43 protein-coding genes and 1 other RNA gene (2 of these 44 running past the window's edge) are annotated in these 57671 nt (G+C 72.1%); 11 read left to right on the top strand and 33 right to left on the bottom strand.

The window, feature by feature from the left end; genetic code table 11:
• A protein-coding gene (locus tag ACFKCF_RS34160; RefSeq protein WP_394499409.1) for a tetratricopeptide repeat protein crosses the window boundary here: on the top strand, positions 1–5726 show its 3' portion. It extends 229 nt beyond the left edge of the window; 5726 of the gene's 5955 nt are visible here — the last part of the coding sequence; the start codon falls outside the window, past its left edge; it ends in the stop codon at positions 5724–5726.
• On the opposite strand, the gene ACFKCF_RS34155 is transcribed toward ACFKCF_RS34160, so the two are convergent.
• Genes ACFKCF_RS34155 through ACFKCF_RS34135 form a run of 5 tightly spaced genes read right to left on the bottom strand, consistent with a single transcriptional unit; the run spans position 5723 to position 11926 of the window.
• Entirely contained in the window at positions 5723–7321 is a 1599-nt protein-coding gene (locus tag ACFKCF_RS34155) for an acyl-CoA synthetase (RefSeq protein WP_394499408.1), read from the bottom strand. The genes ACFKCF_RS34160 and ACFKCF_RS34155 overlap by 4 nt on opposite strands.
• Complete coding sequence (locus ACFKCF_RS34150; RefSeq protein WP_394499407.1) at positions 7321–8469, bottom strand: thiolase domain-containing protein; 1149 nt, start codon at positions 8467–8469, stop codon at positions 7321–7323. Before ACFKCF_RS34150 ends, ACFKCF_RS34155 begins: the two co-directional genes overlap by 1 nt.
• 1 nt (position 8470) lies before the next feature.
• Positions 8471–9490 carry a thiolase domain-containing protein gene (locus tag ACFKCF_RS34145; protein ID WP_394499406.1) on the bottom strand — a complete coding sequence of 340 codons (1020 nt, stop codon included), beginning with the start codon at positions 9488–9490 and terminating at the stop codon, positions 8471–8473.
• Positions 9487–10386, bottom strand: a complete 900-nt coding sequence (locus tag ACFKCF_RS34140) for a Zn-ribbon domain-containing OB-fold protein (RefSeq protein ID WP_394499405.1) — start codon at positions 10384–10386, stop codon at positions 9487–9489. Before ACFKCF_RS34140 ends, ACFKCF_RS34145 begins: the two co-directional genes overlap by 4 nt.
• Positions 10376–11926, bottom strand: a complete 1551-nt coding sequence (locus tag ACFKCF_RS34135) for an acyl-CoA synthetase (RefSeq protein ID WP_394499404.1) — start codon at positions 11924–11926, stop codon at positions 10376–10378. Before ACFKCF_RS34135 ends, ACFKCF_RS34140 begins: the two co-directional genes overlap by 11 nt.
• A gap of 229 nt (positions 11927–12155) precedes the next feature.
• Between ACFKCF_RS34135 and ACFKCF_RS34130 the strand changes: the two genes are divergently transcribed.
• A complete protein-coding gene (locus tag ACFKCF_RS34130; protein WP_394499403.1) occupies positions 12156–12965 on the top strand; it encodes a crotonase/enoyl-CoA hydratase family protein in 810 nt (269 codons plus the stop codon).
• On the opposite strand, the gene ACFKCF_RS34125 is transcribed toward ACFKCF_RS34130, so the two are convergent.
• Positions 12962–14068: an NAD(P)H-dependent flavin oxidoreductase gene (locus tag ACFKCF_RS34125; RefSeq protein ID WP_394499402.1), complete on the bottom strand. Its 1107-nt coding sequence runs from the start codon at positions 14066–14068 to the stop codon at positions 12962–12964. The two genes, ACFKCF_RS34130 and ACFKCF_RS34125, sit on opposite strands and share 4 nt — an antisense overlap.
• 125 nt (positions 14069–14193) lie before the next feature.
• A complete protein-coding gene (locus ACFKCF_RS34120; protein ID WP_394499401.1) occupies positions 14194–15135 on the bottom strand; it encodes a DUF3068 domain-containing protein in 942 nt (313 codons plus the stop codon).
• A gap of 291 nt (positions 15136–15426) precedes the next feature.
• Between ACFKCF_RS34120 and ACFKCF_RS34115 the strand changes: the two genes are divergently transcribed.
• Together ACFKCF_RS34115 and ACFKCF_RS34110 are read left to right on the top strand one after the other, a co-directional pair.
• A complete protein-coding gene (locus ACFKCF_RS34115) occupies positions 15427–16146 on the top strand; it encodes a methyltransferase domain-containing protein (protein ID WP_394499400.1) in 720 nt (239 codons plus the stop codon).
• Complete coding sequence (locus ACFKCF_RS34110) at positions 16143–17342, top strand: acyltransferase family protein (protein ID WP_394499399.1); 1200 nt, start codon at positions 16143–16145, stop codon at positions 17340–17342. Before ACFKCF_RS34115 ends, ACFKCF_RS34110 begins: the two co-directional genes overlap by 4 nt.
• Here the strand turns inward: ACFKCF_RS34110 and ACFKCF_RS34105 are convergent.
• The 4 genes from ACFKCF_RS34105 to ACFKCF_RS34090 form a co-directional block, all read right to left on the bottom strand.
• Positions 17269–21324 (bottom strand): alpha-(1->3)-arabinofuranosyltransferase family protein, encoded by a 4056-nt coding sequence (locus tag ACFKCF_RS34105; RefSeq protein WP_394499398.1) that lies wholly within the window; start codon positions 21322–21324, stop codon positions 17269–17271. The genes ACFKCF_RS34110 and ACFKCF_RS34105 overlap by 74 nt on opposite strands.
• A complete protein-coding gene (locus ACFKCF_RS34100; RefSeq protein WP_394499397.1) occupies positions 21321–22451 on the bottom strand; it encodes a glycosyltransferase family 4 protein in 1131 nt (376 codons plus the stop codon). The genes ACFKCF_RS34105 and ACFKCF_RS34100 overlap by 4 nt, the downstream gene beginning before the upstream one ends.
• Positions 22448–23245, bottom strand: coding sequence for a glycosyltransferase (locus ACFKCF_RS34095; protein WP_394499395.1), 798 nt, complete (start codon positions 23243–23245; stop codon positions 22448–22450). Before ACFKCF_RS34095 ends, ACFKCF_RS34100 begins: the two co-directional genes overlap by 4 nt.
• Before the next feature lie 246 nt (positions 23246–23491).
• The gene (locus tag ACFKCF_RS34090) at positions 23492–25102 is read right to left on the bottom strand and encodes a hypothetical protein (RefSeq protein ID WP_394499394.1); all 1611 of its coding nucleotides are present in this window, start codon (positions 25100–25102) and stop codon (positions 23492–23494) included.
• A gap of 154 nt (positions 25103–25256) precedes the next feature.
• Between ACFKCF_RS34090 and ACFKCF_RS34085 the strand changes: the two genes are divergently transcribed.
• Positions 25257–27119: a hypothetical protein gene (locus ACFKCF_RS34085; protein WP_394499393.1), complete on the top strand. Its 1863-nt coding sequence runs from the start codon at positions 25257–25259 to the stop codon at positions 27117–27119.
• Between the two features lie 3 nt (positions 27120–27122).
• Here the strand turns inward: ACFKCF_RS34085 and ACFKCF_RS34080 are convergent, their stop codons facing one another.
• Together ACFKCF_RS34080 and ACFKCF_RS34075 are read right to left on the bottom strand one after the other, a co-directional pair.
• Positions 27123–29300: an acyl-CoA dehydrogenase gene (locus tag ACFKCF_RS34080; protein ID WP_394499392.1), complete on the bottom strand. Its 2178-nt coding sequence runs from the start codon at positions 29298–29300 to the stop codon at positions 27123–27125.
• A gap of 62 nt (positions 29301–29362) precedes the next feature.
• Positions 29363–30151: a hypothetical protein gene (locus tag ACFKCF_RS34075; protein WP_394499391.1), complete on the bottom strand. Its 789-nt coding sequence runs from the start codon at positions 30149–30151 to the stop codon at positions 29363–29365.
• Positions 30152–30510: 359 nt separating this feature from the next.
• Here ACFKCF_RS34075 and ACFKCF_RS34070 point away from each other — a divergent pair, with 359 nt between their 5' ends.
• Complete coding sequence (locus ACFKCF_RS34070) at positions 30511–31941, top strand: AMP-binding protein (RefSeq protein ID WP_394499390.1); 1431 nt, start codon at positions 30511–30513, stop codon at positions 31939–31941.
• Positions 31942–31959: 18 nt separating this feature from the next.
• A complete protein-coding gene (locus ACFKCF_RS34065) occupies positions 31960–33030 on the top strand; it encodes a S1C family serine protease (RefSeq protein WP_394499389.1) in 1071 nt (356 codons plus the stop codon).
• Positions 33031–33209: 179 nt separating this feature from the next.
• On the opposite strand, the gene ACFKCF_RS34060 is transcribed toward ACFKCF_RS34065, so the two are convergent.
• The 5 genes from ACFKCF_RS34060 to ACFKCF_RS34040 form a co-directional block, all read right to left on the bottom strand.
• Positions 33210–33752, bottom strand: a complete 543-nt coding sequence (locus ACFKCF_RS34060) for an OmpA family protein (RefSeq protein ID WP_394499388.1) — start codon at positions 33750–33752, stop codon at positions 33210–33212.
• The gene (locus ACFKCF_RS34055) at positions 33736–34320 is read right to left on the bottom strand and encodes a hypothetical protein (protein ID WP_394499387.1); all 585 of its coding nucleotides are present in this window, start codon (positions 34318–34320) and stop codon (positions 33736–33738) included. The genes ACFKCF_RS34060 and ACFKCF_RS34055 overlap by 17 nt, the downstream gene beginning before the upstream one ends.
• Positions 34321–34393: 73 nt before the next feature.
• On the bottom strand, positions 34394–37180 hold the full coding sequence (locus ACFKCF_RS34050) for a BTAD domain-containing putative transcriptional regulator (protein WP_394499386.1): 2787 nt from the start codon (positions 37178–37180) through the stop codon (positions 34394–34396).
• A 19-nt stretch (positions 37181–37199) separates the two neighbouring features.
• Positions 37200–38774 (bottom strand): serine/threonine-protein kinase, encoded by a 1575-nt coding sequence (locus tag ACFKCF_RS34045; RefSeq protein ID WP_394499385.1) that lies wholly within the window; start codon positions 38772–38774, stop codon positions 37200–37202.
• Between the two features lie 42 nt (positions 38775–38816).
• On the bottom strand, positions 38817–39779 hold the full coding sequence (locus ACFKCF_RS34040) for a GlxA family transcriptional regulator (RefSeq protein WP_394499384.1): 963 nt from the start codon (positions 39777–39779) through the stop codon (positions 38817–38819).
• A 99-nt stretch (positions 39780–39878) separates the two neighbouring features.
• Between ACFKCF_RS34040 and ACFKCF_RS34035 the strand changes: the two genes are divergently transcribed.
• Positions 39879–40286 carry a hypothetical protein gene (locus ACFKCF_RS34035; RefSeq protein WP_394499383.1) on the top strand — a complete coding sequence of 136 codons (408 nt, stop codon included), beginning with the start codon at positions 39879–39881 and terminating at the stop codon, positions 40284–40286.
• Here the strand turns inward: ACFKCF_RS34035 and ACFKCF_RS34030 are convergent.
• The 14 genes from ACFKCF_RS34030 to prfB all read right to left on the bottom strand — a co-directional run bounded on the left by ACFKCF_RS34030 (position 40231) and on the right by prfB (position 55569).
• On the bottom strand, positions 40231–41394 hold the full coding sequence (locus ACFKCF_RS34030) for an ARPP-2 domain-containing protein (RefSeq protein ID WP_394499382.1): 1164 nt from the start codon (positions 41392–41394) through the stop codon (positions 40231–40233). The two genes, ACFKCF_RS34035 and ACFKCF_RS34030, sit on opposite strands and share 56 nt — an antisense overlap.
• Positions 41391–42770 (bottom strand): hypothetical protein, encoded by a 1380-nt coding sequence (locus tag ACFKCF_RS34025; protein ID WP_394499381.1) that lies wholly within the window; start codon positions 42768–42770, stop codon positions 41391–41393. Before ACFKCF_RS34025 ends, ACFKCF_RS34030 begins: the two co-directional genes overlap by 4 nt.
• 151 nt (positions 42771–42921) lie before the next feature.
• Positions 42922–43527: a hypothetical protein gene (locus tag ACFKCF_RS34020; RefSeq protein ID WP_394499380.1), complete on the bottom strand. Its 606-nt coding sequence runs from the start codon at positions 43525–43527 to the stop codon at positions 42922–42924.
• On the bottom strand, positions 43524–44360 hold the full coding sequence (locus ACFKCF_RS34015) for a hypothetical protein (protein ID WP_394499379.1): 837 nt from the start codon (positions 44358–44360) through the stop codon (positions 43524–43526). The genes ACFKCF_RS34020 and ACFKCF_RS34015 overlap by 4 nt, the downstream gene beginning before the upstream one ends.
• Positions 44361–44501: 141 nt before the next feature.
• The gene (locus tag ACFKCF_RS34010; RefSeq protein ID WP_394499378.1) at positions 44502–46640 is read right to left on the bottom strand and encodes a peptidase domain-containing ABC transporter; all 2139 of its coding nucleotides are present in this window, start codon (positions 46638–46640) and stop codon (positions 44502–44504) included.
• On the bottom strand, positions 46637–47650 hold the full coding sequence (locus ACFKCF_RS34005) for a TIGR04500 family putative peptide maturation system protein (RefSeq protein WP_394499377.1): 1014 nt from the start codon (positions 47648–47650) through the stop codon (positions 46637–46639). Before ACFKCF_RS34005 ends, ACFKCF_RS34010 begins: the two co-directional genes overlap by 4 nt.
• On the bottom strand, positions 47640–48668 hold the full coding sequence (locus ACFKCF_RS34000) for an MvdC/MvdD family ATP grasp protein (RefSeq protein ID WP_394499376.1): 1029 nt from the start codon (positions 48666–48668) through the stop codon (positions 47640–47642). Before ACFKCF_RS34000 ends, ACFKCF_RS34005 begins: the two co-directional genes overlap by 11 nt.
• Positions 48669–48740: 72 nt before the next feature.
• Positions 48741–48908, bottom strand: a complete 168-nt coding sequence (locus tag ACFKCF_RS33995; RefSeq protein WP_394499375.1) for a hypothetical protein — start codon at positions 48906–48908, stop codon at positions 48741–48743.
• 469 nt (positions 48909–49377) lie between these two features.
• Positions 49378–49761: a transfer-messenger RNA gene (ssrA, locus tag ACFKCF_RS33990) on the bottom strand.
• Positions 49762–50050: 289 nt separating this feature from the next.
• The gene (locus ACFKCF_RS33985) at positions 50051–51928 is read right to left on the bottom strand and encodes a penicillin-binding transpeptidase domain-containing protein (protein WP_394499374.1); all 1878 of its coding nucleotides are present in this window, start codon (positions 51926–51928) and stop codon (positions 50051–50053) included.
• Between the two features lie 19 nt (positions 51929–51947).
• Positions 51948–52415 (bottom strand): SsrA-binding protein SmpB, encoded by a 468-nt coding sequence (gene smpB, locus ACFKCF_RS33980; RefSeq protein WP_394499373.1) that lies wholly within the window; start codon positions 52413–52415, stop codon positions 51948–51950.
• A gap of 22 nt (positions 52416–52437) precedes the next feature.
• Positions 52438–53349 carry a permease-like cell division protein FtsX gene (ftsX, locus tag ACFKCF_RS33975; RefSeq protein WP_394499372.1) on the bottom strand — a complete coding sequence of 304 codons (912 nt, stop codon included), beginning with the start codon at positions 53347–53349 and terminating at the stop codon, positions 52438–52440.
• A 20-nt stretch (positions 53350–53369) separates the two neighbouring features.
• Positions 53370–54059 carry a cell division ATP-binding protein FtsE gene (gene ftsE / locus ACFKCF_RS33970; RefSeq protein WP_020541427.1) on the bottom strand — a complete coding sequence of 230 codons (690 nt, stop codon included), beginning with the start codon at positions 54057–54059 and terminating at the stop codon, positions 53370–53372.
• A 391-nt stretch (positions 54060–54450) separates the two neighbouring features.
• Complete coding sequence (gene prfB, locus ACFKCF_RS33965) at positions 54451–55569, bottom strand: peptide chain release factor 2 (protein ID WP_394499371.1); 1119 nt, start codon at positions 55567–55569, stop codon at positions 54451–54453.
• A 122-nt stretch (positions 55570–55691) separates the two neighbouring features.
• Between prfB and ACFKCF_RS33960 the strand changes: the two genes are divergently transcribed.
• The 3 genes from ACFKCF_RS33960 to ACFKCF_RS33950 are packed head-to-tail and all read left to right on the top strand — an operon-like array spanning position 55692 to position 57470.
• Positions 55692–56720: a hypothetical protein gene (locus ACFKCF_RS33960; protein WP_394499370.1), complete on the top strand. Its 1029-nt coding sequence runs from the start codon at positions 55692–55694 to the stop codon at positions 56718–56720.
• A 46-nt stretch (positions 56721–56766) separates the two neighbouring features.
• Positions 56767–56997: a hypothetical protein gene (locus tag ACFKCF_RS33955; RefSeq protein ID WP_394499368.1), complete on the top strand. Its 231-nt coding sequence runs from the start codon at positions 56767–56769 to the stop codon at positions 56995–56997.
• Complete coding sequence (locus ACFKCF_RS33950) at positions 56994–57470, top strand: Clp protease N-terminal domain-containing protein (protein WP_394499367.1); 477 nt, start codon at positions 56994–56996, stop codon at positions 57468–57470. The genes ACFKCF_RS33955 and ACFKCF_RS33950 overlap by 4 nt, the downstream gene beginning before the upstream one ends.
• Before the next feature lie 64 nt (positions 57471–57534).
• Here the strand turns inward: ACFKCF_RS33950 and ACFKCF_RS33945 are convergent, their stop codons facing one another.
• On the bottom strand, positions 57535–57671 hold the end of the coding sequence (locus ACFKCF_RS33945) for an NAD-glutamate dehydrogenase (protein WP_394499366.1). The gene runs 4738 nt beyond the window's last position; only the last 137 of its 4875 coding nucleotides appear in the window; the start codon falls outside the window, past its right edge; it ends in the stop codon at positions 57535–57537.

Here is a 57671-nt window from a genome sequence, read left to right as displayed (position 1 = left end):
TGCTCCTACGGGTCGCCGGGTCGCCCTGGGCCGGCGTCCCCGGCATCGAACACGTCCGCTGGGCCAGGGTGGCCGCCTCCTCCGGCGCGTCGACGGGCTTCAGGGTGCGCTGCGTGGCCAGAGGGTTCCCGTGGCTGGGGCGACGGGCCGGAGGCCGGGACGCGGAGACCGTGACGGGCCTGGTCGACGCCCCCACCGGCGCGGTGTCGAAAGTCCTGGCGGTCAGCGTGCTGAGCCCCGGGCCCGAGTCGCCGCCCGGCGCGCTGAGCCCCGGGCCCGAGTCGCCGCCCGGCGCGCTGACGCGGGGTCTGTCGGGCGCCGTCCTGCTCGCCGAGCCGGCCGGGCAGATCATCGGGGTGGTCGCCGCCGGCTCGTCCGGGACCGCGCCGCACGACCTGGACGCGGTGCCCGCGACCGCGCTGCTGGGCGACGAACGGTTCTGCGAGCTGGCGGGCGTGGCGCCCGGCCGGCTGGAGACCGTGGCGGAGGACGTCCCCTCGGTGATCCTCGCCGACCTCCTGACCCCCGCCCGCGAGAGGCTGCCCCAGGACTGCTCGGACTGGACGCTGCTGATGGCGCGGCACGCGGTGGTGCCGTTCCTGGGGAGGGACGAGCAGCTGGCGGACCTGCGCGCGTGGGCCGCCGAACCGGCCGCCCTGTCGATCGCGGTGCTGACCGGCCGCAGCGGCACGGGCAAGACGAGGCTCGCGGGCGAGCTCTGCGCGGAGCTGGCCGAGGCCGGCTGGGACACCGGATTCCTGCCGCTGGACTCCGCCGCCGGCCCGCTGACCGGCCGGGCCCTGGAGGCGTTACGCCCGACCCTGCTCGTCGTGGACCATCCTGAGCCGTCCCCGCCCCTGGTCGGCGAGCTGGTACGACGCCTGGCCAAGCACGGGCGCAACCCTCGCGTACGGCTCCTGCTGCTGGCCCGCGACCTCGCCGAGGCGGACTGGTGGCGGCGGCTCGACACGGCGGCCGGCGGCTGGCTGAGGCGGCTCACCTCCACGACGGTCCAGCTCAACGCCCACCCGCTCACCCTGGCGGAGCGCACGGACCACGCGCTCGCCGCCATGAAGGCGTTCGCCCCCAGCCGGGCCGCCCTGCCCGCCCCTCCCCGCCTCGACGACCCGGAGTACGGCCTCCCGCTCCACGTCCACCTGGCGGCGCTGCTGCGGCTGTGCGACGACGAGCGGCCCGGACCCCCTCCCGCAGGAGAACCGCACGCGCGCGACCCCGACGCCGACGCGCACACCCAGCCGATGCGGCTGCACGGCGGCGGCCTGCTCCGGCGGTTCCTGGCGCGGGAGAGCGACCAGTGGGCGCGGGTCTGGCCCGCCGAGCACGAACGCGTGGACGACGTGACGGCGCGCCAGGCCGTGGCGGTGCTCACGCTCACCGCGCCGACCCCTGCGGAGCTGCCTGGCCTGCTGACGGCCGTACCCGGACTGCGTGGCGGGAGCGGGCCCCACGGCCACACCACCAACGCGGCCCGCTGGCTGGGCACCGTCTTCCCGAGCGGCGAGCTGGGCCCCGACCTGGTGGCCGAGGAGCTCCTGGCCGGGACGGAGGGCCTGGACGAGCTCGTGCTCGCCCTCCACGATCACGAGGGCCGCACGGTCCACCACCTCGTCCACCTGCTGCACGTCCTGCGCCTGTCCGCCGACCGGGCGCCGGTCGGGTCGGCGCTGCGCTCGCTGGTCGGGGCCAGGATCGGCGTGATGGTCGCCGAGGCCGCCGCGAACCCCGCCACCCGGCTCGGGGACATGCTCAACGCCGCGCTCATGCTCTTTCCCGCCGACCGGGAGCTCGCCGCGACCGCGTCCGGCCTGCTGGAGAGCGAGCGGGGGGCGGGGCTGGGACTGCGGGCGTTATACGTCACCCTCGGCGAGCTGGCCGTACGGCACCGCCGGGCGAGCGGCGAGCGGACCGCGCCGGCCGCGGGATTGTCCTGGCTGTCCGGGCGGCTGGTGGCCGTGGGACGGGTCGGCGAGGCGGTCGTGGCGGCGGCGGAGGCCGTCGAGATCTACGCGGCCGCTCCCCCGTACGAGGCGGCGGCCGGGAGGGCGGAGGCGCTGTTCAACCTGGGGGCGTGCCTGCTGCTCGCGGGCGAGGCCGGTTCGGCGCTCAAGCCCGCCCAGGAGGCGGCGGCCAGGTTCCGCATCCTGGCCGAGGAGGATCCGGGGTACGCGGCGGAGGCGGCGCGGGCGCACCACAATGTCGCGTGCGCGCTGCTGGAGCTCGGGCGGCTGGAGGAGGCCGTGGCGGCGTTCGAGGCGGCGGGCGGTGACGCCGGAACCGCGGCCCATCTGACGGTACTCGCCTCCGCACCCCCTCGACCGGCCTTCCCGCCGCCACCGGGAGCCGGGTTCCAGCCGGGCGACACGCCGCCGATGGGATTGCTCGCCGCGCCGGCCCTCGCGCCGCCTCAGGTGGGGGACGGGCCGGTGCCGGGCCCCGGGCCGCTGGTGCCGTTCGAGGCGGCGGACGGCGGCGCGCTGCCCGAGCTGGCCGCCTGCCTGGCCGTCGCCGCCACCGCGGCCGTCAAGGGCGTGGCCCCCACGAACAGGGACCTGGCCCACCACCTCCACCTCCTGGCCGCCCGGCTCGAAGGGCAGGGCAGGCCCGCCGATGCCGTCGTCCCCGCCTCGCAGGCCGTCGTACGGCTGCGCGGCCTCGCCGCCCAGGAGCCCGGCCTGCGGTCCATGCTCGCCGACGCCGCCGGGCTGCTGGCCGGGCTCCATGCCCGGCTGGACGACCTGGACGCCGCCGTGCGCTCCGCCGCCGAAGCCGTACGCAACCTGCGCGCCCTGGTCGCCCTGGAGCCCGACGAGCACCGCCACGCCCTGACCGGGCAGCTGCTGGAGCTGGGCGAGCTGCTGCTGGCCGACGACCGGCCCGAGGCGGCGCTGGGACCGTTGCAGGAGGCCATGAGCGTGGCGGCCGACCGGCATCCGGCCACGGAGGCGAGGGCCAGGCGGCTGCTCGGCCTGTGCCTGGACGAGCTCGGGCGGCCCGCCGACGGCCGGGCGCAGCTGGAGCTCGCCGCCGAGCTGTATGACGGGCTGGGCACCGAGAGCCTGGCGGCCGAGGACGGCTCCCCCGCGCGGCACGCGGCCGAGGTGCGGGCGCGGGCGGGGCGGCCGGAGCCGGCGGCCGGCCGCGCGGGCGGGCGGCCGTGGCTGCTGGAGCTGGTCACCTCGCGGCCGGAGGAGGCCGTGGTCAGCGCGGAGCGGCGGCTGGTGGAGTGCCGGCGGGCCGCCGAGGAGGGCGGCACGCCGGAGATCCATGCCTACATCTCCGCGCAGGCCGTGCTCGCCCGGGCCTGGACGGACGTGGGGCGGGCCGGGGACGGGCTCGTGCTCGCGACGCAGGCCGCCGAGCTGCTGCGCCGCCACCCCGTACCGGAGGCCCCGCAGCGGGAGCCCGGCCCGGAGCGGCCGCACGCGATCGCCGTGGGGATGGTGGCGGCGGCGCTCGGCAGGGCGCTCGTGGGGCTGGGGCGCTCCGAGGAGGCCGGGCCGCACCTGCGGGCCGCCATCGAGTCCTACGAGCCGATGGCCGAGACGAGCGTCGTGTTCCGTACGGAGCTGGCCGAGCTGCTGATCCTTGAGACGACCGCGCTGTCCCGGGCCGGCGCGGAGGCGGCCGCGGACCGGCTGGTGGAGCTGTACGACGGGCTCGTGTCGGAAGGGCTCGCGGCCGCGTCCGCCCTCGCCGGGGCGCTGTGCCTCCAGGGCGGCGTCCGCTTCGCCGGGCAGGACGTCGAAGGCGCGCTCCAGTCGGCCACCCGGGCCCTCGACGTCCCGACGCCGGCGGACGACCGGCTGCTGACCGCCGCCTGCCTGGAGCTCGCCGGCCTGTGCCTGGCCGAGCTGCGCGAACCCGGCGCGGCCGGGCCGAAGCTGGCCGAGGGCACCGAGCTGATGACCGACCCGCCGCCGGAGCTCGCCGGCGTGCACCTGCTCGCCCTCGCGCGGCTGGCCGGCATGCGGGTCGAGGAGGAAGGACCGGCCGCGGGCCTCCCTCTCTACCGCCGGATACTCGACACGCGGCCGCTTCCCGGGACGGAGGTGCTCGGAACGCTCATCGAGGAGATCTCCGGCTTCCGGGGCGACCCGGCCGAGCTGCTTGCCTCGCTCGCGTCGTTCGCGGACGCGCTGGCGCGGGAGGTGCCGCTGAGCAGCGGTGACGGCGCCGAGGTGCACGACCGGTACGGGCGGTGCCTGACGCGGCTCGGCATCGCCGCGCAGGAAGGCACGGCGCAGGAGAGCACGGCGGTGCTCTGCGCGGAGCTGGCGGTCCGGGTCTACCAGGGGCTGGCCGCGTTCTCCGGCGACCATCGCGAACGGCTCGGCCTGGCGCTGGCCGAGCTCGCCCGGCTCGGCCAGGCCGATCCCGCCGTCCTGGAGCAGGCCGTCTGTCTCCTGGCCGGGCAGCCGGGCGGCGCTCTGGCGGACGTCCTCAACCGCTACGCCCTCCTGCTGCTCGAACAGGGCCGCCCCGTGGAGGCGCTGGCGCACTGCGAGCGGGCCGCCGACCTGTGCGACGAGCTGGACGACCCGGCCGTGGCCGCCGTGACGTACGCCCGGCTCGGCGCCGCCCTGGCCATGCTCGAACGCCCCCAGGCCGCCCTGGAGGCCGTCACCTGGTCGTTGGCCGAGCTGGACCGGGCCCCGGATGCCGGGCCGGAGCTGCGCCGCGTGCGGGCTCAGGCGACCCAGGTGCGCGGGCAGGCGCTGCGGGCGTCCGACGGCAGGGAGCAGGAGGCGCTGGCGCACCTCATGGAGGCGTTGCGGCTCTACACGGACCTGTCGGAGCAGCGGGAGGCCGCCGAGACCGCCGCGGTGATCGCCGACGACCTGCTGGCCGCCGGGCGGCCGGAGGAGGCCGCCGAGTACGCCGGGATCGCCGCCGCCGGACAGCCGCCGGGCACGCTCAAGCACACGCTGGCCACCCAGCGGCTCGTCCGCTGCCACATGATGCGCGGCGAGCTCGCCGAGGCCAACGCGCTCGTCGAGGAGCTGATCCCGCGGGCGAGGAGGTCGCCGGACGATCTCACGTACCGAGCTGTCCTCGCCGACTCCCTGGCGCAGAGCTCCGAGCTGCTGCCCCTGCTCGGGCTGGACGAGGGGACCGAGGCCGAGACCAGGGCCAGGGAGGCCATCCGGATCTACGACGAGCTGCTGACCACCGGCGTGAACGCGCAGGCCCTGCACACCAGCCGGGCGGGCGCCTGCCTCACGCTGGCCTCCGCGCTCAGGATGCGGGACCTGGCCGCCGAGGCGATCCAGCCGCTGCGGGAGGCGGTGGCGGCGCTGGAGCGGTTCGGTCCGGGAAGCGCCGTGGAGCAGCGGTCCGGCCAGGGCAACCCGATGCAGCGCGAGCTGCTGTCCAGGGCGATGCTCATGCTGGGCGACGCGCTCATGGAGGCGGGCCGGGCGCTGGAGGCGGGGCTCGTCTTCCACCGCGCCACACAGGTGACCCGGGACGAGCTGTCCAGGGCCGTGGCGCACGCCCGGCTCGGCCTGTGCCAGCAGGAGCTCGGCAGGGACGACGCCGCCGACGCCGCGCTGCGGGTCTCCGCGGGGCTGCTGCGGGACCTGGTGACCCACGACGGCGTCCCCGGCCTGCTCCGCGACGTGCTGCGGGGCAGGCTGAAGCTGCTGGAGAAGACGGGCAGGCGCGAGGAGACGGCGGCGATCGAAGCGGAGCTGCAGCGGCTCTAGGAGGAGCTCTGGGCGTCGCTCGCCTGGACCGTCTCGCGGGCCCACCGGTAGTCGGCCTTGCCCGCCGGCGAGCGCACCATCTGCTCCACGAACGCGTACGTACGAGGCACCTTGTACCCCGCCAGCAGCGTCCTGCAGTGCGCGTCCAGCTCCTCGGCCGTGACCTCGACGCCCGGCCGCGGCTCCACCACGGCCGCGACCCTGTTGCCCCACCGCTCGTCCGGCACCCCGGTCACCACCGCGTCGAACACCGACGGATGCCCCTTGAGCACCGCCTCGATCTCCTCGGGGAACACCTTCTCCCCGCCGGTGTTGATGCACTGCGAGCCGCGGCCGAACACGTTCACGGTCCCGTCGGTCTCCACCGTCGCCAGGTCGCCGGTCAGCAGCCAGCGGGTGCCGTCCTCGTCGGTGACGAACGTGCGGGCCGTCTTGTCGGGGTCGTTGTAGTAGCCGAACGCCACCCGCCCGGCCTTGGCCACGGTCCCGAGCTGCCCGGAGCCGGGCTCGACGGGCCGGTGCCGCTCGTCGAGGACGGCCAGCTTCGCCACGGAGTTCGGCTGGTAGCGCAGGCCCTTCTCCGGGGAGGACCCGGCCACGCCGGAGGCGGTGAAGCCGGACTCGGTGGAGCCGAAGTTGTCCAGGATCCCGACGTTCGGGAGTAACTCCTGGAGCCGGTCGCGTACGGCGCCCGACAGGATCGCCCCGGTCGAGCTGAGCAGGAGCAGCGACGAGACGTCGTAGCCGCCCTTCTCCAGCGCCTCGGCCAGGGGCCTGGCCATGGCGTCGCCGGTGATGTTCATGGTGAACACGCGCTCGCGCTCGACCGCCCGCCACACGTCCTCGGCGTCGAACTTGCGCACGTACACCATGGTCGCGCCCATCCACCAGGCGATGAACGTGGCCATCTGAGCGGCCCCGTGCATCAGCGGCGCCGCGGCCATCATGACCATCGGGCCGGCCTTGACGGCCTCGTCGATCACCTCGCGCGGGGTGGCGCGCGGCTCGCCGTACGGGTTGCCGCCGCCGAAGGCCATGAACAGGTCCTCGACCCGCCACATCGCCCCCTTGGGCATGCCCGTGGTGCCGCCGGTGTAGATGATGTAGACGTCCTTGCCCGAGCGCGCCGGGAAACCGCGTTCCGGCCGCCCGCGCTCCAGAGCCGTCTCGTACGGCACCGCCGAGCCGATCTCCGACGGCCCGCCCACCGAGATCAGGTGCTCCAGCAGGGGCGCCCGGTCCGCCACGGCGGCCACCCGCGCGTCGAACTCCACGTCGTAGACCAGCGCCCGGATGTCGGAGTCGCGGTAGAGGTAGAGCAGCTCTGACTCGACGTAGCGGTAGTTGACGTTGATCGGCACGGCCCGGATCTTCAGCGCGGCCAGCAGGCCCGCCACGTACTCGATGCCGTTGTAGAGGTGCAGGCCGACGTGCTGGCCGGGCTGGACGCCCAGGTCCATGAGGTAGTGGGCGAGCCGGTTGGACTCGGCCTCCAGCTCGGCGTAGGTGCGCCGGTCCGAGCCGCAGACGACGGCGGTCCTGTCCCCGATCGCGTCCGCGAGGCCTTCGAACAGGTCAGCGTGGTTGAACTCCATCAGGGTCTCTCCCGTCCGACGATCCACATCGCGAAGAACTGGGCTCCCCCGCCATAGGCGTGGCCGAGCGCCGTACGGGCGCCGTCCACCTGGTGCTCGCCCGCCATCCCGCGCACCTGCAGCGCGGCCTCGGCGAACCTGATCAGTCCCGACGCCCCGATCGGGTTGCTCGACAGCACCCCGCCCGAGGCGTTCCACGGGGTGTCACCGTCGAGCGCCGTCGCGCCCGACTCGGTGAGCTTCCACCCCTCCCCCTCCGCCGCGAACCCCAGGTTCTCCAGCCACATCGGCTCGTACCAGGAGAACGGGACATAGGTCTCGGCCACGTCGATCTGCCGCCGCGGGTCGGTGATGCCGGCCTGGCGGTAGACGTCGGCCGCGCAGTCCTTGCCCGCCTGCGGGCTGACCGTGTCGCGGCCGGCGCGGAAGATCGGCTCGGAGCGCATGGCGGTGCCGTGCACCCAGGCCGGGGTGCCGGTGACCTTCGACTCCGACGACAGCACCATCGCGCAGGCGCCGTCGCTGGACGGGCAGGTCTCCAGGTAGCGGATCGGCTCCCACAACATCGGCGTGGACTCGACCATCTTCTGGTCGATGCCGGGGATCCTGAGGTGCGCGTACGGGTTCTTGAGCGCGTTGAGCCGGTCCTTGACCGCGACCAGCGTCCCGATGTGATCGGGCGCGCCCGATCTGCGCATGTACTCGCGGATGTGCGGCGCGAAGTAGCCGCCCGCGCCCACGACCAGCGACGCGCTGAACGGCAGGTGCGTGGACAGCGCCCAGGTGGCGTTCGACTCCGACTGCTTCTCGAACGCCACCACGAGCACCCGGTCGTGCACGCCGCCCTGGATGAGGCTGGCGCCGACCAGCGCCGTGGAGCCGCCCACGCTGCCGGCCGTGTGCACCCGCATCATCGGCTTGCCCGCCGCGCCGAGGGCGTCCGCCAGGTACGACTCCGGCATCATCACGCCCTCGAACAGGTCCGGCGCCTTGCCGATGACCACGGCGTCGATGTCCTTGAACGACAGCCCGGCGTCCTCCAGCGCCCGCAGCGCCGCCTCGCGCACCAGCCCGGCGATCGAGACGTCCCTGCGCTTGGTCGTGTAGTGCGTCTGCCCGACGCCGATGACCGCACAGCGGTTGCCCATGTCACGCCTCCAATACGGTGACGAGGTTGTGCTGCAGGCAGGGGCCGCCGGCGGCGTGCCCGACGGTGCGGCTCGCGTCGCCGTCGAGAATGCGCCGCGCGGCCTCGCCGATGCGGATGAGGCCCGTGGCCATGACCGGGTTGGCGGCCAGCGGGCCACCGGACGGGTTGATCACCGTTTCGCCGGGCAGCTCCAGCGCCCGGCGCAGGATGATCTCCTCATGGGGAAACTGGGCGTGCAGCTCGGCCACCTCGACGGGCCCCTTGCCGACCCCCGCCGCCCGTGCGGCGTCGGCCGCCGAGGCCGACACCGAAAGGTCACGCATGCCCAGGTAATGGGGCTCGATGCGGTGGGCGATGCCCCTGATGTAGGCGGGGTTCGGGCACAGCTGCCCGGCCAGGTCACCGGCCGCGAGCACGATCGCCGCCGCGCCGTCCGTGATGGGCGGCACGTCCGTCTTCTTCAGCGGTTGCACCGCGAAGTCCTCGCCGTCCGGGTCGGGCAGATCGAGCGCGTACGGGTTGCCCCGCCCGTCCGCCCGGCTCCTGCGGACGATCTCGTCGAGCTCCTTGCGGTCCGCGCCGACCGCGCCGGCCTGCAGCGCGGCGTAGGAGAGCAGGTCGAGGCCGAGCGGCGCCAGATAGTACGGGTCGAGCTGGATCGTCATGATCGTGTTCAGGTCGCCGAGGGACGACTTGCCGAACCCGTAGACCAGGGCCGAGTCGATGTCGCCGTGCTGGAGCCGGACCCACGCCTCGTACAGGGCCCAGGCTCCGTCCATCTCCACGTGGCTCTCCGAGATGGGCGGCCAGGCGCCCAGCGCGTCGAGGGCCGACACGAACGAGAACGGGGCGCCCGCGAGGTAGTCGCAGCTGCCGGAGCAGGTGAAGCCGAACCTCTTGAGCCCGGTGCGCTCCTTGACCTCGTCGATCACGGGCAGGATCAGCTCGGGCTCGGTCTGCCCGGCGTCGTGGTCGGTGTGCCGGGTCTGGGCGAACGCGACGATCGCGACATCTCTCATGACAGCTCCACGTCGGGCTCGCCGGTGGGGGCGAACCAGCGGATGTTCGACATTGACGCCGTACGCTCGCTCTCCGGCACCCAGACCGCCCTGACCCGCATGCCCTGGCGCACCTCGTGAGCGGGTACGTCCCCGATGAGCGCGATCATGGGGATGTCGGCGTTGTCGAGCAGGATGTACGCCGACACGAACGGCACCTGCGGGGCCCGCGGATCGGGCAGGTTGTTGATGGCGAACGTGGTGATCGTGCCGGTGTCGGGCAGTTCGAGCGTCTCCGCGATGCCGCTTCCGCATTCGGGGCAGGACGCCCGGTACGGCACGTACACCTTGTCGCAGCTCTCGCACCGCCCGCCGAGGAAGACGCCGCGCCGGACGCCCTCCAGGAAGACGCGGAGCGCGCCGCCCGCCTGGAGGCGGTATTCGGCGCGCACGTTGGAGACGATCTTCGTGACCTCGGGGGCGAAATGGGAAATGTCGCGTATGTGACCGGTGGGCCGGTCGCTCCAGACCGGCCAGACGCGCGCCCCCACGGCCAGCGCCTTGGGGTTGCCCGCGTCCACGGCGTGGACCAGCGCGGTGTCGGCGCCGTCCAGCTTGATCAGCGCCCAGGCGAAGGGGCGGTCGAGCGGGTGGCCTTCGAGCGGCTCGTCCACCCACGCCCAGGTGGTGACCGTGCCGGCCGGGCCGACCTCGACATACTCGCCGGTCACCGGCTCGCCGGTCGCGGGGTCGTACTCCAGGGGCGGCACGAGCACCTTGCCCTCGTTCGTCCGCACCCCGACGATGCGCCGGCCGCGCAACTCGCTCAGGAACCGGCCGATCACGGGGCCTGTGGTTCTCGTGTAGCCGCCCGGGAACTCCAGGACGTGCTGGGCGACCAGCGGATCAGATGGCACGGTCTCGTCCCTCCCAGTACGGGGCGCGGAGCTTGCGTTTGAGCAGCTTGCCGTTCGGCTCTCGGGGCATCTCGGCGATGAAGTCGACGCTCTTGGGCCACTTCATCCTGGACAGGCGACCCTCCAGCGACGCGAGCAGCTCGCGGGCCAGCTCGGGGCCGGGCTCGATGCCCGGCGCGGGCTCGACCACGGCCTTGATCTGCTCGCCCCACTCCTCGTCCGGGATGCCGAACACGGCCACGTCCGCCACCTTCGGGTGGATCATGAGCTCGTTCTCGATCTCGGCCGGGTAGATGTTCGCCCCGCCGGAGATGATCATGTCGGCCTTGCGGTCGCAGAGGTAGAGGAAGCCGTCCTCGTCCAGGTATCCGATGTCCCCTACGGTGAAGTACTCCTTGAGCCGGTTCGCGGCGGTCTTGGCGGGGTCGCCCTTGTACTCGAACGGGACGCCCATCATCTTCATGTAGATCGTCCCGGCGGTGCCGGTCGGCACGGGCTCGCCCTGATCGTCCGCGATCAGCAGCTCGCTGATGGGCCAGGCCTTGCCGACCGTGCCCGGATGCGCCTTCCAGTCCTCGGGCGTGGCCAGGGTGCCGCCGCCCTCGGTGGCCGCGTAGTACTCGTACACGCAGTCGCCCCACCACTCGAGCATCGCCCACTTGACCGGGATCGGACAGGGGGCGGCGGCGTGGATCATCCACTTGAGCGAGGACAGGTCGTACCTGGACCGGGTCTCCTCCGGCAGCGCGAGCAGGCGCTTGAAGTGGGTCGGGACGAGGTGGGAGTTGGTGACGCCGTGGCGCTCGCAGAGCCGGAGCAGCTCTTCGGCGTCCCACTTGTCCATGTAGACGAGCGTGTGTCCCATGTGCAGCGCGGTGCCGCCGAACTGGGTGACCGCCGTGTGGTAGTTCGGGGAGGTGACCAGGTGGGCGTTGGGGCGGCCCGGGGTCATGCCGAACAGTCCGAGCAGGAACGTCATGAGCTCCGCGGAGTCGTCCGGATCGAGGCCGTTCAGCCGGCGCTTGACCCCTTTGGGCTTGCCGGTCGTGCCCGAGGTGTAGTGCATGGTGGCGCCCGCGGTGCGGTCCGCTGGCGCGGTGTCCAGCCGGCCGTCGGTCAGCTCGCTCGCCTGGCGGAAGCCGTCGGCCTTGTCCTCCCCGACGAGGAAGCGTCGGTGCGGCTCGATCGCCTCGGCCGCCCTGGCGCCCTCCTCGAGGTAGCGGGGGTGCACGAAGAACGCCTTGGCCTCGCTGTCGGAGACGATGTACGCGATCTCGGGGCCGGTCAGATGCCAGTTGACCGGGGTGTAGTACCAGCCGGCCTGCATGGCGGCGAGATAGAGCACGAGCCCGTCCGCGCCGTTCGGCACCAGGCCGCAGATGCCGTCACCGGGCTGGAGCCCGAGTTCGCGTAAGCCGTGGACGAGACGGTTGGCGCGGGCGAGCAGATCGCCCGCTCGATGCTCCGTGCCGTCGGGGTCCACGGCCGCGATCCACTCGGGATCCGCCTGCGCGAGCCTCCAGAAACCGAGCGTGCCCATCTGCACTCCTCTTGTTCATGGCTTCACTCCGTGAAGCGGGCTCGGTCGCCCTTGATGCCGTCGCCTTCCCCCGCTCTGGTCGCTCCGCTCCCGCCGCTCCTCCAAGGCGACGGCGCTCCCTCGCGTCGCGGCGAGAGCAAAACAGGAACCTGTTCTCGTTTACTGCTGGGAGCGTATCCTGGGGCCGAAGTTCGTAGCAAGCGCTTGATTAGACACTTCGGAGGCGTACGTGGAGCTCCTGCCGATCAGCACTCCCCACTGCCGGATCGAACGAGACGGCCATGTCCTGATCGTCACCATGAACCGGCCGGAGGCGCGCAACGCGCTCTCCTCGGACATGCTGATCGGCCTGGCCTCGGCATGGGCGTACGCGTCGGCCGAGACCGGGATCCGGGTGGCGATCCTGACGGGCGCGGAGGGCACCTTCTGCGCCGGGGCCGACCTCAAGGCGATGGGGCAGCCCTCCACGGACCCCGAGGTCCAGGCCAGGGCCGCGCAGATCCCCAACTTCCACTGGAAGGGCCTGCTCAGGGAGGACCTGCCCACCAAGCCGATCATCAGCGCGGTCGAGGGCTACGCGGTGGCGGGGGGCACGGAGCTGCTGGTGGGGACGGACCTGCGGGTGGTGGCGGAGTCGGCCACGCTGGGGCTGTTCGAGGCCAAGCGGGCGCTCTTCCCCATGGGCGGCAGCGCCGTACGCCTGCCCCGGCAGATCCCGTACTGCCACGCCATGGACCTGCTCCTGACCGGCCGTCCGATCACGGCGGCGGAGGCGCTGTCCATGGGGCTGGTCAACCGGGTGGTGCCGGACGGCCAGTCGCTGGCCTCGGCCCGGGAACTGGCCGAGGACGTCGCCGCTTCGGGCCCGCTGTCCGTGCAGGCGATCCTGCGCACGTACCGGGACACCCTGGGCATGCCGGAGCCGGAGGCGCTGAAGGTGTCGGACGAGATCGGCTGGCCGGTGATCGGGTCGGAGGACGCCAAGGAAGGCACCCGGGCCTTCCGCGAGAAGCGCCCCCCGACCTACCACGCGCGCTAGTCGCCGGTGAGGCGCTCCAGACGTTCGAGCGCCTCACCGTACTCCTCCACCAGGCCGAACATGACGTCCTTGGTCGAGCGGACCTGGTTGGTGATGCCGATGACCTGGCCGGCCGGGAAGGTGGCCAGGTCCGACACGTCGGAGCGGCCGATGCGCCGCAGGGCGTCCGACACCAGCATGAACTGCAGGGGCATCGGCAGCGTGCCGGGCGACTCCTCCGACTCCCACGCCTCCGTCCAGGCGTTCTTGAGCAGCCGCGCGGGCTTGCCGGTCCAGCTGCGCGAGCGGACCGTGTCGCGGGAGGTGGCCTCCAGGATGCGGCGCTTGGCCATCTCCGGGGTGTCGGCCTCCTCGACCGTGAGCCAGAGCGAGCCGGTCCAGACGCCCTCGGCGCCCAGCGCCATCCCCGCCGCCATCTGGCGGCCGTTGCCGATGCCGCCGGCGGCCAGGACGGGCACGTCGACCGCGTCCACGACCTGCGGGATCAGCACCATGGTGGAGATCTCGCCCGTGTGGCCGCCGGCCTCGGTGCCCTGGGCGACCACGACGTCCACACCGACCTCCACCTGCTTGAGCGCGTGGCGGGGCGTGGAGGCCAGGGCGGCGACCTTGACCCCGTGCGCGTGGGCGAGGTCCACCACGTCGGCGGGGGGCGGGCCGAGCGCGTTGGCCAGCAGCGCGATGGGGTGCCGCAGGGCGACCTCGACCTGGGGGCGCGCGGTGGCGTCGGTCCAGCCGAGCAGCACCTTGCCGGGGTCGGCGTCCGACGACAGCGGCGGGACCCCGTGCTTGCCCAGGAGGTTCTCGACGAACGACCGGTGGCCTTCGGGGATCATCGACTGCAGGCGGCCCACCAGCTCCTCGGGCGCGAAGTCGGCGCCCTCGTAGGAGGCGGGCATGACGACGTCCACGCCGTACGGCTTGCCGTCCACGTGGTCGTCGATCCACTTGAGCTCGGTCTCGAGCTCCTCAGGCGTGAAGTAGAGCGCGCCGAGCACACCCATGCCGCCGGCGCGGCTCACGGCCGCGACCACGTCCCGGCAGTGGCTGAAGGCGAAGATCGGGAGCTCGATTCCGAACATGTCCGTGACACGTGTCCGCATGAGCCGACCATAAGCCGCGAAACCAGCGAACTGCAACGCGTTCTACCCTAGAACCTTTGCTCTAGTAACGAGCTCGGCCCGGCTGCTGGCGAGCAGCCGGGCCGAACTGAAACCTGTTTCAGGGCTCACGCGTCGACCGGCTCCTTGACGACGGGGCGCGGCGCGCGGCGGCGGGCGACCACCAGCGCGGCGCCGAACGCGAGCAGGCCCGCCGCCAGCAGCACGATCGGGATCGTGGTCTTCACAAGGGTGATCTGGTTCTTGGCGTCCCGGGCCGTGGCCACCAGATCGGAGATGGTCTTCGGGGTGAAGGAGGCGGTGGCGACCAGGGCCTTGGCCCGCTCGACCCCGTCCTGGCTCTTGAGCGTCTCGTTCCTGCTGACTTCCTGCTTGACCGGCGCGCCGCTGGTGGGCTCGACCCAGTACGTGTCCACGCCCTCGTACCAGCGGTCGACCTGGACGTCACCCGTCCCGGTCATCCCCATCATCGAGGCGGGGGCGCTCAACGTCGCGATCTTGGTCGGCGGCACCTTCAGCTGGAACTTGTAGACGGGCAGCCCGTCGACGGTGTCCTCGCCGACGAACGTCGCGTCGAAGGCGCGCTTGGCCGTCTGGTTGAAGTACTTGTAGGTCTTCTTCTCCACACCGAAGGGGAACAGGTAGATCTGCCCCTCCAGGTTCACGGGCTCCTTGTTGACGCTCACGCCGCAGCAGTTGACGCCCACGCCGGTGTGCCGGTCGAAGGCACTGCGCCGCTCGGAGATGTTGATCTGCGGCTTGTTGTTGGTGACGTCGTCCACCACGGTGAACTCGTCCCAGACGACGCGCGAGTCGGTGGCCTGCGAGACGTCGCCGCGGGTGGTGACCAGCATCTTGAGGTTCGCGGTCAGCACCTTCCCGTCGGCGACGGAGAAGTATTGAGCGGAGGGGGCCTCGAGCTCGACGGTGCTGTACTGGCCTGCCGGCGCGGAGATGATCCTTTCCGCCGCCCAGAACCTGACCATCCCCGCTAGAACGATCAGGAACGCACCAACGGCGACGAGAACGAGTACAGGTGTGCGCTGCATTCAAGATCCTCCTGGCGTCGAAGGTGCGGAAACCGGTTACATACTCAGCGCACCGCCCCCCGGACTTCAAGTCGCGCGTGTGATGTACGTAACATGATCGTTACTGGAAAGTAGCATCCGGCGAGACGTCTTCACAGCCACATCCGAGTAACAAATCGGAACATGTTCTACGAACGGCGGCGGTTCACCCTCCGCAGGCCACTCTCTTGACGTCACCCGCCGGTTGCCTGTACCCAGGCATCGGAACGCGTTCTATTCTGGGTGTCTTCTCAACGGGACGGAGTCGTGGGCATGCGTGCCGATCTGGCCAGGTCCATCCGGCTGTTCCGCGCGTTCACAACAGAGCAGGCCAAGCCGGACGCGTACTACACCACCCTCGCCGCCGACACCGCCGCCCAGCTCGTGGACCGCGTGTCCCTGGCCGGCGCCACCGTGCTCGACGTGGGCGGCGGCCCCGGATACTTCGCCGACGCCTTCAGGCGGGCCGGCGCCCGGTGCGTGTGCGTGGACGTCGACGCGGGAGAGCTGACCGGCCAGGGCACGCCGGGCTCCGGCGTGCTGGGCAGCGCCCTGGAGCTGCCGCTCGCCGACGGGTCGGTCGACGTGTGCTTCTCGTCCAATGTGCTGGAACACGTTCCAGACCCGTGGCGGATGGCGGGCGAGATGGCCCGGGTCACCCGCGAGGGCGGGCTGATCTTCCTCGCGTACACGAACTGGCTCTCCCCGTGGGGAGGGCACGAGACCTCGCCCTGGCACTACCTGGGCGGCGAGCACGCCGCCCGCCGGTACGCGCGGGTGCACGGCAGGCAGCCCAAGAACCGCTACGGGCGCTCGCTCTTCCCCGTCTCCGTCGCGCACGGCCTGCGCTGGGCGCGGTCCGCGCGGGACGTCGAGCTGGTCGACGCCTTCCCGCGGTACCTGCCGTGGTGGTGCCGTCCGCTGGTCAAGGTCCCCGTCGTCCGGGAGTTCGTCACGTGGAACCTCGTCCTGGTGCTCAGGAAGCTCGGATGACCGCCGCCGCGGAAGCACCGGCCGCAGGAGCCCCGTCCGCGGAAGGCCCCGCCACCGGGCGGGACGCCGCGCTCGACGGCATACGGGCCCTGGCCGCGCTCGGCGTCTGGGTCCTGCACGTGGGCGGCAACACCGGGATGATCTACCAGGAGGGCATGTTCGCCTGGATGACGTCCCGGCTCGGCATCGCCGTGCCGATCTTCTTCCTGCTGTCCGGGCTGCTGCTCTACCGGCCGTGGGCCCGTGCCGTGCTGGAGGACGCGCCGTCGCCGCGGGTGGGGACCTATCTGTGGCGCAGGGCGATGCGCGTGCTGCCCGCCTACTGGCTGGTCACCGCGGTGGCGCTCTGGGCCTGGGGGCAGCTCGACTGGACGGGCTGGCTCAAGTGGCTGTTCCTGCTGCAGAACTACTTCGAGCAGGGACGGGCGCCCGACGGGCTCTACCAGATGTGGACGATGCCCATCGAGATGGCCTTCTACCTGGTCCTGCCGGTGCTCGCCTGGCTCCTGCACCGGTGGGCGCGCGGCGGCAACCGGCCCGTCAGGCTGCTCGGCGGCATCGCGGTGCTCCCGGTGATCTCCCTGGCCGGCGTGGTCGTCGCGCACGTGCTGGATCAGCCGGAGCTGGCGCTGTGGCTGCCGAACCACCTGATCTTCTTCGCCGCCGGCATGGCCATGGCCGTGCTGTCGGTGTGGATCAAGCGGCGCGAGGTGGTGGACGCGCTGGCGCCGCAGCTCCTGGTGCTGGCGCTGCTGGCGTTCGCGGTGCTGAGCACGGAGCTGGCCGGGCCGCGCACCCTCACGCTGCCCAGCCTGTCGCAGTCGCTGTGGCGGATGGTCCTGGAGACGGCGGTGGCGGTGCTGCTGGTGGCCCCGTTCGCGCTGGCCTCCCGGCGCGACACGCTGCCGCACCGGGTGCTGGGCAACCCGGTGACCGCCTATCTGGGGCGCATCTCGTACAGCTTCTTCCTGTGGCACGCGCCGGTGATCACGCTCTTCTACAAGATCACCGGCAAGCAGGTGTTCAGCGGCGACTTCGTGGGCGTGGCGGTGCCCACGCTGGTCGGCTCGCTGCTGGTGAGCGCCGTGAGCTACCACCTCGTCGAGGAGAACGCGCTGCGGCTCAGCCGCCGGTGGCGGTCAGCACCTCCTGCTCGACCGGAACCTCAGGCTCCGGTGTCGGCTCCGGCGCCGTGACGAGCTGGCCGAACAGCGAGCCCATCGCCGCGCACGACAGGAGCTGCGGCACCTGGTCGAGCAGCGGATCGACGTCGACGCCCCGGTTGCGAAGGAACACCCCGGCGGCCAGCGCCACCGCCGCCGCGCCGAACAGGCCCGCCGGCACCCAGTGCGTGTGCGGCCGGCGTACCCGCAGCCAGAGGGTGACCACGACGGCGGCGAGCGCCACGAGCATGCCGGGCCAGTTCGCCACCCAGCCGCCGAACGCCAGCCCCAGCACCACGACGTAGGGCACCCGCCAGCGCGACAGCCGCGACTCCGCCGCCGCGGCGGTCTCCTTGACGTGCTCGGGGCGGGGGCCGTGCATCACCAGGGAGAGGAGCGCGAGCAGCGCGATCCCGGCCAGGCCCAGCCCGAGCGCGAGCCGGTAGGGCTGGTCGGGCTCGTACGTCAGCCGCACCGTCCCCGCGGTGCCCGCGGGCAGCTGCCAGCCCTGCTTCCACCCGTCGATCCGGATCGGACGCAGCTGCCGGCCCTCCAGCTCGGCCCGCCAGCCGGTGTTGAAGTTCTCGTTGACCACGAGGAAGGAGTCCTCCGGCGCGCTCACCCGTACCTCGCGCTCGACGGAGGACCAGGCGCCGCGGGCGGCGGAGCTCTCCACGGCCTTGCGCCGGGACGGGAACGCGCCGACCGCGAGGTTCTCCACGGCGAACGGCTCCCAGCCGGCCGCCCGCACCCGGTTGTCCCCCGCCCGCAGCGCGACCCGGCCGCACGCGGTGATCTGCACGGGCCGCCCCTCCAGCAGGTCGGCATAGACGCCGGTGACCTTGGTCCGCACGGCCGCGCCGTTCACCTGGAGGGTCGGGCCCAGCCCGCAGGCCAGCCGGAACTGCGGCCCGGCCGGCCGGCTCGCCGGGCTGACGCCGGGGATCACCAGCTCGGTGACCTGGAGCCGGCGCGAGGCCGGGTAGAAGCGCAGCTTCAGCCGCGTCGTGGTGAGCGGCTTGAACCGCAGCGTCCCGCCGGCGTCCACCCGGCCGCCGCGGACCTCGCCCTTGGCGCCGGTCACGATCACGTCGAGCGCCTGCCGGTCGCCGCCGGGACGGGCGACCTGGATCTGCGAGACGGTCCGCCTGCCCTTCCAGCCCAGCGTGAGCGTCGGCTCGGCGTCCTCCGGCGAGGGCACCCACGTGGTGGCGGAGTCGGCGTCGAATGCCGACCTCGGCGCGACCACCGCGTCCTTGCTCATCGCCGACGAACCGGTCACCGTGGTCAGGTCACCGCTCAGCCGGGTGAACCGGTCGACGAGCGTGACGTCCCGCAGCACCGCCGAGCCCCGCAGGGTCGTCTTCCGGCCGGACTCCGAGGTGAACGTCCGGTCGAACCCGGCGCCCTCCTCGCCCGACCTGACCAGCAGCGGGTTGCACACCCAGCGGGCCCAGTTGCGCATGCAGCGCGGCCGCTCGTCCAGCCCGCGGTCCATGACGAAGACGTCCCCGCCCCGTCCCGGCATCCTGATGGTGCGGCCGGGCAGGACCCCGGGGATCGCGATCTCGGTGATGCCCACCCGCTGCACGAAGCTCCACTGCACGTTGTACGTGCCCAGCACCCTGATCCGCACCCAGCTCGTCGGCCCGGCGGGGACGCGGAGCGTCTGGGCGTCGTTGCTCCTGGCGACATCCTGCACCAGCCGGCCGTTCTCGGTCTCCACGGCCACCCGCCGGACCGACTGGCTGATCAGCAGGTTGTTGGTGAAGGTCACCTGCAGCCGGGAGATCTCCCGGGGCTGGCGGAGGTCGATCCGGAGCCATTCGTTCTCCGGCCGCTTCCAGCCGCCGCTCTCCCAGCCGGTGTCCAGGTCGCCGTCCAGCGCGGCCCAGGGGCCGTGGCCGGGGGTGCTGAGGCCCGGCACGGCGTCCGCGTCGGCGACCGAGGAGGAGGCCGTGACGTCCGCGATGCCGTCGTACTCGGCGGTGGCCGTCTCCTCCAGCCAGCCGTCCTCCAGCAGGTCGAGCTCCTTGACGCCGGTGAAGTCGTCGCGCCGGTCGGCGGGCAGGGTGGGCGACCAGTTGGACCTGATCTCGCCGAACTGCCGCTCGCGCAGCCGCAGCCCGTCGCTGACCACGGTGGGCAGGCCGGACTCGGCCCCGTCGCCGTTCACCAGCGCCGGGCCCGCGCCGAGCAGGCCGAGGTCGCCCATCGTCAGGAGCGAGTCCGGGCCGCCGCGCACCTCCAGCGCGTCCGCGGCGGGCTGCACGCTGACCAGGTCGGAGCTGTCCGGCACCTCGTACAGCTCCAGCGCCGGGAAAGGCCAGTCCACCGATTCGACGGCGTCGTCGGTGGAGGTGTCGCCCACCTCTCCGCCGAACGAGGTGACCTTGGTGATGCCGGGCGAGTCGCGCAGCGCCTCGTAGACGCGCGACGGCCAGGCTCCCTGCAGGTTGGCCCGCATCAGGTCGTTCCTGACGAGCAGGTAGCGCACGCCCATCCTGCGCAGCACCTCGGTCAGCCCCTCCGAGCCGTGGCCCGAGGTGAGCCGCTGGTCGATGGCGTCGAGCAGCCTCGTCATGCCCACGGAGCCGGCCGCCGTGACCTGCCGGGCGGTCCAGCGGACGGCGGACAGCGGCTGCAGGGGGTCGTCCATGGGACGGCCCCACAGGTACTCGCCGAACTTGGCGCCGGGCACGACGAGCACCCCGTCGTCGCCGGCGTTCTGGTTGAGCCACGTCGCGGCCTGCCGCCAGTAGAGCGGCACCTCCTTGAACTCGCCGGGCGGGGCCAGGCCCTGGTTGAAGACCGGCAGCACCAGCGCGGCGAGCGTCGCCACGGCCACCGACCGGATCGGCAGCCGCGCCCGGGCCGTCACGTGGGCCAGCAGGTGGGCCAGGCCCAGCGCCAGCGCCAGCCGGACGAGGGGGTCGAACTTGCGCAGGTTGCGCAGCGGCGCGAGCGGCCCGTCGAGCAGCCAGCGCACGGGCTCGGCAACGATCGGCTCCAGCGCGCCCATGTGCCCGGCGACCAGCGCCGCCGTACCGATCAGGAACAGGGGGACGACGAACCCCTTGGCGGGCAGGTCGCGCCGGGCCAGCCCGGCCAGGCCGAGCGCGGCGAGTAGGCCGGTGACCACGACCATGGCGGCCGAGGTGGCGATCTCGTACCCGGGCGGCTGCGTGGCGACGCCGTTGACGGTCAGGTAGCGGACCCAGTCGGAGGCGCCGCGCAGCACGTTCGTCAGCGAGGTGACCTGCGTGGTGGTGGAGGCGGTCTCGGTGTACGGCAGGAAGGAGAACGCGTAGCGGCCGACCAGGAGCAGCGGCAGCCACCAGAACAGCGTGGCCACCGACACGGTGCCGGTCCACCAGGCGAGCAGCCGCCAGCGGGGCACCGGGCGCGGCCGGGTGAGGATGTAGAGGACGGGGGCGACCAGCACGGCCAGCACCGCCACCGCGTTCACGCCGCCGCACAGCGCCACGGCCAGCCCGGACCTGATCGCGCCGCGAGCGCGCTGGCCGGTCTCCGCGGCGGTGAGCAGCGGGATCAGGATCCACGGCAGCATCGCGGCGGGCAGCCACTCGATCGAGATCTCGCCGAGGATGGACAGCGTGCGCGGGGCCAGCGCGTACGCCAGCGCGGCGGCGATCGCGGTGCCGGGCCCGCCGATGCCGAGCTGCCTGGCCAGCCGCTCCACGCCCAGGAAGGCCAGGCAGAGCAGCGCCGTCAGCCAGAGCCGCTGGGTCACCCAGGCGTCCAGCCCGGCCAGCTCGCCGAGCGCGAAGAACGGCCCCATCGGGAACACGTAGCCGGCAGCCTGGTTCTGGAGCTGCCCGAAGTGCTGGAGGTCCCACAGGTGGGCGACGCGCTCCAGCCAGCCGATCGGGTTGAGCGCGAGGTCGAGCTTGGTGTCGGAGATGATGCTGCCGGGCTTGGTGGTGAACGACAGCACGGCGAAGCCGAGGCAGCAGATCGCCAGCCAGAGCCGATGCCTCGCCCGCTCGCTCACCGTTCCTCCCACTCAAGGACGACAGGCGCGGCGGGTGTGCCGGGGGCGTCGGCGGGACGGCGGATGAGGGCGGAGAGCCGCGCGGCGCTGCCGTCCCAGGAGAACCGAGCCGCCCATTCCCGACATTTCGCGCTATAGGTGTCCGGGGCTGCCCTGAGCTCGTCGATGGCCGCGGTGATGCCCTTGGCCAGGTCCCCGCCGTCGGGCAGCAGCCAGCCGGTCTCGCCGGGCCGTACCGCGTCGCGCAGCCCGTCCACGTCGTACGCCACCGTCGGCACCCCCAACGCGGCCGCCTCCAGCACGCACAGCCCCCACCCCTCGCCCTGGGAGGTGTTGACCTGCAGCCAGGCGGCGGAGACCAGCCGCTCCTTGTCCTCCTCCGGCAGGTAGCCGTGCAGGACGACGCCCTCGGGCGCCGCGGCGCGCAGCCGCTCCTCCTCCGGCCCCCTGCCGATGACGTCCACGACCAGGTCCGGCCAGCGCTTCCTGAGCTCGGGCACGGCCTCGAGGAGCAGCTCCACCCGCTTGTGCGCGACGAGCCTGCCGACGCACACGAGCCGGGGCCGCCGGCTCCGCGCGCGCGGCGTCCGCAGCCGGCCGGGCACCCCGTTCGGGACGAGGTGGATGGGCCCGCGCCAGCCGAGCCGCTCGCGCATGGCGAGCACGGTCGACGGCGAGACGGCCACGCACTCGCACCCCCGGTACGTCCACCGCGACACCGGCCCCTCCAGGAACCGGCCGAGCGCGGCCAGCCACCACGGCAGGTGCACGTCGAACTGCCGGTCGTGCACGTGGTGCACCACGCACAACACCCTGGTACGCCGCCGCACGACCAGCGGCGTGAAGAACGGGATGCCGTTCTGGCAGTCCAGGACCACGTCGAACCGGTTGCGCCGGACCAGCATCCAGAGCAGCACCAGGGGGTAGACGGTGAACGACCCGCCCATGCGGACCAGCCGCACGCCTTCGACGGTCTCCTCGCGGGCCTGCCCGAGGGCGCGGGCCGTGACGAACCACACCCGGTCCCCGTCGGCCGCGAAGCGCCGGGCCAGCTCCCAGGCGTAGACCTCGGCGCCCCCCGCGGCGGGATGCCACGGGTCGCGCCAGTTGACGATGGCGATGTTCACGGATATCCGAGGGAGTCCAACGGTTGCTTCACCCTGACCGCACGGCGCGACTCCGCGCGAAGCCGCGCCCAGATCCGGCAGAGCTCCAGCAGGATGCCCAGACTGTGCCGGGCCGGGGAGAAACGCGAGCCGGGCATGTCATGCCACGTCACCGGGATCTCCAGGACCGAGGCGCCGTCCGCGACGCAGCGCGCGAGCAGCTCGACGTCGAAGGCGAAGCCGTCGGTCCGCAGCCGGGCGGCCATCTCGCGGGCGAGCAACCCGTCGAAGAACTTGAACCCGCACTGGGTGTCGCTCACCCCTGGCACGAGCACTCTGGCCAGCGCGCGGAATCCGAACGCGCCCAGCTCACGGACCGGGCTGTGCCGGTGCTCCACCTCGGCGAGGGGATGCGCGCGCGAGCCGATGACGATGCGCTCGCCGGAGAGCAGCAACCCGAAGGCGCGCTCGACGGCCCGCAGGTCGGTGGCCATGTCGGCGTCACAGAAGCCGACGAAGGGCGCGGTGGTCTCCAGCAGTCCGGCGCGCACCGCCGCACCCTTGCCGGGCGTGGCGCACTCCGCGAGCCGTACCGGGATCGGCTCCTGCGGCCAGGTTCTGACGATCTCCGCGGTGCCATCAGTGCTGGCGTTGTCCACGACGATGACAGCTGTCGGGAACGGAAGGCGGGCAAGCTTCGCGCACAGCTGCAGGAGCCCCCCAGGAAGTCGCCGTTCCTCGTTGTACGCGGGAACGATGATCTCAAGCAGTGTCGGTCGGCTCGTCCTCTCGTTCCCTCGACGGGAGGGCGGCATGGCACGTGCTACCGGTCGCCGTAGTTATAGAGCGGCCGGTTGACCGGTGTCGCCGTGGCACCGGTGAGTGACACGGTCGTGACGGTCGCCACCAGTGCGGCTAGGGCGACGCCAATGATCGCTGCTAAGAGGATCTTTATCACCGGGGATTCCTCCTTTGAGGCGGCAATGACCCGGGCGCACCCAACTTAGAACCAATTCTCCTTACTCGCTAGTAGTAAGACTGAATTTTAATAAAGTCGCCGATCAAGTTGGGTGATCGTTCCCAGGAAGCGCTTGAAATCTGTACAACAGCAGCTCAGGCCCGTCGACCACCAGAGTGGCCCCCCGGGTCCACCGGGCGAACCGGGCACGCTCCTCGACCGTCCCCGCGTCCACCACGACGTACCGGAAGCCCGCTGCGGCCAGGTCCGGTGAAGATCCATCTAGTACGCGTTCCACCTCGCGCACCCGGCGGTCCTCGGCCGCGACGACCATGCTGCCGACCCGTACGGAGTCGTTGGCCACCACCTCGCGCCCCGGCGCGGCGAAGAAGCGCTGGGCCGGGTCGAGCACCGCCCGGCCGCCGTTCCACGGGAACCTGCGATAAGACTCGAACGGTAGCACCAGAACGTCCCCCGGCGCCGCGTCCGCCAGGATCGCCGTCCTGGCCTCGTACCAGCCCCGCGGATAGTCCACCGCCTCCAGCCGGCCGAACGCCCCCCAGGCCAGCGTCGGCAGCGCCGCCACCGGCGCCAGCACCAGGAGCGACAACCCCGCAGGCACCAGGCGCCCGCCCGCCGTGGCGGCGCGCGCGGCGAGCAGGCCGAGCCCCACGGCGGCCAGCAGCGCGAGCGGCGCCACGAACTGCTGCGCGTCACGCAGCACCGCGAACCCGCCCCACAGCTCCACCAGCCACCTGAGCGCCGCCCGGCCGGCGGCGGTGACGCCCAGGCAGGCGATCGCGAACCCGATGGCCGCCGCCACGGCGAGCCCCGCCCGGCCGGGCAGGTCCCGGGCGCGCGCGACCGCCGCGATCCCGGCGACCACCAGCACCAGCCTGGCCACGGCGGCGACCGGCGCGTCGTAGCCGGCGGGCACCGCGCCGGCGTTCCAGATCCCGCCGAGCGACAGCAGGCTCACCACCGTGCCGAAGGGGCCGTCCGCCCGGGCGGCGAACGCGTCCACGCCCACGCCGTCCCCGTTCAGCGCATCCGGCCGGGCCAGCGCGGGCACCAGCCAGGGCAGGCTGAACGCCAGGACGAGGCCCCCCGCGAGCGCGGTGTCCGCGGCCCTGCGCCCGCGGCTCGGCCCCGGCGTCGTGACCGGACTCGGCGACGCGGCGGACCAGGCCGACGGGATGACCGTGATCGCGGTGACGGCCATCGCGGCGAACCCGCCCACCGCGGCCGGCACCATCGCCACGGCCACGCGACGGTGCCCGTACGCCGCCCGCACCACCCACGGCAGACCGGCGTACCCCAGCAGCAGCGCCCACTGCCCCATCAGCAGCCGCTCGGCGACGTACGGGTTCCAGACGTAGAACGCTCCCGCGACCAGCCTGGGCCCCAGCGCGGCCGACGGGACCAGCAGCCCCGCCCCCGCGCAACCCAGCGCGAACACCCCCAGCAGGATCGCCTTCTGCACCAGCTCCGCGGGGACGACCGAGGCCATCGCGGTCACGACGGCGTCGCTCGGCACGACCCGCGGCGCCCCGCCGGCCAGCCCGAAGGTGAAGCGCGAGAACCGCGGCTCGGGCACGAACACCATGTCCTGGACGAGGACGAACCCCCACCCCAGCGCGGGCCCCAGAGCGAGAGCGCCCAGGACGAGACCGAGCAGCGCGCAGGCTGCCCCGGCCCTCCTGGTCTGCGGCATCCCGCTATGACATCACAACCCAGCCACAGACATTCCCGGCATGTCCCTCGATTGTTAGTCTTTCGCCAGATCCAGGTGCTCTCTCGGTGACACGACACCGCCAAAGGGGGCGGCGCGGGACCGATCCACGCGAGTGACGGGGCCAGAGGGACCGGTGACGACGAGCGAGACGACGGCCGAGAGCCGCCCGCGGACGCGTGGCGCCGAGGGTCGCCCGTGGACGCGCGGCGACGCCGTGCTGGCCGCCGGACTGGTCATGGTGGCCGTCCAGCTGGTCTGGAAGTTCGACCTGGTACGGCGCTCCTACTTCAGGCAGGACGACTTCACCTTCATCGCGCGCGGCCTGGAGCACGGCCTGAGCTGGGACTACCTCATGCGGGTGGACTACGGCCACCTCGTGCCCGGGCCGTTCGCGATCCAGTGGGCGCTGGGCCGGCTGGGGGTCTACAACGACGTGCTGGCCCACGCCGTGGCGATGACGCTGCTCGGCGCCGCGGGCCTGGCGCTCCTCCGGCTGCTGCGGCTGCTGTTCGGGCCGCGGCCGGCCATCCTGGTGCCGCTCGCGTTCTACCTGCTGACCCCGATGACGATCTCGTCGCTGTCGTGGTGGGCGGTGCTGATCGAGACGCTGCCGTTCCAGATCGCGCTGCCGATGGCGCTGAGCTCGCACGTGCACTATGCCAGGACCGGCCGCTTCAGGCACGCGCTGGCCGCCGCGGCCTGGACGGCCGTAGCCATGGCCTTCTTCGTGAAGGCGCCGTTCATCCTGGTGCTCGCGCTCGCGCTGAGCGTGGGGTGGCTGCGCCGCCCCCGGCAGTGGCCGGCCTGGGTGCTGTACGCCGGGGTGGTCGCGGTCTACGCGGTGATCTTCTTCCGCCAGCTCTTCACCTCCGTGCAGCTCACGGACGACACCGTGCGGCCGAGCCTGCCGGACCTGCCGGTCGCGGCCAGGTTCGCCTGGACGCTGCTGTGGGGCTCGCTGGCGCCCAGCACGTTCGGCGGGCCGTGGAAGTGGCTGCCCATCGGGGACGACTACGCCATCGCCGCCACGCCGCCCGCGCCGGCCTGGGCCGCGCTCGGGCTGGCGGCCGTGGCCGTGGCGGTGTCGATCCGCTACCGCAGGCGGGCCTGGGTGGCCTGGCTGGTCCTGCTTGCCTACGTGGTGCTCGCCGACGTGGTGCCGGTGCTGATCGGGCGCATCGAGCAGCTCGGCCCCGACCTGGGCGGCTACGAGCTGCGCTACGTCTCCTCCACGTCCATGGTGCTGGCCCTGGTGATCGGCCTGGCGTTCATCCCGCTGCGGGAGGAGGAGCGGCCCTGGCTGCGCCCCGCGTCCCGGCTGAGGTTCGCGTGGGTGCCGGTGGCCGCCGTCGTCGCGGCGGGCTCGGTCTGGTCGGTGGCGGCCTACGGCCGGCTGCCCCTCGGGCAGCAGGTCAAGAGCTACGTGGAGACGGCACGGGTGGCGCTCAAGCGCACGCCGCCCGGGAGCATCGTCGTGGACACGTACGTGCCGCCGAAGGTGGTCGTGGCCACGTTCTTCTACGAGTACGCGCTGACGTCCAAGGTGCTCGGACCCATCGCCGCGCACCCGGTCACCTGGACCAGCCGGCTGAACGGGCCGGTCAGCGGCCCGCTCGTCTTCGACGAGCAGGGCCGCCTGCGCCCGGTCTCCATCGAGGGCGCCGTCGTCCCCGGCCGGTCCCCCTGCACGCGGGTGGGCCCCGCGGAGGTCCGGTTCCGCCTTCCCCTGTCCCTGCCCAAGGGCAGCTGGACGGCCCAGATCGGCTACCTGAACCCGGTGGAGACCACGCTGTCCGTGCGGCTCGGCGGGCCCGAGACGCGGGTGCCCGCGGGCAAGGACCTGGGCTCGACGTACGCGGCCGTGGAGGGCGGCGGGACCGACCTGGTGCTGCGCACCCTGGACGGCCGGTCCGCCTGCGTCGGCGAGATCAGGGTCGGCATCCCCAGACCCGCCGTGAACGCCCCCGCCGTCCCCCCGCAGCCCGTGGGGGGATGACGCTCACTTGCCGGGCTCGGGGTCCCTGGGCAGGCCCAGCATGCGCTCGCCGATGATGTTGAGCTGCACCTCCGTGGTGCCGCCGTAGATGGTCATCGCCCTGGTGGCGAGCACCGCGCGGTTCCAGTAGCCCGGGTCGCCGAGCTTCATGTCGGCCGCCACGACCGCCGCCGGACCCAGCAGGTCGACCGCCGTCTCGGAGACGTGCTGCGCATGGGAGGTGGACAGCAGCTTGCGCACGGACGCGTCCGCGCCCGGCTCGGCCCCGGCGAGCTGCTTGAGCGTCACCCGCAGCGACAGCGCGTTGATCGAGTGGCCCTCGCAGACCACCGCGGCCACCTGCTGCGCCTCGGCCGGCGTCAGCTCGCGGCCGAGGCGGCCGATCAGGCCCAGCAGGTCGGGTACGGACGCGCCGGTGCCGCCGGAGCCGGACGACAGCGAGACGCGCTCGTTCGAGAGCGTGTTGCGGGCGACCTTCCAGCCGTCGCCGACCTCGCCCACGACCAGGTCGTCGGGGACGAAGACGTCGTCGAGGAAGACCTCGTTGAACAGGTTCTCGCCGGTCATCTCGGTCAGCGGCCGGACCGTGACGCCCGGGGACTTCATGTCCACCAGGAAGTACGTGATGCCCTGGTGCTTGGAGCCCTCGCTGGAGTTGCGGGCGATGCAGATGCCCCACTCGGCCACGTGGGCGACGGAGGTCCAGATCTTCTGCCCGTTCAGCTTCCAGCCGCCCTCGACCTGCTCCGCCTTCATCTGCAGCGAGGCCAGGTCGGATCCGGCGCCGGGCTCGGAGAACAGCTGGCACCAGATCATCTCGCCGCTGAGCGTCTTGGGCAGGAAGCGCTCCTGCTGCTCCTGGGTGCCGTACGCGGCGACGGACGGCACCACCCACGCACCGATGATCATCGCGGGCAGCTTGACCTTGGCGGCCTTGAGCTCCTGGGCGATCAGCACCTGCTCCAGCGGCTTGGCGTCGCGCCCCCACGGCCTGGCCAGGTGCGGCATGACGAAGCCGCGGTCGGCCAGGGCCCGCTTCTGCTCCTTGCCCTCCAACCGGGCGATCTCCGCGATCTCGGCCCGGATCGACTCGCGCACCTCCTCGGCGTCCTCGGGCAGGTCGATCTGCATCTCGCGGGCGACGCCCTGCAGGGCCAGCTCGGTCACCTTGGCCGCCCACTCCGACGAGGAGCCGAGCAGGGCGCGCAGGGTGAGCGCGCGGCGGTAGTAGAGGTGGGCGTCGTGCTCGAAGGTGTAGCCGATGCCGCCGAAGGTCTGGATGGCGTCCTTGGCGCATTGGACGGCGGCGTCGGGAGCCATCACGCCCGCGACGGCGGCGGCGTACTCCAGCTCCTTGCCGTCCGCCCTGGTGGCGTCCCAGACGGTCGCGCGCGCCTGCTCCAGCGCGACCAGCATGCGGGAGAGCTTGTGCTTGATGCCCTGGAACTGGCCGATCGGGCGGCCGAACTGCACGCGTACCTTGGCGTACTCGGCGGCGGCCGTGACGCACCACGAGGCGAGGCCCGCGGCCTCGGCGCCGAGCAGGATCGCGGCGAGGTCGAGCACGTCGGGGCGCTGGACGCCGCCCAGGATGCCCTCGGCGGGGACCACCAGCTCCGACAGCTCCACCCTGGCCACCGGCCTGGTCAGGTCCAGCGACCTGACCTCGGTCACGGTGACGGCGGAGGCGTCGACGAGGATCCACTCCTCGCCGTCGTCCGTGGCGACCGGCAGCACGAGCGCGTCGGCCAGCGAGCCGCCGAGCACGGGGTCGGCCGTGCCGGAGACGACCAGGGAGCCGTCCTCGGTGCGGGTGCCGGTCAGCGAGCCGGTCAGGGCGACGGCGCCGGTGAGGGTGCCGTCGGCGAACGACTCCAGGTGCTCGGGCCGCTTGGAGGCGTTGATCACGGCACTGGCCAGCACGGTCGGCAGGTAGGGCCCGGGGGCCATGCGCTCGGCCAGCGCCTCGACGGCCACGGCCGTCTCCAGCAGCCCGTAGCCGGAGCCGCCGTACTCCTCGGGCACGTGCAGGCCGAGCAGCCCCTGCTCGGCGAGGCCCGCCCAGAACGGCGGGCGCCCGTCCGTCCCGGCGCGCAGCAGCTCGGACGGGATGTTCCGCTCGGCCCAGCCGCTCACCGACTCACGGAGCGCCTCGTGCTCCTCGCTCAACCCGATCGCCATGCTCATCCTCCATGCCAGGTCCGACCCATACCTAGAACCATATTCTAGAGGATGCTTCTGGCCTAGAGCGGTCGAACCCGTTGGACGAGGGTGTTGATGTCCGCCCAGCGCTTCTTGTTCGTCTCGGGGATGGAGGCCAGGAGCATCGCGGGCTTGGTCTTGCCCACCTCGACGACCGTCACCATGGCCTGGGCGACCTGCTGCTTGCCGTTGAAGGTGTAGGTGACCTGGTAGCCGAGCGTCCAGCCCTTGCCGACCGGGATCTTCTGGGAGGCGGTCCAGGCGAGCGTGGCGCCCGCGGGGTACTGCGTGCGCAGCGACCAGCGGGCGGCCTGGGTGGCCAGCTCGCGGTAGTCGGCGTCCTTGGAGGGCTTCGTCGTGGGCGAGTCACCCGGGAACATGGCCGAGGCGACCACCGTGTGCGGGACGGCCACCTTGCCGATGCGCTGCGCGATGGAGAACGGCGGGAACGACTTGGCCTTCCACGGCGTGGCCAGCCTGGGGTAGGTGATCCCGGTGGTCCTGTCGCTGATGAGGCCGGTGACCACGGACGCGGTGCCCGCCAGGGTCGGGTACGCCTTGCTCTTCGGCACCGGCGGCAGCGCGATCGGGCTCTCGGTGGCGCTCGGGACGGCCGACGCCGAAGCGGCGCCGGAGCTCGGCACGGGGACGACCGGGGCCACCTGCTCGGCCGGCTGCTTGTTGGCGGGCACGTCGCCGGAGAAGACCACGAAGATCAGGAACACGGCGAGGACGGTGACAAGGATCGCACCCAGGAGATAGACGGCCTTGATCGGAATGTCGCCGATGCCGCGCCTCGGCGGCTCGGGGATGGGCGGGAGCGGGGGCATCGGATTCTGGTGCACCGGAGGCCGCGGGAGCGGGGACTGCGGGAGCGGGGACTGCGGGAGCGGGCCGGGACCGCCTCGATTGACCGAGGGCTGCTGGGGAGGCCCTTGAGGAGGGGACTGCCGCCCCGGCGGGTTGCCCGCGGGGGGCCTGAGAGGCACGGACGGACCCGCCGCCGGCGGGCGGGGGATCTTGACCGTCTCCTCGGCAGGGAGGACGACCTTGCGGAACGGAGTGGTGGGTGAATCGTATGAAGGTCTCTTGTCGCCGACGTCCGCCATGGCCATGAGGTTACGTCACAAGAGAGCTGGATAATTCCTTCAATACCCCTGCAGAATGTAATTCTGTAAGGTCTGCGAACATGAGGGGTTTTTACGAGATCGCAGCCCATGACCCTGAACGTCCCGCGCTCCTGGGTGACACCGGCGCCACTTACGGTGAACTTCTCGCCCGGGTGAACCAGGTCTCCAACGGGCTGACGGCACGCGGGGTCGCCCCCGGCGACCGTGTCGTCACCGTGCTGAAGAACGGGCTCGACGCCCTCACCATGATGCTCGCGACGTACCAGAGCGGCGCCTACCTCGTGCCCGTCAACTGGCATTTCACCGCCGAGGAGATCGACTACATCGTGGCCGACTGCGGGGCCGGGGTGGTGATCTCGCCGGACGCCCGCACGGTCGCCGAGCTCGCCGACGGGCAGCCCGCCACCGCGCCGCCACACCGGCGGGCCGGGTCCATGATGCTCTACACCTCCGGGACGACGGGACGGCCGAAAGGGGTACGTCGGAGGCTGCTGGACCTGACGCCGGAGGAGCTGTACCCGATCCTCGTGCGCAAGAGCTGGCGCCACTTCGGGCTGCCCTTCGGCGGGGTGCACCTCGTGTGCTCGCAGCTCTACCATTCGGCGCCGTACGGGCAGGCCATGATGGCGCTGCAGTTCGGGCACGCGATCGTGGCGCCGGAGCGGTTCGAGGCCGTCGAGGCGCTGCGGCTGATCGAGCGGCACCGGGTGACGAACGCGTTCATGGTGCCCACGATGTTCCACCGGCTGCTGGGGGTGCCGGATCGGGAGTCGTACGACCTGTCGTCCCTCACCCACCTCTACCACGGGGCGGCCCCGTGCCCGCCGGCCACCAAGCAGGCGATGATCGACTGGCTCGGACCCGTGCTGTGGGAGTACTACGGGTCCACCGAGGCGGCCGTGGCGACCATGGTGTCCTCGCAGGAGTGGCTGGCCAGGCCGGGCACGGTCGGCAGGGCGCTGGACGGGATGTCGTTCACGATCGTCGGGGAGGACGGCCAGGAGGTGGGGCCGGGCTCACCGGGGCTGGTCTACATCGGCGGGATCAACCGGTTCGAGTATCACCGCGATCCGGACAAGACGGCGGCGGCGATGCGCGGCCAGGCGTACACGCCCGGGGACATCGGCTACCTCGACGACGACGGTTACCTGTTCCTGCTGGACCGGCGGACCGACCTGATCATCTCCGGCGGGGTCAACATCTACCCGGCCGAGATCGAGGCGGCGCTGCTCGAACACCCCGCCGTGGCGGACGTGGCCGTGATCGGCGTACCGGATCCCGAGTGGGGGCACAAGGTGGTGGCGCTCGTGCAGCCGGCGGCCGGTGCGGTGGCCGGGGACGAGCTCACGGCGGAGCTGCTGCGACACTGCGCGCCCCGGCTGGCCAGGCTCAAGCATCCCCGGGTGATCGAGTACCGGGAGTCGCTGCCGCGAACGCCGACCGGCAAGCTGAGCAGGCGCAACGTGCGAGAGGCGTATCTTTCGGGCTGAGCTGGGAAGAGTCCTGCCATGAGGGGGATCGTCGCGGGACTGGCCACTGCTTTCGTGCTGCTGCTCGCGGGCTGCGCTCCTCCCACCACCTCCAGCGCCACACCGTCGGCCGCGACGCCGCACGGCTCGCCGTCGGCCTCCCCCTCGCCGTTGTCGCTGCACTCGCTGGAGTCGGCGTACGAGGACGTCATCGCGAACGTCCTGCCGTCGATCGTCCAGATCACCACCAAGGTCGGGCTCGGGTCCGGCATCGTGCTCGACACCGCCGGCCACATCGTCACCAACGCTCACGTCGTCGGCCAGGCCACGAAGATGGAGGTCACGATCGCCACCGGCGGCCCCGCGCGCTCGGCCAGGCTGGTCAGGTCCTTCAACGCGGGGGACCTCGCGGTCATCAAGGTGGACGATCCGAAGGGGCTGCGGCCCGCGCGGTTCGGGGACTCGTCCAAGCTGCGGGTCGGTCAGATCGTGCTCGCCATGGGCAACCCGCTGGGCCTGTCGGGCAGCGTGACGAACGGGATCGTCTCGGCTCTCGGCCGTACCGTCTCCGAGCCTCAGGAGGCGGGCTCCCCCGGGGCCACGATCGCCGGCGCCATCCAGACCTCGGCCGCCATCAACCCGGGCAACAGCGGCGGAGCGCTCGTGGACCTGTCGGGCAACGTGATCGGCATCCCCACGCTCGCGGCCACCGACCCCGAACTGGGCGGCGGCGCCGCACCGGGCATCGGGTTCGCGATCCCGAGCAACACCGCCAGGGACATCGCCACCCAGATCGTCAAGTACGGCAAGGTCACCAACAGTCACCGGGCCGCGCTCGGCATCCAGGGCAGCACGGTGATCAGCACGGAAGGGCAGCCGATCGGGGTGGGCGTCATCCGGGTCGAGCCGGGCAGCGGGGCGGAGAAGGCGGGGATCAAGGCCGGTGACGTGGTGGTCTCGATCAACGGCAGGAACACGCCGACGATGGCGTCCCTCGGGGAGGCCATCGCCACCCTCAGGCCCGGCGACCGGGCCAAGGTCGGCGTCCAACGCTCCGACGGCACCACGACCACGGTCACCGTCACCCTGGGCCAGCTCCGCACCGACTGACACCCCGCATACGGCACCCCATGCGCCCCACCGGCGTCCCAAGGACCCCGCCTGGGGGAAGCGCTCCCGTCCTTCCTGGGACCCTCAGCCACGGCGGACCAAAGGACCCTCGCCCGAGCGCTGCCACCCCTCCCGAAGGACCTCTGCCGCAGTGCGGCGCCTCGAAGGGGCTGCGGGGGTCACTGCTTGGCGGTGTAGACGATCTCGACCCGCCGGTTCTGCGCCCGGTTCTTCTCGACCGGCTTCCCGCCCACCACGTTGGGCCGCCGCGGCCGGCTCTCGCCGTACCCCTGCGCCTCCAGGCTCACCCCCGCCCCCGTGAGCAGGCCGCGCATGGCCGTCTCCACGGCCTGGGCCCGCCGCCGCGACAGCGCGAGGTTGTACGAGTCGCTTCCCTGATCGTCCGTGTGCCCCTCGATCCTGACCACCCCGCCGGCCCCGTCGGCCTTCACCTTCGCGGCCACCCCCTGCAACCGCTGCCGCGCCTTCGCGGTCAGCTGCCACTTGTCCAGCGCGAACAGCACGTCACTGGTGAGCGAGACCGTCACCTGGCGCCCCTGCTTGCTCTCGCTCTCGGTGCCGTCCAGCGACTCGACCTCGCCGATGATGTCCTCGACGGGCAGCACCAGGTCCTCCACCGCGCCCACGGCGTCGGACGGCGCGCCGGGCGCGGGGGTGGGCGACAGGACGAGGGCCAGTGCGACGCTAAGAGATCGGAACATCGGTGAGCACGCCGATCATGGGCATCTCAATGTTGATCTTCGTGACGTCCGCCGGAGGCGCCGCGAAGACCGCGTACAACGTGGACGTCTGTCCCTTCTCCAGGAACTGGCCCTGGGTGCCGGAGCAGACGCACTGCGCGTCCTGGCCGGTGCCGTTGCGGGCCACGCGGTAGCGCTTGGCGTTCACCGGGTCGATCAGGGAGACGGCGGAGACCGTCATGTCGAGCGGGCCCGTGCCCAGGCCGTTGTGGACGTTGACCTTGCCGTCGAGTGCGGTGATCGCCCAGTTGAGGCTGAGCGTCCTGCCTTGGCGCTTGAGCCCGAGGATGTCGACGCGGGCCTTGCCGTGCTGCCCACCCCCGGACACGTCGGCCTGGCGGCTGGCGATCGCCCTGGTCTCCTGCGGGGGCGCCTCTGTCGCTTCGGCGGTGGCCGGGGGTTCGGTGGTCGTCTCCGCGACGGTCTGGGGCTGCTTCTCCTCGCCGCCGCCGCCGACCTGCCGCCCCGGGAGCACACCGCAACCGGCCAGCGCGACGGCCGCGACAGCCAGCGCGATCGTCTTTCGCATTCTGAGATCACCTTCGTTGTCGGGGATGTGGCCCTCACCGTAGGGAGGCGGCGTTCAGGATCCGCATAGTCCGCTATATCCGCCGGCCACGCCGTCTACGGGCCTCCTGCGCGAGCCGGTCGGCCTCGGCTCTGCCCTGCTCGTCACTGAGGCGGTCAAACTCTCCCATAGCACTCGTAAGAGCCTCAACCGCGCCGTCGATGTCGTCGAGGTCCAGCGCGGCCCGCGCGAGCGCCATCAGGGCCTGCGCGGCTCCCCGGCGGTCCCCGTACGAGACGAACGTCTCCAGCGCTGCCCTCGCGGAGCCGGCCGCGGCCCCTGGCGTGCCTTCCGCCCTGGCGATCTCGGCCAGTACGAGCAGCGCCCCAGCCTCGGGCAGCCGGTCGCCCAGGCGGCGGTTGATCCGCAGCCGCCGCTCCACGCACCCGCGGGCCTCGGCGAGCCTGCCCCCGCCCAGGTGCAGCCTGCCCAGGTCGAGCAGCGCCTCCGCCTCGCCCCGCGGGTCGCCGAGGTCCTGGTAGGCGCTCAGGCTCTCGCTGAGCCGGCCCTCGTCCCGGCGCAACGCGCCCAGCGCCCGTAAGGCGTCGGCCCGCCCGCGCCGGTCGCCCGCCTCCTCGAAGACCCGCAGAGCCCGTACGAACGCCTGCTCGGCCTGCGCCGGGCGGGCCTGCACCAGCCCGAGCCGCAGGGTGATCCTGGCCAGCTCCAGCCCTTCCACCAGCGGCTGGGCCGCCCGCAGCGCCGCGGCCGCCGACTCCGTGCGCCCCTCGGCTCGATGCAGGTCGGCCAGGCCGCGGAGCAGGAGCGCCTCGCCGTGCCGGTGGCCCGCCGCCCTGGCCGCGTCCAGCCCGGTCGCCGTGGTGGCGTGCCAGTCGTCGTGGTGCGCGCCCAGTTCGAACAGCGGGGTGAGGTAGAAGGCCAGCCGCCAGGCGGCCTCGTGCAGGCCCACCCGGTAGAAGTCCCCGACGGTCGCCACCAGGAACCGGCGCTCGGCACTCAGCCAGCGCGCCTCATGCCGCAGCCACCCGGTCTCCGGACGCCCCGTGCCAGGCAGGTGGACCTCGGTGCGGCCGGTGCCGGGCTCGGCGGGCAGGAGGGAGGCCCTGGCCTGCCGGGTCCGTTCGAGGATCGCGCCCGCGATGACCGCCAGCACGCGCTCCGGGCCGCCTTCCTCCTCGGCGAGGCGTTCGGCGGCGTAGAGCCTGGTCAGCTCGTGCCGGCCGTAGCGCTCCTGACCGGCCTCGTCCAGGCCGCGCGACTGCAGCAGCCCGGCCTCCGCCAGCGGCTCCAGGTCCGTGCCGAACACCCACGACGCGAAGTCGGGCGCCGAGAGCGCGCCGAGCCGGCGTAGCAGCCGCCGTTCCGGGTCGGCCAGGCCCCGGTAGCCGAGCGCGAGGCTGCCGCGCACGGCGAGATCGCCCGCGCTGAGCTCGTCGAGCCTGCGCCGCTCGTCCCCCAGACGACCCGCCAGGTGGTCCAGCGTCCAGCCCGGTTTCCTGGCCAGCCGGGAGCCGGCGATGCGCAGGGCCAGGGGCAGCCGGCCGCAGAGCCGAACGATGCGCAGGGCCGCCTCGGGCTCGGCCCGCACCCGCTCGTGCCCGGCCACCTCGCCGAGCATCGCCACCGCCTCGTCCCCGTCGAGCACCCCCATCTCGTACGCCCGCGCCGCCTCCAGCCCGGCCAGCGGCGACCGGCTCGTCACCAGGGTGAGGCTGCCGGGACCGGTCGGCAGCAACGGGCGCACCTGGGCCTCGTCGGCGGCGTCGTCCAGCACGACGAGCAGCCGCCTGCGGGCCGTCATGCTCCGGTAGAGCCGCACCCGCTCGTCCAGCGCCGGCGGGACCGCGCCGTCCGGGCAGCCCAGCGAGCGCAGCAGGTCCTCCAGCACGGCACCGGGCGAGCGGGCGCCGAGCGAGGCGTAGAGCCGGCCGTCGGGGTGTTCGAGCCCGGTGGCGGCGTGCACCGCGACGGCCGACTTGCCGCAGCCGGGCGGGCCGTGCAGGACGAGGTGCACGGGTGCGGACGCGTGCTCGCGGGCCGCCCGGACGATCCAGTCGAATACGTGCGATCGGCCGACAAAATCGGAAATGTCGGGTGGGAGCTCGTCGACCGGGCCACGGCCGCCACCGGCAGGTGCGCCGGGGCGGTCCTCGCCGGCCAGGACCCGCCGGTGGGCGTCGGCCAGCTCGGCGCCCGGCTCCAGGCCCAGCTCGTCCACCAGCGTCCGGCGCGCGTCCTGGTAGGCCCCGAGCGCCTCCGACCGGCGTCCCGCCTGGTGGAGGGCTTCGATGAGGCGCACCCACGCGCGTTCGCGCAGCGGATGCGCGCCGACCAGCGCCCGCAGCTCCCCGATCACCTCCGCGCCCCGGCCCAGCCGCAGGTCCAGCTCCACCCGCTCCTCCAGCGCGGTCAGGCGCAGCTCCTCCAGCGGTACGGCGTGCGTCCGGCGCAACACGGACGACTCGACGTCGGCCAGCGCCTGCCCCCGCCACAGCGCCAGGGCCGCCCTGAACCCGTCGGCCGCCTCCGCCACCCGGCCCGCCGCCCGAGCCTGCCGAGCCCCGCCGACCAGCCGCTCGAACCGGTGGCAGTCGACGTCGTCCCGCTCGACGTCGATCAGGTAACCGCCCGGCACCGTGTGGATGCCGTCCACGAGCTTGCGCAGCGCGCTGACGTACACCCTGAGCACCGACCCCGCCGAGGCCGGCGGCCGGTCGTCCCACACCACGGACATCAGCCGCTCGACCGGCACCGTCTCCCGGGCCGACAGCAGCAGCGCGGCCAGCAACGTGCGGTGCTTGGCCGGTCCCGGCGCCTGACCGGCCTCGATCCGCAGCGGCCCGAGCACGCCGAAGCGCACGCTCACGCACCTCTCGGCATCACGTGCCCGCCGGCCTGAGCGCGAAGGAGTCGAAGCGGACGCGCACGGACCCGGTGGCGCCGGAGGCGGCGTGGACGCCTGACTCGCCGGGGCCGTAGGGCGCGTCGGAGTCGGACGCCTCCGCGACCAGGCGTTCGTTCAGCCACATGCGTAGCGTCACCTTGCCCCCGCTCTCGCCGCACTCCGCAACGACGCGGTTGACGGCCGCGCCCTGCGCGTCCGCCGGGCCGTACAGGGTCGTGCCCCGGGTGCCCGTGCGGCGCTTGACGATCGTGACCTTGCCCGAGCCGCTCACCCCGAACTCGTAACGATCTCCGGAGCGCGCCGAGCCGTGGCACCACACACCGTACTCCCCGGCTCCCTCCTCAAGGGTGGCCTTCGCGCTGACGACCACGCCGCCGTCCGGCTCCCGCCGGGGGGCCGACTTCCACAGCCGCCAGCCCGGCTTGACGGTCAGCTCGTAGCCGGAGCCCGCCGGCCGCGCGCTCCCGCCCTCTGACGAGCCGATCTCCCAGGAGTCGCCGAAATCGGCCTCGTACGGCCAGCTCTCCTGCGACAGCGCGGGGACGGTCACGGCGGCGGCGACCGCGAGCACGAGCCCGGCGGCCCCCGCGACCCACGGCCACCGCCTCCGCTTCGCCTTCGGCACCGGCGCCTGTGCGGCGGGCGGGGCGGGCGGCATCTCGGGCGCAGGCCGCAGATCGGGCGCGGGCCGCAGATCGGGTGCGGGGCGCACGTCGGCCGTGGTGGTGCCCGTCCAGGTGCGCTCCACCACCTCGGTGGCGGTGGCCAGGCGGGTGCCGCCGACCAGGTCCGCCAGCAGCCGCTGGGCCGTCGGCCGCAGGCGGGGATCCTTGGCCAGCGCCCGCTCCACGACCTGCCTGATCCCCTCGTCGAGCCCGTCCAGCCTGGGCCCCTCCTGCGTGATCCGGTACAGCACCTCCGCGGGCGCCCCGCCCCCGAACGGCAGCCGCCCCGTCCCCGCGAACGCGATCACCCCGCCCCACGCGAACACGTCGGCCGCGGGCGTCAGCGGCTCCCCGCGCACCTGCTCGGGCGCCATGAACGCGGGCGTCCCGAGTATCGCCTGGCTGGCCAGGCTGTCGTGCTCCACGAGCTGGGCGATGCCGAAGTCGATCACCCGGGGGCCGAGCGGCGAGAGGAGCACGTTGGACGGCTTGAGATCGCGGTGGATCACCCCGGCCCCGTGGATGGCGCTCAGCGCGGTGGCGATGCCCACCGCGAGCGCCTCCAGGTTCCCGCCCGACAGCGGCCCCTGCTCGTTCACGGCCTGCGCCAGGTCGGGCCCCTTGACGTATTCGGTGACGAGGTAGGCGACGTCGCCGTCGATCCCCGCGTCCAGCACGGGCGCGGTGCAGAACCTGGCCACCCGGCGGGCCGCCGCGACCTCCCGGTCGAAGCGCCGCCTGAACGCCGGATCGCGGGCCAGCGCCGGATGGATGACCTTGACCGCCGCCAGGCCGCCGGTGGGTGTCGAGGCGAGATGCACCTCGCCCATGCCGCCACGCCCGAGCAGGCGCCGCAGCGTGTACCCGCCAATGACCTCGTTCATCGCAGACAGACTAGCCAGATCCCGGTATTTCCCTGGATCGGGTCACCCGGCCGCCTGGGTCAGCCGGTAGCGCGACGGCGGGATCCCGTACCGGTCGACGAACGCCTGCCGCAGGGTCTCCGCCGTCCCGAACCCGCACCGCACGGCCACGGACGCCATCGGCAGCGACGTGGACGCCAGCAGGTGCGCGGCGGCCTCCGTGCGGGCCTGCCGGACATATCGCCCGGGCGTCAGCTGCAGGTGCTGGAGGAAGAGCCGGGTGAGGTGCCGCTCGCTCACCCCCGCCTCGGCCGCCAGCGCGGGCGTGGTGAGGTCGTCGCGCAGGTGCGCGCCGATGTACTCGATGGTCCGCCTGACCAGGTTGTTCGCGGGGGCGGGAGCACTGACGAACATGCTCATCTGCGCCTGGTCGCCGGGCCGCTGCAGGTAGGTGACCAGGTTGCGGGCCACCGTGCGGGCCAGCTCGGGGCCGTTGTCCTCCTCGACGAAGGCGAGCGTGAGGTCGAGGGCGGCGGTGACGCCGGCGGAGGTGGCGACGTTGCCGTCGCGGATGAAGATCGGGTCGGCGTCCACGGCCACCGCGGGATGCCGGGCCGCGAGCTCGTGCGCCAGCTGCCAGTGCGTGGTGGCGCGCCGCCCGTCGAGCAGCCCGGCGGCGGCCAGCACGTACGCGCCGGTGCAGACGGAGGCGACGCGGCGGCTCTCGTGGGCCAGCCTGCGGACGTGGCCGACGATCAGCGGGCTGGCCGCGGCGTCGTCGTGGCCCACCCCGCCGGACACCACCAGCGTGTCGAGCGGCCCGTTGATCCGCTCCAGCGCCAGCTGGGCCTGGACGGTCAGCCCGGTGCCGCAGGTGACGGGGTGCCCGCCCGGCGTGGCCACGCGCACCTCGTAGCAGGGCGCCGCGCCGTGCCAGTTGGCCTCCTCCAGCGTCGAGGTGACGCAGGCGACGTCGAGCAACCCCACCGCCTCGTACGCCACGACGACGACCCGTCGTACCTCCATGGGCATGACTGTAGGGCCGAAGGACAGAGAGCCCAAGTTTCCGGACCTCCTGGGCGCACTTCCCTTGGCACGCGGCGGCCCTGCCGGGACAGTCGTGGCATGACAACGACCAACACCGGCGCCGGCCGCCGCTGGGGCAGGTTCGCCCGCCACTACGTGGAGATGATCGTCGCCATGTTCGCCGGGATGTTCGCGCTCGGGATGCTGCAGTCCGCCCTCGGGCTCAGCCTGTCCCACGAGCAGCAGCCCGAGCTCGCCTACCTGGTCATGGCGGTCGACATGTCGATCGGCATGGCCGCGTGGATGCGGATCCGCGGGCACGGGTGGGCCTCGACGCTGGAGATGTGCGCCGCGATGTTCGTTCCGGTGGTGCCGCTGTTCCCCCTGCTCTGGCTGGGCGCCGTCGACGCCGGGACAATGATGACGGCGGCGCACGTGGCGATGCTCCCGCTCATGCTGGCGGCGATGCTGCGCCGCCTCGACGAGTACGCCGGCTGCGCTCACTGAGCGCCTTCCGGAAGCCGTCCAGGACGTCCTGCCGCAGCAGGTGCCCGAACCCGGCCCGCTCCAGCCGCAGCCCCAGCTCGGCGGCGCTCACCCGCAGGCCCTGCGCGGCGGCGGGCAGGCTCCAGCCGTGCTCGGCCAGCGTGCTCAGCAGGTGACCGCGCCTGACCTGCGCCTCCGACAGCCGGAACGTCTTCAGGTAGGCCGGCCGCCCGTCCGCGTCGGTGATCGTCTCGCCGATGTGGTTCTCGCTCTTCCGCTCGAACGCGGGCAGGAACCGGCTCAGCGTGAACCTGCCCATCCGGTAGACCTCCTCCACCCGCGCGGGGGCGCGGAGGAGGCCCGCGGCCATCACCGAGTCGTGGAAGCCGGCCCAGTCCCGCTCGGCGCGTACGGCCTCGGCCCGCAGGTCGGACAGCGAGGCGACCGCGCTCTCGTCGATCACCGCGGGGAAGTCCCTGGCGGGGTAGAACAGGGCATAGTCGTAGATCAGCTCGCCGTACATGTCGCGGACCAGCGTCGGGTGCAGCGCCCGGTAGTCCTCCGGGTGCGGCACCACGAAAGCGCTGGCCAGCGTGTCACCGGCGTACAGCAGCAGGCCGCACTGCCCCGGGTAGATCTCGAAGATCCTGAGCGCGTCCTCCAGCCCGCGCAGCTCCGCCCCGGCGTAGACCTCCTCGGAGCGGGGCGACAGCCCGTGGACGAGCGCCTGCCGCGACCACTCCTCCCACGCGACGACGGGGCCGCCGAAGTGCAGCGCGAGGTAGCCCTCCAGGGCCAGGTGCAGCGGCAGGAACCGGAGCCGGCCCTTGTCCACCCGCCGGGCCATCCTTCGCCTGGTCCTGATGCACATGTGGCTCAGCGGCTGCCCGAGCTGCGTGCCGTAGGCCGCCGCCGGGGTCCCGTCGCCGGTCCACGACGCGACGAAGGCGTGCGGGATGTAGGCCGTGTAGAGGGTCTTGTCCGGCAGGTGGACCATGGACAGCTCGTCGCCGTACACCTTGGCGTGCAGCCGCAGGTCCTCGATGGGCTCGCGGCGCACGAGCGGCACCAGCCGCAGCCCTCCCCAGGTCTGCGCGGGCCGCGTGTCCAGCCCGGTGAGATCCATCATCGCCGTGCCGCCCGATCCTCCAGGTACGTCCTCAGCTCCCCGAGCCCCGTGCGCCCCTCCGCGAACCGGGCCAGCTCCACCAGGGCGGGCAGGTCCTCGGCGTCGCGGATGCCGGCCGTCGGCACCATGGGCGACAGCCGCCGCACGTCGAACTGGCCGGCGTCGTAGACCGGGTTCGCGTGCACGATGCCCACCTCGCCTCCCGGATCGAGCTTGCGCCGCCAGACGCGCAGCACCTCGCCCGCCAGCCCCGGCGGCGCGTTGTCCCAGCCGTCGGAGACGATGACGAGCAGGCCGGGACGGTGTTCGAGCGCGTCGAGGATCCGCTGTCCCAGCGGCGTGGGCCCGTACGGGCGCACCTGGAGCGGGTCGGTCCTGCGCGACAGCCACAGGCCGCGGTAGTCGCCGGCCAGCGCCTCCAGCAGGTAGTGGCAGGCCAGCGCGGCCGCCAGCGGCCGGCGTCGCTTCACCGGCGAGCCGAACGAGGAGAAGCTGTCGTCCAGCACCGCCGCGACGCTCCCCCACGTGCCCGCCCGCGCCCCGGCCACGCGGGCCGCCGCCGCCCGCAGCGCGCCCACCAGCTCGGCGCGACGGCTCGTGCGCGCGTCGGCGCGGAGCGAGAGGATGTACGACGCCAGCCTGACCAGCGGCATCGCGGCCAGATCCGCCTCGGTGTCCATCCCGCCCCGGCCCGCCGACTCCGTCAGCCGCAGCCGCTCCAGCCTGGTCAGCCGCGGCGCGATGCGCTCCATGAAGATCTCCCTGCCGATGCCGTGGCGGGCGGCGAACCCCTCGGCGACGGTGTACGGCAGGTCGTACAGGGCGCCCTTGTCGAAGTGCGCGCGGCGCCACGCCTCCAGGACGGGCGTCTCGTAGCGGGCCCGGCTGAACGGCGCGAACAGGAAGTCGCCCAGCTCGCCCGGCAACCGCAGGTGGGCGTGGCGCACGGCCGACTTCACCTGCGCCCGATACTTGACCGCGTCGAAGGCCAGGTCGGGGCGGCCGGTGAGCCAGTCGCGGATGACGGCCCTGGTGCGCCGGTTGTTGACGCCGTCGCGGCGCAGGCGCCCGAAGAGCCGGTAGACCCTGGGCGGGCTCATCCGCTCCAGCCGCCAGGCGATCAGCCGGCCGTCGCCCGCACGCCCGCTCAGCAGGTTGGCGATGATCAGGGCGGCGTTGTGGTCGTTGATGTCGAGCGCCAGCGTGGCGGCGTACAGGTCGGGATAGTTGCCCTGGACGTAGCGGTGCAGAAAGTCGAGGGAGAGCCGCTGCTCGCCGGCCGTGCCGTGGAACTCGCGCTGCCCGGTGGAGGTGATGGCCGCGTTCGCGAAGATCAGGACGTCTTCGCACTCGATCAGGTCGGCGTAGGTCTCCATGGGCTCCCCCCGGGGGTCGGCGGACTGGCCGGGGAATGGGGGCACGAGCTGCGAAGCATCGCTGTAGAGGCGGGTTCCGGAAGTCGTACCTGAGTCCCGCGGCCAGTCTGGTCCGGACCTTACCGGGCCCTACGCACCGATGCGACGGTATTTATCGGGCTTCGGTGCGTGCCGAGCGGGCCTTGATCTGGCCGAGCGTGGCGTGGCTCTCCCGGATCACGGAGATCAGCACGTACGCGACCAGCAGCAGCCCGAGGCAGAGCGCGTCGGCGGCCCACCAGGGGATCTCGGCGAGCAGCAGATAGCCGTCGCCGTCGCTCAGCGACCTGAGCACCGCCGTGACCACGGCCACCACCAGGGTGACCAGCAGCCAGCTTCGCAGGCGCGGCAGGTTCCCGTTGTTCCACAGCCGGATCCGCCAGCCCATGAAGACGGCGAGCACGCCGAGCAGGGCGCAGAACCCGATCAGCCACCAGGGCAGGGCGAAGGCCGTCTGGTCGGCGATCTGCTGCTGCGTGGTACGCAGCTCCGTCTCGGCCTTCCTCTTGGCCTCCACGGCCGCGTCGAGCTGCTTCTTCAGCTGCGCGACGCTCCTCTCCTGGCGCGGGGGAGTCGCGGGGGAGTCCGTCGGGAGCATCCGCGCCACGACGGTCAGCATGATCGCCACGAACGACAGCGCCAGGACGATGGCCATGAACAGGTCGATGAAGCGCAGATCGAGCGGTGGGGCGAACGATCGGGCGGGCCGCCTCCTCACGGCTCCCTCACCAGCGTGTACTTCTGCGGGCGGCTCTCGGCCGCGCTCAGCCGCTCCACCGCGGTACGCAGCGCGTCCAGGCCCTTGACGAGTTCCTCGGTCCGGCCCCTGGACTGGGCCAGCTCCTGGGTGAGCCCGTGCATGGCGGGGGCCGCCTGCTTGGCGGGCAGCCGCGCGATGTAGATCAGGAACACCTCGTCGGCGGCCACCACGCCGGCCCGCTCGCCCCGCTCGACCAGGGCCATCGCGCCGAACGCCAGCACGCTCAGGAACAGCGCGATCAGCGTGACGCCGAACGCGGAGGCCAGCTCGGGCAGCACGTGCTGCTTGAGCGCGGCGATCAGCACCCCGGGGTCGCCCTCGCGGTCCAGGGCGTTCGAGAACGAGTTGACCATCGCGCCCATCGTCAGCGCGGTGCCGATGAACCCGAACACCGGCAGCGCCCAGATGAGCGCGTGGTCGAGGTGGTGCTTGTTGGCCATCTCGCTCTCGTCCAGCGCGGACCGGGCGCTCAGCACCGCCTCGCAGTCGTTCCCCGCCTCGGCCGCCTCCCTGAACAGCTTGAGCCGCCGCGCCACCAGCGTGTCGTCGGTCGGCTTCACCGCCTGGACGTTCGTCACAGCCTGAGCCGTCGCGGCGTTCTCCCGCCGGATGTCCGGCACGGCCCTGACGATCCTGAGCACCGCGGTCAGGAACACCGCGATGATCAGCGTGACCACAAGCTCCGCTGCCACGGGGGCCGTGGTCGCGCCCACGGACACCAGCAGCGCCTCCACCAGTCCGGCCGCCATCAGCAGCGCGGAGAACACCAGACCCACCACAGGCGCGAACACCGAGTGACGCCAGCCGTACCTTGACACCCTTTACCCTCACTCCGGCACGCAAAATGTCAGAGACCTACCTAAGCACATGTAAAACACGCGTTGGTTACGGTCTGCGGTGCCAGCGGTACCAAATGTGCTGGATCGGTGGCGTCAGCGGAAGCCGGGCACCGGCGCCGCGGCGGTCTGCTGCTGGTATCGCACCAGGCCGGCGTAGTGGCCGCCACGAGCCATCAGCTGCTGGTGCGTGCCGCTCTCGACCACCCGGCCACGGTGGAGCACGACGATCAGGTCGGCGTCGTAGACGGTCGACAGCCGGTGGGCGATGATGAGCTGCGTCTGCCCCAGCTTGAGCAGATTGCGGCGGATGCGCTCCTCGGTGACCGCGTCCAGGGCGGCCGTCGGCTCGTCCAGCAGCAGGATCCGGGGGCGGCGGGTGAGCGCGCGAGCCAGGGCGATCCGCTGGCGCTGCCCGCCGGACAGGCGTGCGCCGCCCTCGCCGACGTCGGTGTCGTACCCCTGGGGCAGCCGGACGATCTCGTCGTGGATCTCGGCCAGGCGGGCGGCGTGCTCGACCGCCTGCCTGCTCGCCCCGGAGAAGCCGGCGATGTTGGCCATGATCGTGCCGGCGAACAGGTGCGGCTGCTGGGTGACGACCCCCACCTGCCCGCGCAGCCACTGCCGGTCGAGCTCCTCCAGCGGGATGCCGTCGAAGCGGACCTGCCCGGCGGTCGGCTCGACGAGGCCGATGAGGGTGCGGCCGAGCGTGCTCTTGCCGGATCCCGAGGCGCCGACGATCGCGACCCGGGCGCCGGAGGGGATGCGGAGGGAGACGTCGTGCAGGACCGGCGTGCGGGCGTCGTAGCCGGTGCCGAGGCCGAGGACGGTGATGGCGCCCCGCAGCCCGCCGTACACCCTGATCCCGCCCGGCCGCTCCGGCTGCGTGCCCATCAGGTCGGCGATCCGCCCGATGTGCGCGGCGGCGAGCTGCAGCTGATAGACGATGCCGAACAGCGAGGCGAGCGGCGTGGTCGCGGCGACGGCGAGGGACACCAGGGCGAGCTGGTCGCCCAGCGTCCCGGCGGTGGAGCCGAACACGGCGACGAGCAGCCCCAGGTGGAGCGCGGTCTGCAGGCAGTTCGTCGCCGCCTGCACCCCGGCCACGTGCCGATCCCGCGCCGCCCCCGTGGCGAGTTCCTCCTCGTGATGCGTGCGCCAGCGCGTCTCGGCGGCCGCCTCGCCGCCGGACGCCTTGATCGCCTCGATCCCGGCGAGGCTGTCGACCAGGGCGGACTGGGTGATCGCGTTGGTGTGCAGCGCGGCCAGGGCCAGATGCATGCCACGGCGCGCCGTGACCAGCACCACGACCGCCTGTGCGCCGGCGGCCGCGAGCGTCAGCAGCGCGAGCCCGGGCGAGGCGATGACGAGCAGGGTCAGGTACGTCACGGCGGTGAACAGGTCGAACAGGAAGGTCAGCGACTGTTCGGTGAGCAGGTCGCGCAGCATGGACACGCCACCGAGCCGGCTGAGCAGGTCACCGCTGGAACGGCGCTGGAAGAAGCGGTACGGCAGGGCCAGCGTGTGGCCGACGAGCTTGCGCATCACCTCGGCCGCCACCGAGGTCTGCAGCCTGATCAGCACGCGGGCACGGGCCCACGACAGCAGCGCGCTCACCACGACCACGCCGGACGCGGCCGCCGCCAGCGTCGTCACGTCCGTCGCCACCGGCCGGTCCACCACCAGTTTGGTGAGCAGCGGTACGGCCAGCCCGAGCAGCTGCGTCCCGAGCGAGGCCAGCAGCACGGCGACGAGCAGCATCCGGTTGGCGAGCGCGGGCGTGAGCAGCGGGCGCAGCACCCGCCACGGCCGGTTCCTGGAGGCGGGGACGAGCCCCGCGGGGGCGTCGGCCAGCAGCACTTTGCCGGAGTAGCCCGCCCTGAACTGCCGCTGCGACAGCCGGCGCCGTCCCAGCCCCGGGTCGAGCACGGTGACGCCGCGCGGGGTGACCTGCTCGACCACCACGAAGTGGCTGTTCTCCCACACGGCGACGAACGGCACGGGCAGCCCGCCGACGCTCTCCACCGGGGCGCGGCATGCCCGCAGCCGCAACCCGAACCGTGCACCCGCCTGGATCATCTCGCGCAGGCTCACCCCGTCGACGCCCTCGGCGAGATGCTCGCGTACCTCCGCGAGGCCGGTCCGGCGGCCCAGCGCGCCGAGCACCATCGCCAGGCAGGCGGCGCCGCAGTCGCTGCGGGTGAGCTGCATCCGCAGCGGCACGCGCCTTCTCACAACCAGAACCACCTGATCTCCGATGCGCGCCGCCGCTCGTCCAGCCACGCCTGGAACGCCGCGTCCCGCGCCGCCTCCAGCACCTCGGGAGCCTCGGGATCGGGCGGGACGACCTCGTGGACGACCCCCGTCAGATAGCCGCCGTCGTACGGGACGGGCCCGGCCGAGGCCTGTCCGGGCAGCGTCCGCAGGGGCTCGGGCAGCTCCGGGGTGAGCGCGGTCGCGGCCTGCAACCGCATGCTGCGCCGCCCGGCGAGCGCGGCCATCGCTCGCGCGTGGAAATCCGGCACCGGCCCGTCCAGCAGGACGCCCAGCTCGTCAGCCCGCGGCCCGACCACCCACACCGCATGCCGCACCGTGAACTCCTCCGGGTGCTCGGCCAGACGGCGACGGGCCGGCTCGCCGGCGAAGCGCTCGCGGATGCGGGCGATGAGGGCCTGCGTCCTGACGTGGCTCCAGAAGGCGTCCTCCGACATGCCCGCCTCGGCCAGCCACCGCAGAGTCCGCGTACGACCGGTGAGCCCGCGCCGCCGCCGGAACTCGTCGGCGGCCCGTCGCGTCTCCTCGGGGGTCACGGGCCGCAGCTCGTTCTCCAGCTCGCTGAGCAGGATGCGATGGTCCACCAGCCGCTCGTGCAGCTGCCGGTCCCGGACGCCGAGCGCGCGGATCGTGGACAGCGCGGCCGCGACCGGCAACCCCTTGCCGTCGACGCTGAGGACGCACGACGCCGCCCAATGGGTGGAGTGGTCCACCAGCCAGGGGATGCCGTCGTCCACCTCGGCCGACAGCGCGACGGCGCCTCCCTCGGGGTGCTCCAGGAGCAGGTCGTAGCCCGCCTTGGCGGTGCCCGGCGGCTCGTCGACCGCGAGCTGGACGCGCAGGTGCGGCCGCTTCGCGCCCCAGTCCCCGACGCGCCGCTGGGCGTCGCCGACCTCCTCCCGGGCGGTCGGGAGGTCGCGCAGCAACGCGACCGCGTCGAAGAGGTCCATGGCGAACGAATCAGCGGACATCGGCGGGTTCCTCGGGGCGGGGACGGGCGGTGGCCTTGTCGGGGCGGGGACGGGCGGTGGCGTCGGCGAGCCAGTCGGCGATGGCGTCGCTGATGGGCAGGCCGGTGAGCATCTCGACGAAGGCCCATTGGCCGTTGACGTTGAGCTCCAGGAAGACGTACCGGCCGTCCGGGGTGACGATGAAGTCCAGGGCGGCGAAGCTCAGGCCGAGCCCCGCGACCAGGCGTACACAGCGGTCGGCGACCTCCCGTGGCAGGTCGTAGGCGGAATAGCGGGTCTTGGGATCCTCCAGGTGCCGCCAGTCGACGGCGGTCATCCGTGACGCCTGCGAGTCGATGCTCGCGGTGAACACCCGCTCGCCGACGACCGTCACCCGCAGCTCATAGGCCTTGGGCACGTTGGGCTGCAGCATCGCGGGCCCGTACCGCAGCCGGTGCCGGCCGGCGAGCCGCCGCCTCGGCACCACCGCCGTGAACAGGTGACGATCCTCGCGGTCCACGAAGAACGGCCGGTAGTCGAGCGTCTTGGTGATGACCTGGCCGCCGGTCCGGTTCCACAGCGGCACCAGCGCCGCAGGGTCGTTCGTCACGACGGTGTCGGCCACGGTGAACCCCAGCTCGGTGGCCCGGTACAGGTGCAGGAGCTTGTTGTCCACCGCTGTGACGTGCTGCGGCGGCGCCGGCATCCACCGGGCTCCCGCCATCAGGTCGTACGCGCCCGCGAGCGCGATCTTGGCCACGTGCTCGGCGAACGCCCGCTGCGACGGCTCCCGCACCTCGGGGGCGGACACTTTGCCGGGGCGGCGGTCCCAGACCGCGGTGACCTTCGACAAGTCGTACGTCTCACCCTGAAACGTCAGGGTCTGCCGCCACTGGCCGTCGAGAAAGGCGGTGGTGAGGGTGGAGGAGCCGGGGTACTCGGCCTCGTCCCACCACAGCAGCGGCACACCGCGCTCCTCCAGCTTCGGCCGCACGGTGTGCACCGAGTCGTCGCGCGGGCTGCTGATGATCAATAACACGGTCGGATGCTCCTTCAGCCGTTACAGGGCGGGGAGCCGGCATCCAGCGGATGCCGGCTCCCCGCCGCAGGATCAGCGATTCACGCAGTCGGCGCTCGGGTTGCCCCACGTGGAGCTGCAGAAGTAGCCGGAGCCCGGCTTCATGTCCGCCATGGGCATGCCCGCGACGACCTCGAGCTCCTCACCGACGAGCTCGGAGACCCCAGCAGGCAGATCCTCGATCTTGAGGAGGTTGCTCATGACACATCCCATCTGGTTACCAGGGGCCGCGATCTACGGCCCGGCGCAAGAGCTTGGCGCTCGCACCTTGGGATTGGCCTGGGGCCACTTGTAGCGGCTGTATCGGCCCGCGATGCCGCCCCTCCAAGCGGCATCAAGCGGGTCACATGGAAAGCCCCGGCCGTGTGGTCAGGCCGGGGCCGCATCGTCCGTACGGGCGCTTGGGGACCCCCGGGCCCTCAAGACCCCCGGGCCCTCAGCGCCCTCAAAACCCTCAGCGCACGCTCAGCGCGCTCAGCGTCCTCAGGGCCCTCAGCGGCCTTTGGGCCTTGGGGCCCTTGCCGCCCTTCTCACGACCACAAACGCAAAACCGCCCCTGCCCCACTCGCGGTGGGACAGAGGCGGTCTGACGCACGGGTGCCAGGGGGTAGCCCCTGGACAGCACAAAGGCCCGCGGGAGGAAGCGAAACTTCCGACCACACGGGCCTTCCAGTGGAGGTGGCGGGAATCGAACCCGCGTCCTTCAACCCCAAGTCAGGGCTTCTCCGGGCGCAGCCTGCTGTGCTTTTCTCGGCCCCGGCGATCACGCAGGCGAGTCGCCGACGGGCCCAGCCACTGTTTGGTTTCCCGCTCTCCCCCGTGGCCGGGTCGAGCGGTTGAGCCTTCTAACGATGCCAGACACCGGGCCGAAGGCACTCCCGGGCTGACAGTGGTTTCGCTACTTAGGCAGCGAGGCCCAGGGAATCCTGGGCAGCCACAGTGCGCTTGGAATTGGCACTTGTTGTTTGCGGTCACAGGATTAACGAGGTTATGTCCGCAGTCCTCGGCCCGCTTCACCTGGCTTGCAAAGTCGAAGTCGAAGCCAGTCACCCCCTGTGCAGTTGTCAACACACCTCCGAGGAGGTGAGCAACAAGAATCTACAGGGAACAACGCCCCCAACGCCAACTTGATTCCCCATGACGAAACCCCCGGGAGCACGGCTCAGCGGCTCGCGCTCCCGGGGGCCGACCGGCAGGGTCGAGCCGGTCCGGACGGCAGGACTTCCCCCGAGATGAAGTCCTGATCTCATCACGGCGACTAGGTCCGCAACCCCCCGAGCGGGCCCAGTCACTCAGTAAGACGCAGCCGGACCCCTGGATGGTTGCTCAGCGTGACGACAATTTCACGCCGGGTTTCGAAGGGCCGAGAAGAAGCTGCCCGCGACCGCTCCGGCGTCGTGGTTTCGCGCCAGCACGGCGACCGCCACGTCCCCCTGCCAGCCCACGAACCACTTCATCTGGCTGCCTGCCGTGGCCGTCACGCCGTAGACCCTGCCCTTGCCCGCCTGGGCGGGCGTGCCGGTCGCGCCGGCCGCCATCATCCGCTTCAGCGTCGCGAGGACCTTGGGGTCCACGGGCACGGGGGCCGGCTGCGGGGTCTGCGCGGCCTCCGCCGCCGGATCGGGCGACTTGGGGTCGGTGACCAGCACCGGTGGGTGCCAGGTGCCCGAGGCGACCGCGGCGGCCACCAGCGCCATGCCGAGCGGGCTGACCTCGACGTTCTGGCCGGCGATGGCCTTGGCCTTGTCGGCGTCGCCGGTCAGCGGGGGCAGCGCGCCGCTGAACGACTTGAGCGGCAGCCGCCACGGCAGGCCCACGCCGAACGCCTTGGCGCTCCTGTCCAGGTCGTCGGCCGTGACGCGGCGCGCCAGCGAGGCCAGCGCGGTGACACAGCCCTTGGCGAAGTTTTCCTGGAAGGTGCCCGAGGGCGTGACCCCGGTGGACTCCGCGGCCTGAACGAACTTGGCGCCGCCGACCGTGCGCTCGTCGGGGCAGGCCAGCCGCAGCTTCGGGCTGACGTCGCGCTTGAGCAGCGCGTCCGCGGCCACGATCGAGAATGCCGTGCCTGCGGGGAACCTGCCGGCCAGCGCGCCCATCTCCTGGTTGAGGTCCTTCTGCCGGGTCAGCTCGCCCTGGGCCCCGACCGCGAGGATCTGACCGGTGTCGCGCTGCACCGCCACCAGCAGGCTCGCCTCCGTCTCGCCCAGCGCCTGCTCGGCCGCCGCCTGGACGGACCGGTCGATGGTGGTCTTCACCGAGACGTTCTCCCGGCCCCGCCACTCCTTCAGCAGGGCGACCTGCTTGCCGGTCTTGAGGTCGAGCGTGATCACCTTGGTCTGCGTCGAACCGGTCAGGTAGTCCTGGTAGGCCTGCTGGAGGCCGCTCCTGCCGACCGAGTCACCGGCCCGCTCGGGCCCGCCGAGCTTCTGCTCGGTCTCGGGGGTGAGCGCGCTGACGCTGCCGACGATCTGCTGCGGCGGCTCGGGGTTGACCGGCTGGTCCTGCTGCACCGTCTCGATCCCGTCGATGGCGTCGAGCTTCGACTTCATCGCCTGGTAGCGCGAGCGTCCGAACGTGACCAGCGGCACGAACTTGTCGGGCGGCGAGGACCTGATGCGGCTCAGCAGGCGGTCCTGCGCGTAGTCGGTGATCTTGGACAGCTTGGCGGCGACCTCTTCCGCCCGGTCGCCGAGCTTGGCCGGGTAGACGCCCGCGCTGTAGAACACGCTGTTGCCCTGCAGCGGCTCGCCCGCGCGGTCGACGATCGGCTTGCGCGGCCTGGGGTCGGTGTCGACGGCGAACCGCTGCCCCTCCTTGAGCTGCGGATGCAGCACGGAGGGTGACCAGCGCACCTTCCAGGTGCCGTCCACGAGGTGGAGCGGGAGCAGCCCGTCGTACTCCCAGAGGGGGTTGTTCTCCCCCAGGTCGACCTCGGCATCGAAGTCGGCCTTCGCCTCTTCGCCCGTCATGCTGAGGCTCTTGATCTTGAAGCGGAAGGAGGCCGCGTCGAGCTCCAGCTTGGCGTCGGACAGCGCCTTGCGCACGGTGGCCTGATCGCCGTCGGTGCGGCCGGCGGCGAGCTCGTAGTCGCCCGACTGCCAGCCCACGAGGAAGTCCCGCACCGCGTCGTGCGGCGAGGGCTCCTCGAAGCAGCCGGTCAGGGTCGTGCTCGCGACCGCCAGGGTGGCGGCCGCGGAGAGGATGCGGCGAGCGCGTGTCATGGGGTGCGGTGCCGCCGTCTCATCGGTTGCGGTGCCGCAGGGCCCGGGCCATCTCCCGCTTCGCCTGCTGCTCCGCCAGCGCCTGCCGCTTGTCCCAGTCTTTCTTGCCCCGGGCGATCGCGATCTCGACCTTGGCCCTGCCGTCCTTGAAGTAGAGCGTCAGCGGCACGATCGTGAGCCCGCCCTCCTTCGTCTTGGTGGCGAGCTTGTCGATCTCCTTGCGGTGCAGCAGCAGCTTGCGCTTGCGGCGGGCGGCGTGGTTGGTCCACGTCCCCTGGGAGTATTCGGGGATGTGGACGTTGAGCAGCCACGCTTCGCCGTCGTCGACGCTGGCGTAGCCGTCGACGAGCGAGGCGCGGCCCTCGCGCAGCGACTTCACCTCGGTGCCCTGGAGCACGAGACCTGCCTCGAAGGTGTCCTCGAGAAGGTAGTCGTGTCTGGCACGCTTGTTCTGGGCGATGACCTTACGCCCGGTCTCACGTGGCATGCTTCGACTTTACCGGCGATCCTCAGACTCTCAGGTAGCGGCGGAGAGTCACGAACGATGCCAGCACACAGATGACCACACCGATGATCATGGTGATGGTGATGGTCTGGGCCACGTCGTTCCACCCGAGCTGCGCGGTCTGGTCGCCCAGGTAGCGCCCCAGCTCCTCGAAGAGGAAGACCTTCGTGACGATCAGGATGATCGCCGCGAACACCCCGCCGATCAGGCCGGCGATGACGCCTTCCATGACGAACGGGAGCTGGATGTAGAGGTTGGACGCGCCGACGAGGCGCATGATGCCCGTCTCTCTACGCCGGTTGAACGCCGAGAGCCGTACCGTGTTGCCGATCAGGAGCGCCGCCGCCAGCACCAGGATGATGGCCACCGCGAGCGCGTAGAACGCGAGCTTGTCGAGCATCTCGAAGAAGGGACCGACCAACTGCGCCTGGTCCACGACCTGTGACACGCCCGGCTGCCCCTGCATGGCCTGTACGACGGCCTTGTAGTTGTTCGGGTCCGCCACCTTGATGCGGAACGACTGCGGCATGTCCTCGACCTTGGTGGCGGTCGCGAGGGCCTTGTTGGTGGTGGCGTACATCTTCTGGAAGTTCTGGTACGCCGTCGACTGGTCCTCGTAGAACACCTCCTTGACGCCGGGGGTGCTCTTGATCAGGGTGTTGAGGGCCTCCTTCTGGGCGTTGGAGACCTCCTTACCCTTGCAGGCCTCCATGGCCGTGCCCTTGCTGCACAGGTAGACCGAGACCTCGACCTTGTCGTCCCAGTAGCCCTTCATCATGCCGACCTGGGCGTTGATCATCAAGCCGACGCCCAGCATCGCCATGCCGACCGCAACGGTGATGACCACCGCGATCGTCATGGTCAGGTTGCGACGGAGGCCGATCCAGACCTCGGAGAAGATGAAATTCGCCCGCATGTTCTGTCTGCAGCTCCCTGTCAGTACGCCTGGCCGTAAACGCCACGCGACTGGTCACGGACGATCTTGCCGTCCTCCAGCTCCACCACGCGCTTACGCATGGAGTCGACGATGGCCGCGTCGTGCGTGGCCATGACGACCGTGGTGCCCGTCCTGTTGATGCGGTCGAGCACCTTCATGATGCCGATGCTCGTCGCGGGGTCGATGTTGCCCGTGGGCTCGTCGGCCAGCAGGATCATGGGCCGGTTGACGAACGCGCGGGCCATGGCGACGCGCTGCTGCTCGCCGCCGGACAGCTCGTCGGGCATGCGGTGGGCCTTGCCTTCCAGGCCGACCAGCTCGATGACCTCGGGCACCACCTTGCGGATGAACCGCCGGGGCTTTCCGATGACCTCGAGGGCGAACGCCACATTTTCGTAGACGTTCTTGTTCGGGAGCAGCCTGAAGTCCTGGAACACGCAGCCGATGCGGCGGCGCAGGTGCGGCACCTTGAAGTTGGAGAGGCGGGCCAGATCTTTGCCGGCGACATGGATCGCGCCGGAGTTGGGCCGCTCCTCCTTGAGGACCAGACGCAAGAACGTGGACTTGCCTGATCCCGAGGGACCGACGAGGAACACGAACTCACCCTTGTCCACGTCAACGGATACGTGGTCGAGGGCGGGCCGGTTCTGGTTCGCGTAGACCTTGGTGACATTATCGAAATGGATCACGAGAGCATCACGGCATGCCAGTCTAGGGGTCAGGACGGAAGCGAGGGTGGCACATGCCCACTTCCCGCCACCGGCCGATCGGGTTACGCGGTCTTTACTGATGATCGACGTTCCGATTGGCCAGACGACAGTCTAGGGGGAAGACTGGCATGGAAAGTCCATAACGGAAACAAAACGATTGTGCGGCTAGACTTGGGGCTGTCATGAGTTGTGAACACCTCGTATGCGCGCAGTGCGCCCACCCTGTGATCGAGGGACGCTGCCCCACCTGCCGAGCCAGCAGGGAGCGGATGCACCAGCACGGCTTCGCCGGGCTGTCACCCGCTCTGATCGCTCTGCTGCTGGTCGTCCTGCTCTTCGCGAGCCTGGTGCTCAAGCACCTGAGCGGGCTCTAGTCGGCCGTCCCCGACTCCTGGCGGCGCATCCAGCGGATCTCGGACTCGATGAACCCATCGAGGTCGCCGTCCAGGACGGCCGACGGGTTGCCCGCTTCGGTGCCCGTGCGCAGATCCTTCACGATCTGGTACGGGTGCAGCACGTAGTTGCGGATCTGCGTGCCCCATGACGTCGTGGTGGCGCCGCGCAGCTCCGACATCTTCTCCGCCTCCTCCTGCCGCTTGCGCTCCAGCAGCTTGGCCTGCAGGACGTTCATGGCGGTGGCGCGGTTCTGCAGCTGCGAGCGCTCGTTCTGGCAGGAGACGACGATGTTGGTCGGGAGGTGCGTGATGCGCACCGCCGAGTCGGTCGTGTTGACGCCCTGGCCGCCAGGGCCGCTCGACCGGTAGACGTCGACGCGGATCTCGTCCTCGTTGATGTCGATGTGGTCGGTCTGCTCGACGACCGGCACGACGTCGACCCCCGCGAACGAGGTCTGCCTGCGGCCCTGATTGTCGAACGGGCTGATGCGGACCAGCCGGTGGGTGCCGTGCTCGCCGCGGAGCGTGCCGTACGCGTAGGGCGCCTTGATCGTGAACGTGGCCGACTTGATGCCGGCCTCCTCCGCGTAGGAGGTGTCGTAGACCTCGGTCGAATAGCCCTTGCGCTCGGCCCAGCGCAGATACATGCGCAGCAGCATCTCGGCCCAGTCGGCGGCGTCGACCCCGCCCGCCTGGGAGTTGATCGTGACGAGCGCCTCGCGGGCGTCGTACTCGCCCGAGAGCAGCGTGCGCACCTCTAGAGCCCCGATGTCGGACTTGAGCGACTCAAGCTCCTTGTCGGCCTCGGCGCGCGTGTCGTCGTCGCCCTCCTCGGCCGCCAGCTCGTAGAGGACGCCGAGGTCGTCGAGACGGCGCGCGACGCCCTCGACGCGGTTGAGCTCACCCTGAAGGTGCGAGAGCTTGCTGGTGACCTTCTGCGCCTGGTCGGGGTCGTCCCACAGGTCCGGTGCGGCAACCTGCTGCTCCAGCTCCTCGATCTGCTTGCGCATCGCGTCGAGGTCGAGCACGTCCTGGATGCTGCGGAGCGTGCCCGCGAGCTCGTTGATCTCTTCTGCCGGATCGATGCCTGCCACGTCTCCCAAGCCTACTTCCCCCGGAGAGCTACGCCCCCCATCCCCGCCCACGTCGTCAAAAGGCGACTCCTGTTCGGGTGCCGGAGGGCCCGCCGCCCCGCGGTCGCGAATAACATGGCGAGGTGCGTGCATACGGTCGGCGGAAAGTGCTGGCGCTCGCCGCCGGCGTACTGGCCGCGGCGACCGCCTGCACGGGCAATGCCCCGGCCGAGCCGTCCAAGGCGGCCGCGACCTCGTCGGCGTCCGCGTCCCCCTCGCCCTCCGCACCCGTGACGGCCGTCACGCAGGCCGAGGCCGCGGAGGAGTTCTCCAAGTTCACGGCCACCGACGACGCGCTGCGGGCTCCGAGCGAGCTTCAGGGACGGCTGGACCTGGAGCTTAAGGACGTCGTGACGGGCGGGCAGGGGCCGCTGACCGCGGCGGCGTTCCTGTCCCACGACTTCGCGCCGCCCCGCTACAAATGGGGGACGCCGAAGCTGTTCGTGCCGAGGTTCGCGCCGCAGGAGCAGGCGCCCTGGTTCAGCGCGCTGGCGACGCGCGACGGCAGCCCGACGCTGCTGACGTTCGCCAGGTCCGCCGACCGGTGGCGGCTCAGCTCCGCGGCCGAGCTCCTGTCCGGGCAGCAGGTGCCGGAGATCGAGCTCGACGCCGACGGTTACGCGACCGCGGTGGCGCCCGACGACAAGTCGGTCACGATCAGCCCGCAGTTCATGGGCCCCGTGCACGCCAGCGTGGCCGAGACCGGGTCCGCCGGGGTCACGGCGGGGCTGCTGGCGGCGGGCCCGTACACGACGGACGTGGCCGAGCAGATCGCCAGCCTCCGGGAGAAGGCCAAGAACGACGGGTTCAGCTACGACTCGATCTTCAGTGCCGACAACTATCCGGTCTACGCGCTGCGCACGAAGGACGGCGGGGCGTTGATCCAATACTCGCTGTCCCGCACGACGTCCACGACCACGAAGACGGCCGAGGATGACTACATCCCCGTGCCGGAGCAGGCGCAGTGGGCCATCACCACGCCGGTGCTGCGGCGCTCGCTCAAGCTGATCGAGACGCACCAGTACGCCACCGTGGTGCCGTCCCTGAAGGCCCCGGCCGCCGCGGCCGTCATCGCCCATGACGGCGCCCTGACGCGCGCCTCGGGCCAGTAGCAACTTAAGTTGACTAATCGACACGTAGTCAACTATGGTTGCTTGCATGTCGGCCGACATTCCCGAACCCCAGGAGCCCGCTGACGCGCTGGCAGCCGTGGTCGCTCTGCGGCGCCTGGCCGATCAGCTGGAGGACGCCGCCGTCGAGCAGGCGATGCGGGCCGGCTGGAGCTGGCCACAGGTCGCCGAGGCGCTCGGAGTCACTCGCCAAGCGGTGCACAAGAAGCACGTCAAGCGGCTCATCGCCGCGGGCGTCACGCTGAGGAGACGACAGTGAGCGCGATCGACCACTACATCAACGACGTCATCCTGCGGGGCGAGACCGAAGCCAGGCAGGACGGGTCCGCCGCGATAGAGGCACACCACCTGCTCCTGGGCATCGCCGCTCACGAGGGCACCGCCGCCCACGAGGTCCTGACCTCGGAGGGGCTGGACCGCCGGGCGATCCGCGCCGCGCTGGACCGGGAGTTCGAGCACAGCCTCGGCACGGCCGGGGTGTCGCTCGCCTCGTTCGACCTCCCCGCGCCGACCCCCGACCCGGACCGCCGGGTGAGCCTGGGGGCCTCGGGGCGGCTCTGCCTCGAACGCGGCTTCGCCCACGCCCCGCGCAAGAAGGACCTCAGACCCGGCCACCTGGTGCTCGGGATCCTGGAGGCCGAGGTCGGCACCGTGCCCCGCGCTCTCGCCCTGGCAGGCGTCGACCGGGCCGCGCTGGCGACCCGCCTCCAGATGGAGAACGGGCGCTGGTGACCCCTCAGAGCGCAGCCTGACCGCCGTAGGCGCGGCCCGGCTGCGTCTCCGTGTGGCGGCCTGGCTACGCCTCCGTGTGGGGGAGGTTGCTGGCCGCCACCAGGGTGCGGATGGCCCGCAGGGCGACCGACAGGGTGGCCAGGTCGAAGTGGTCGCTCTCCCAGATCTCCGAGAGCGTCTGCCGCGCCCGGGAGACCGCCG

The organism is Nonomuraea sp. JJY05 (assembly GCF_043496855.1).
Lineage (GTDB): Bacteria > Actinomycetota > Actinomycetes > Streptosporangiales > Streptosporangiaceae > Nonomuraea.
This window is presented reverse-complemented; position numbering and strand designations above follow the sequence as displayed.

Bases quoted from the DNA above. Each gene is read 5' to 3' on its own strand.
- ACFKCF_RS34145 (WP_394499406.1), bottom strand. From the start codon at position 9,490: ATGAGAGATGTCGCGATCGTCGCGTTCGCCCAGACCCGGCACACCGAC.
- ACFKCF_RS34095 (WP_394499395.1), bottom strand. From the start codon at position 23,245: ATGCCGCCCTCCCGTCGAGGGAACGAGAGGACGAGCCGACCGACACTG.
- ACFKCF_RS34155 (WP_394499408.1), bottom strand. From the start codon at position 7,321: ATGGAGTTCAACCACGCTGACCTGTTCGAAGGCCTCGCGGACGCGATC.
- smpB (WP_394499373.1), bottom strand. From the start codon at position 52,415: ATGCCACGTGAGACCGGGCGTAAGGTCATCGCCCAGAACAAGCGTGCC.
- ACFKCF_RS33955 (WP_394499368.1), top strand. From the start codon at position 56,767: ATGTCGGCCGACATTCCCGAACCCCAGGAGCCCGCTGACGCGCTGGCA.
- ACFKCF_RS34090 (WP_394499394.1), bottom strand. From the start codon at position 25,102: ATGCCGCAGACCAGGAGGGCCGGGGCAGCCTGCGCGCTGCTCGGTCTC.
- ACFKCF_RS34150 (WP_394499407.1), bottom strand. From the start codon at position 8,469: ATGGGCAACCGCTGTGCGGTCATCGGCGTCGGGCAGACGCACTACACG.
- ACFKCF_RS34005 (WP_394499377.1), bottom strand. From the start codon at position 47,650: ATGTCCGCTGATTCGTTCGCCATGGACCTCTTCGACGCGGTCGCGTTG.
- ACFKCF_RS34065 (WP_394499389.1), top strand. From the start codon at position 31,960: ATGAGGGGGATCGTCGCGGGACTGGCCACTGCTTTCGTGCTGCTGCTC.
- ACFKCF_RS34080 (WP_394499392.1), bottom strand. From the start codon at position 29,300: ATGGCGATCGGGTTGAGCGAGGAGCACGAGGCGCTCCGTGAGTCGGTG.
- ACFKCF_RS34025 (WP_394499381.1), bottom strand. From the start codon at position 42,770: ATGGAGACCTACGCCGACCTGATCGAGTGCGAAGACGTCCTGATCTTC.
- ACFKCF_RS33985 (WP_394499374.1), bottom strand. From the start codon at position 51,928: ATGACACGCGCTCGCCGCATCCTCTCCGCGGCCGCCACCCTGGCGGTC.
- ACFKCF_RS34110 (WP_394499399.1), top strand. From the start codon at position 16,143: ATGACCGCCGCCGCGGAAGCACCGGCCGCAGGAGCCCCGTCCGCGGAA.
- ACFKCF_RS34135 (WP_394499404.1), bottom strand. From the start codon at position 11,926: ATGGGCACGCTCGGTTTCTGGAGGCTCGCGCAGGCGGATCCCGAGTGG.
- ACFKCF_RS34055 (WP_394499387.1), bottom strand. From the start codon at position 34,320: ATGCGAAAGACGATCGCGCTGGCTGTCGCGGCCGTCGCGCTGGCCGGT.
- ACFKCF_RS34120 (WP_394499401.1), bottom strand. From the start codon at position 15,135: ATGCAGCGCACACCTGTACTCGTTCTCGTCGCCGTTGGTGCGTTCCTG.
- ACFKCF_RS34115 (WP_394499400.1), top strand. From the start codon at position 15,427: ATGCGTGCCGATCTGGCCAGGTCCATCCGGCTGTTCCGCGCGTTCACA.
- ftsX (WP_394499372.1), bottom strand. From the start codon at position 53,349: ATGCGGGCGAATTTCATCTTCTCCGAGGTCTGGATCGGCCTCCGTCGC.
- ACFKCF_RS34030 (WP_394499382.1), bottom strand. From the start codon at position 41,394: ATGATGGATCTCACCGGGCTGGACACGCGGCCCGCGCAGACCTGGGGA.
- ACFKCF_RS33995 (WP_394499375.1), bottom strand. From the start codon at position 48,908: ATGAGCAACCTCCTCAAGATCGAGGATCTGCCTGCTGGGGTCTCCGAG.
- ACFKCF_RS34075 (WP_394499391.1), bottom strand. From the start codon at position 30,151: ATGCCCCCGCTCCCGCCCATCCCCGAGCCGCCGAGGCGCGGCATCGGC.
- ACFKCF_RS34035 (WP_394499383.1), top strand. From the start codon at position 39,879: ATGACAACGACCAACACCGGCGCCGGCCGCCGCTGGGGCAGGTTCGCC.
- ACFKCF_RS34125 (WP_394499402.1), bottom strand. From the start codon at position 14,068: ATGCGGACACGTGTCACGGACATGTTCGGAATCGAGCTCCCGATCTTC.
- ACFKCF_RS34040 (WP_394499384.1), bottom strand. From the start codon at position 39,779: ATGGAGGTACGACGGGTCGTCGTCGTGGCGTACGAGGCGGTGGGGTTG.
- ACFKCF_RS34070 (WP_394499390.1), top strand. From the start codon at position 30,511: ATGAGGGGTTTTTACGAGATCGCAGCCCATGACCCTGAACGTCCCGCG.
- ACFKCF_RS34045 (WP_394499385.1), bottom strand. From the start codon at position 38,774: ATGAACGAGGTCATTGGCGGGTACACGCTGCGGCGCCTGCTCGGGCGT.
- ACFKCF_RS34060 (WP_394499388.1), bottom strand. From the start codon at position 33,752: ATGTTCCGATCTCTTAGCGTCGCACTGGCCCTCGTCCTGTCGCCCACC.